47 protein-coding genes and 2 tRNA genes (2 of these 49 cut by a window edge) are annotated in these 57,671 nt (G+C 52.5%); 19 read left to right on the top strand and 30 right to left on the bottom strand.

Annotation, left to right across the window (positions count from 1 at the left end; translation table 11 throughout):
• The 14 genes from pnp to rlmE all read right to left on the bottom strand — a co-directional run.
• Nucleotides 1–904 carry the 5' end (the start) of a polyribonucleotide nucleotidyltransferase gene (gene pnp / locus NG42_RS05655; protein WP_052898307.1) on the bottom strand. It extends 1,217 nt beyond the left edge of the window, so the window shows 904 of its 2,121 coding nt (coding positions 1–904); the start codon lies at nt 902–904; the stop codon falls past the left edge of the window.
• A gap of 315 nt (nt 905–1,219) precedes the next feature.
• Nucleotides 1,220–1,489 carry a 30S ribosomal protein S15 gene (rpsO, locus tag NG42_RS05650; RefSeq protein ID WP_052898306.1) on the bottom strand — a complete coding sequence of 90 codons (270 nt, stop codon included), beginning with the start codon at nt 1,487–1,489 and terminating at the stop codon, nt 1,220–1,222.
• A gap of 135 nt (nt 1,490–1,624) precedes the next feature.
• Nucleotides 1,625–2,569, bottom strand: coding sequence for a tRNA pseudouridine(55) synthase TruB (gene truB / locus NG42_RS05645; protein WP_052898305.1), 945 nt, complete (start codon nt 2,567–2,569; stop codon nt 1,625–1,627).
• Nucleotides 2,569–2,970, bottom strand: a complete 402-nt coding sequence (rbfA, locus tag NG42_RS05640) for a 30S ribosome-binding factor RbfA (RefSeq protein WP_052898304.1) — start codon at nt 2,968–2,970, stop codon at nt 2,569–2,571. Before rbfA ends, truB begins: the two co-directional genes overlap by 1 nt.
• Nucleotides 2,971–3,046: 76 nt before the next feature.
• The gene (gene infB, locus NG42_RS05635; RefSeq protein ID WP_052898302.1) at nt 3,047–5,719 is read right to left on the bottom strand and encodes a translation initiation factor IF-2; all 2,673 of its coding nucleotides are present in this window, start codon (nt 5,717–5,719) and stop codon (nt 3,047–3,049) included.
• A gap of 17 nt (nt 5,720–5,736) precedes the next feature.
• Nucleotides 5,737–7,224 (bottom strand): transcription termination factor NusA, encoded by a 1,488-nt coding sequence (nusA, locus tag NG42_RS05630; protein WP_052898300.1) that lies wholly within the window; start codon nt 7,222–7,224, stop codon nt 5,737–5,739.
• A 24-nt stretch (nt 7,225–7,248) separates the two neighbouring features.
• A complete protein-coding gene (gene rimP, locus NG42_RS05625; RefSeq protein ID WP_052898376.1) occupies nt 7,249–7,701 on the bottom strand; it encodes a ribosome maturation factor RimP in 453 nt (150 codons plus the stop codon).
• 216 nt (nt 7,702–7,917) lie between these two features.
• Nucleotides 7,918–7,994, bottom strand: a tRNA-Met gene (locus tag NG42_RS05620).
• Between the two features lie 59 nt (nt 7,995–8,053).
• Nucleotides 8,054–8,140 (bottom strand) — tRNA-Leu (locus tag NG42_RS05615).
• 57 nt (nt 8,141–8,197) lie between these two features.
• Nucleotides 8,198–8,530: a preprotein translocase subunit SecG gene (gene secG / locus NG42_RS05610; RefSeq protein ID WP_052898298.1), complete on the bottom strand. Its 333-nt coding sequence runs from the start codon at nt 8,528–8,530 to the stop codon at nt 8,198–8,200.
• 331 nt (nt 8,531–8,861) lie between these two features.
• Complete coding sequence (gene glmM / locus NG42_RS05605) at nt 8,862–10,196, bottom strand: phosphoglucosamine mutase (RefSeq protein ID WP_052898296.1); 1,335 nt, start codon at nt 10,194–10,196, stop codon at nt 8,862–8,864.
• 7 nt (nt 10,197–10,203) lie between these two features.
• Nucleotides 10,204–11,037 (bottom strand): dihydropteroate synthase, encoded by an 834-nt coding sequence (gene folP, locus NG42_RS05600; protein WP_052898295.1) that lies wholly within the window; start codon nt 11,035–11,037, stop codon nt 10,204–10,206.
• 115 nt (nt 11,038–11,152) lie between these two features.
• Nucleotides 11,153–13,087, bottom strand: coding sequence for an ATP-dependent zinc metalloprotease FtsH (gene ftsH / locus NG42_RS05595; RefSeq protein ID WP_052898294.1), 1,935 nt, complete (start codon nt 13,085–13,087; stop codon nt 11,153–11,155).
• Nucleotides 13,088–13,198: 111 nt separating this feature from the next.
• Nucleotides 13,199–13,828 (bottom strand): 23S rRNA (uridine(2552)-2'-O)-methyltransferase RlmE, encoded by a 630-nt coding sequence (rlmE, locus tag NG42_RS05590; RefSeq protein ID WP_052898293.1) that lies wholly within the window; start codon nt 13,826–13,828, stop codon nt 13,199–13,201.
• A 127-nt stretch (nt 13,829–13,955) separates the two neighbouring features.
• On the opposite strand from rlmE, the gene yhbY reads away from it, so the two are divergent.
• Nucleotides 13,956–14,249 (top strand): ribosome assembly RNA-binding protein YhbY, encoded by a 294-nt coding sequence (gene yhbY / locus NG42_RS05585; RefSeq protein WP_052898290.1) that lies wholly within the window; start codon nt 13,956–13,958, stop codon nt 14,247–14,249.
• Between the two features lie 242 nt (nt 14,250–14,491).
• Here yhbY and greA read toward each other — a convergent pair whose 3' ends face one another.
• Nucleotides 14,492–14,968 (bottom strand): transcription elongation factor GreA, encoded by a 477-nt coding sequence (greA, locus tag NG42_RS05580; protein ID WP_052898288.1) that lies wholly within the window; start codon nt 14,966–14,968, stop codon nt 14,492–14,494.
• Between the two features lie 251 nt (nt 14,969–15,219).
• Here greA and dacB point away from each other — a divergent pair, with 251 nt between their 5' ends.
• Nucleotides 15,220–16,653 carry a serine-type D-Ala-D-Ala carboxypeptidase gene (gene dacB, locus NG42_RS05575; protein ID WP_052898286.1) on the top strand — a complete coding sequence of 478 codons (1,434 nt, stop codon included), beginning with the start codon at nt 15,220–15,222 and terminating at the stop codon, nt 16,651–16,653.
• 42 nt (nt 16,654–16,695) lie between these two features.
• On the opposite strand, the gene NG42_RS05570 is transcribed toward dacB, so the two are convergent.
• The gene (locus tag NG42_RS05570) at nt 16,696–18,921 is read right to left on the bottom strand and encodes a TonB-dependent siderophore receptor (protein WP_052898284.1); all 2,226 of its coding nucleotides are present in this window, start codon (nt 18,919–18,921) and stop codon (nt 16,696–16,698) included.
• 220 nt (nt 18,922–19,141) lie between these two features.
• On the opposite strand from NG42_RS05570, the gene fes reads away from it, so the two are divergent.
• On the top strand, nt 19,142–20,362 hold the full coding sequence (gene fes, locus NG42_RS05565; RefSeq protein ID WP_173581472.1) for an enterochelin esterase: 1,221 nt from the start codon (nt 19,142–19,144) through the stop codon (nt 20,360–20,362).
• Between the two features lie 40 nt (nt 20,363–20,402).
• Here fes and cgtA read toward each other — a convergent pair whose 3' ends face one another.
• From cgtA to rplU, 4 genes are all read right to left on the bottom strand, one after another.
• Complete coding sequence (gene cgtA / locus NG42_RS05560) at nt 20,403–21,581, bottom strand: Obg family GTPase CgtA (RefSeq protein ID WP_052898280.1); 1,179 nt, start codon at nt 21,579–21,581, stop codon at nt 20,403–20,405.
• Between the two features lie 16 nt (nt 21,582–21,597).
• Entirely contained in the window at nt 21,598–22,563 is a 966-nt protein-coding gene (locus NG42_RS05555) for a DMT family transporter (protein WP_052898278.1), read from the bottom strand.
• Nucleotides 22,564–22,679: 116 nt separating this feature from the next.
• Complete coding sequence (gene rpmA / locus NG42_RS05550) at nt 22,680–22,937, bottom strand: 50S ribosomal protein L27 (protein WP_009092448.1); 258 nt, start codon at nt 22,935–22,937, stop codon at nt 22,680–22,682.
• A 15-nt stretch (nt 22,938–22,952) separates the two neighbouring features.
• Nucleotides 22,953–23,264, bottom strand: coding sequence for a 50S ribosomal protein L21 (gene rplU / locus NG42_RS05545; protein ID WP_017801447.1), 312 nt, complete (start codon nt 23,262–23,264; stop codon nt 22,953–22,955).
• Between the two features lie 381 nt (nt 23,265–23,645).
• On the opposite strand from rplU, the gene ispB reads away from it, so the two are divergent.
• Both ispB and NG42_RS05535 read left to right on the top strand, forming a co-directional pair.
• Nucleotides 23,646–24,617, top strand: coding sequence for an octaprenyl diphosphate synthase (gene ispB / locus NG42_RS05540; RefSeq protein WP_052898277.1), 972 nt, complete (start codon nt 23,646–23,648; stop codon nt 24,615–24,617).
• 228 nt (nt 24,618–24,845) lie between these two features.
• A complete protein-coding gene (locus tag NG42_RS05535) occupies nt 24,846–25,106 on the top strand; it encodes a helix-turn-helix domain-containing protein (protein WP_052898276.1) in 261 nt (86 codons plus the stop codon).
• 58 nt (nt 25,107–25,164) lie between these two features.
• On the opposite strand, the gene murA is transcribed toward NG42_RS05535, so the two are convergent.
• The 7 genes from murA to mlaF all read right to left on the bottom strand — a co-directional run bounded on the left by murA (nt 25,165) and on the right by mlaF (nt 29,974).
• Entirely contained in the window at nt 25,165–26,424 is a 1,260-nt protein-coding gene (gene murA, locus NG42_RS05530) for a UDP-N-acetylglucosamine 1-carboxyvinyltransferase (protein WP_052898275.1), read from the bottom strand.
• A 74-nt stretch (nt 26,425–26,498) separates the two neighbouring features.
• Entirely contained in the window at nt 26,499–26,753 is a 255-nt protein-coding gene (gene ibaG, locus NG42_RS05525; protein WP_052898274.1) for a BolA family iron metabolism protein IbaG, read from the bottom strand.
• A gap of 117 nt (nt 26,754–26,870) precedes the next feature.
• Nucleotides 26,871–27,173: a lipid asymmetry maintenance protein MlaB gene (gene mlaB / locus NG42_RS05520; protein WP_052898273.1), complete on the bottom strand. Its 303-nt coding sequence runs from the start codon at nt 27,171–27,173 to the stop codon at nt 26,871–26,873.
• Complete coding sequence (gene mlaC, locus NG42_RS05515) at nt 27,173–27,805, bottom strand: phospholipid-binding protein MlaC (RefSeq protein WP_052898272.1); 633 nt, start codon at nt 27,803–27,805, stop codon at nt 27,173–27,175. The genes mlaB and mlaC overlap by 1 nt, the downstream gene beginning before the upstream one ends.
• A 13-nt stretch (nt 27,806–27,818) precedes the next feature.
• Entirely contained in the window at nt 27,819–28,367 is a 549-nt protein-coding gene (gene mlaD / locus NG42_RS05510) for an outer membrane lipid asymmetry maintenance protein MlaD (RefSeq protein WP_052898271.1), read from the bottom strand.
• Between the two features lie 4 nt (nt 28,368–28,371).
• Entirely contained in the window at nt 28,372–29,154 is a 783-nt protein-coding gene (mlaE, locus tag NG42_RS05505; protein WP_052898270.1) for a lipid asymmetry maintenance ABC transporter permease subunit MlaE, read from the bottom strand.
• A gap of 7 nt (nt 29,155–29,161) precedes the next feature.
• Nucleotides 29,162–29,974 (bottom strand): phospholipid ABC transporter ATP-binding protein MlaF, encoded by an 813-nt coding sequence (mlaF, locus tag NG42_RS05500; protein ID WP_052898269.1) that lies wholly within the window; start codon nt 29,972–29,974, stop codon nt 29,162–29,164.
• A 272-nt stretch (nt 29,975–30,246) separates the two neighbouring features.
• Between mlaF and NG42_RS05495 the strand changes: the two genes are divergently transcribed.
• From NG42_RS05495 to npr, 11 genes are all read left to right on the top strand, one after another.
• Nucleotides 30,247–31,224, top strand: coding sequence for a calcium/sodium antiporter (locus NG42_RS05495; RefSeq protein WP_052898268.1), 978 nt, complete (start codon nt 30,247–30,249; stop codon nt 31,222–31,224).
• 19 nt (nt 31,225–31,243) lie between these two features.
• Complete coding sequence (gene kdsD, locus NG42_RS05490; protein WP_052898267.1) at nt 31,244–32,230, top strand: arabinose-5-phosphate isomerase KdsD; 987 nt, start codon at nt 31,244–31,246, stop codon at nt 32,228–32,230.
• A gap of 17 nt (nt 32,231–32,247) precedes the next feature.
• Nucleotides 32,248–32,814, top strand: a complete 567-nt coding sequence (gene kdsC, locus NG42_RS05485) for a 3-deoxy-manno-octulosonate-8-phosphatase KdsC (RefSeq protein ID WP_052898266.1) — start codon at nt 32,248–32,250, stop codon at nt 32,812–32,814.
• On the top strand, nt 32,811–33,389 hold the full coding sequence (lptC, locus tag NG42_RS05480; RefSeq protein WP_052898265.1) for an LPS export ABC transporter periplasmic protein LptC: 579 nt from the start codon (nt 32,811–32,813) through the stop codon (nt 33,387–33,389). The genes kdsC and lptC overlap by 4 nt, the downstream gene beginning before the upstream one ends.
• Entirely contained in the window at nt 33,355–33,909 is a 555-nt protein-coding gene (gene lptA / locus NG42_RS05475) for a lipopolysaccharide ABC transporter substrate-binding protein LptA (RefSeq protein ID WP_052898264.1), read from the top strand. Before lptC ends, lptA begins: the two co-directional genes overlap by 35 nt.
• A gap of 6 nt (nt 33,910–33,915) precedes the next feature.
• Nucleotides 33,916–34,641, top strand: a complete 726-nt coding sequence (lptB, locus tag NG42_RS05470; protein WP_052898263.1) for an LPS export ABC transporter ATP-binding protein — start codon at nt 33,916–33,918, stop codon at nt 34,639–34,641.
• Between the two features lie 48 nt (nt 34,642–34,689).
• Nucleotides 34,690–36,129, top strand: coding sequence for an RNA polymerase factor sigma-54 (gene rpoN, locus NG42_RS05465; RefSeq protein ID WP_052898262.1), 1,440 nt, complete (start codon nt 34,690–34,692; stop codon nt 36,127–36,129).
• Nucleotides 36,130–36,152: 23 nt separating this feature from the next.
• Nucleotides 36,153–36,440 carry a ribosome hibernation promoting factor gene (gene hpf / locus NG42_RS05460; protein WP_052898261.1) on the top strand — a complete coding sequence of 96 codons (288 nt, stop codon included), beginning with the start codon at nt 36,153–36,155 and terminating at the stop codon, nt 36,438–36,440.
• Nucleotides 36,441–36,640: 200 nt separating this feature from the next.
• The gene (ptsN, locus tag NG42_RS05455) at nt 36,641–37,114 is read left to right on the top strand and encodes a PTS IIA-like nitrogen regulatory protein PtsN (protein ID WP_173581470.1); all 474 of its coding nucleotides are present in this window, start codon (nt 36,641–36,643) and stop codon (nt 37,112–37,114) included.
• Nucleotides 37,115–37,167: 53 nt separating this feature from the next.
• A complete protein-coding gene (gene rapZ, locus NG42_RS05450; protein WP_052898259.1) occupies nt 37,168–38,022 on the top strand; it encodes an RNase adapter RapZ in 855 nt (284 codons plus the stop codon).
• Complete coding sequence (gene npr / locus NG42_RS05445) at nt 38,019–38,291, top strand: PTS phosphocarrier protein NPr (RefSeq protein ID WP_052898258.1); 273 nt, start codon at nt 38,019–38,021, stop codon at nt 38,289–38,291. Before rapZ ends, npr begins: the two co-directional genes overlap by 4 nt.
• Nucleotides 38,292–38,372: 81 nt before the next feature.
• Here the strand turns inward: npr and mtgA are convergent, their stop codons facing one another.
• The 3 genes from mtgA to arcB form a co-directional block, all read right to left on the bottom strand.
• Entirely contained in the window at nt 38,373–39,098 is a 726-nt protein-coding gene (gene mtgA, locus NG42_RS05440; RefSeq protein WP_052898257.1) for a monofunctional biosynthetic peptidoglycan transglycosylase, read from the bottom strand.
• Nucleotides 39,095–39,748: an isoprenoid biosynthesis glyoxalase ElbB gene (gene elbB, locus NG42_RS05435; RefSeq protein ID WP_052898256.1), complete on the bottom strand. Its 654-nt coding sequence runs from the start codon at nt 39,746–39,748 to the stop codon at nt 39,095–39,097. Before elbB ends, mtgA begins: the two co-directional genes overlap by 4 nt.
• A 233-nt stretch (nt 39,749–39,981) precedes the next feature.
• Entirely contained in the window at nt 39,982–42,318 is a 2,337-nt protein-coding gene (gene arcB / locus NG42_RS05430; RefSeq protein ID WP_052898255.1) for an aerobic respiration two-component sensor histidine kinase ArcB, read from the bottom strand.
• A gap of 937 nt (nt 42,319–43,255) precedes the next feature.
• Here arcB and NG42_RS05425 point away from each other — a divergent pair.
• The 3 genes from NG42_RS05425 to NG42_RS05415 form a co-directional block, all read left to right on the top strand.
• Complete coding sequence (locus NG42_RS05425) at nt 43,256–48,787, top strand: glutamate synthase-related protein (RefSeq protein WP_052898254.1); 5,532 nt, start codon at nt 43,256–43,258, stop codon at nt 48,785–48,787.
• Between the two features lie 67 nt (nt 48,788–48,854).
• A complete protein-coding gene (locus tag NG42_RS05420) occupies nt 48,855–50,612 on the top strand; it encodes a sulfite reductase subunit alpha (RefSeq protein ID WP_052898253.1) in 1,758 nt (585 codons plus the stop codon).
• Between the two features lie 133 nt (nt 50,613–50,745).
• Nucleotides 50,746–57,671 carry the 5' portion of a hypothetical protein gene (locus tag NG42_RS05415; protein WP_052898252.1) on the top strand. Its footprint extends 2,275 nt past the window's final position, so 6,926 of the gene's 9,201 nt are visible here — the first part of the coding sequence; it begins with the start codon at nt 50,746–50,748; the stop codon falls past the right edge of the window.

The raw sequence follows: 57,671 nt of genomic DNA, 5'->3' as shown, positions 1-57,671 counted from the left end.
TCTCGATAGCGTGCAGGATGTCGCTGATTTCGCCTTCGTCCAGCGTCTCGTCTTCCGCCAGCAGTGCTGCGGTGGTTTCAGACTTGATCACGCCAACTTTTTCGTAGCGTTCTTGTTTCTCAGTGATGCGGTAAGCATCGCTCAGACGGGATTCAGACAGTGCAGCGATGCGCGAGGTCAGCGCTTCGTTAACTGCTTCTGGCTGCCAGTCCCAACGTGGTTTGCCCGCTTCAGCAACCAGTGAATTGATGTTGTCGATCACAATCTGCTGCTGCTCGTGGCCGAACACCACTGCGCCCAGCATCTGCTCTTCGCTCAGTACATCAGCTTCAGACTCAACCATCAGTACTGCGCCCTGAGTACCGGCAACAACCAGATCCAGTTTGCTTTCTTTGACTTCGTCGCTGGTTGGGTTCAGAACGTACTGATCATTGATGTAACCGACGCGTGCCGCACCGATTGGGCCATTGAACGGCAGGCCAGACAGGCTCAGTGCCGCAGAGGCACCAATCATTGCCACGATATCCGGGTTAACCTGTGGGTTAACGGAAACAACGGTGGCAATAACCTGAACTTCATTAACGAAACCTTCCGGGAACAGCGGACGAACCGGACGGTCAATCAGACGAGAGATCAGGGTTTCGCCTTCGCTTGGACGGCCTTCACGACGGAAGAAGCTACCCGGGATACGACCAGCAGCGTAAGTACGCTCCTGATAGTTAACCGTCAGCGGGAAGAAGTCCTGACCTGGTTTAGCTTGTTTACGGCCAACAACAGTAACGAACACTGCAGTGTCGTCCATGCTTACCATTACGGCAGCCGTTGCCTGGCGCGCCATCATACCGGTTTCAAGGGTAACGGTATGCTGACCATATTGGAATTTACGTACGATCGGGTTCAGCAAAATAATATCCTTTACGCAAAGCAGGCACTTTCATCGTGCTCTGCCGTGGATTTTTAATCCTCATCTGCATCCTCGCGACTAATGACAACCTTTAATCCACGCCTCGTTGGATAAAGCCTCTCATTAGCCGCGCGAACCTCTGCAACTGAAGATCACACTCAGCAACAATACATTAGTTTGAGCAATATTGCTGCCGATTGCTCGAAAAAAGGGGCCGTAAAGGCCCCCTTTTAGCGAAACTCGCACGAATCTGTTCATTAAGCCGTGCTTTCATCAGTTTAACGCTGATGACCGTCTCTGAACAGATTCTAAGAGTTAGCGACGCAGACCCAGACGCTCGATCAGGCTGGTGTAACGCGCAACATCTTTACGCTTCAGGTAATCCAGCAGCTTACGACGCTGGGAAACCATACGCAGCAGACCGCGACGGCTGTGGTGGTCTTTTTTGTGCTCAGAGAAGTGACCCTGCAGATGGTTAATCTGTGCAGTCAGCAGAGCAACCTGAACTTCAGTCGAACCACTGTCGTTTGCGCCACGACCGAAATCAGCAACGATTTGTGCTTTAGTTTCAACACTTAGAGACATAATACAACTCCAAATTATAAGATAAATGTACAGGCGCCGATCTCTAATTCAGCTACCCAGGATTATACCTGCATCAGAAATGCAGCGTATAAAGCCGCGCCATTCTACTCTGAGCCAGATGCGATGGCAAATGACTCACTCAGAATATTCAACGACCAGACGACGTGGCGCGACGCGGCCATCGTCATCAATTTCTGCCATACCGATAAACTTACGCTCGTCACCTTCGGTCACGCGCACTAAACCAGAGCTCGGTACGCCTGAAGCCTGCACCGGCTGCCCTTGTTTAAAGTAAGCGGCAACAAGGGTTAACAGGTTCACTTCAGGAAATGCGGATGCCGGGCTGTCCATTGGCATCAGTAACGGATCAAGTTTTTCACCCGGCGCGATACCTTCCGCATTCGCCTGCTCGAGCAAATCTTTCAATTGCTCCAGCGTCACCATATTGCCGATCGGGTAAGTGGCCACCTGCAGACGACGCAGCATAATCACATGCGCGCCACAGCCAAGCTTTTCACCCAAATCATCAATAATGGTACGAATATACGTGCCTTTCGAGCAGTGGATTTCCAGCTCAAGCTCGTCGCCTTCCCAGCGAATAAACTGCAGTTCGTAAACCACAATGCTGCGTGCTTCGCGCGGGACTTCAATACCCTCGCGGGCATACTCGTACAGCTTGCGTCCCTGATATTTCAGCGCCGAATACATCGACGGCACTTGCTGGGTTTCGCCACGGAAGCTGTCGAGCGCTTCATCCAGCTGTTGCTGGCTAAAGTTTAGCGGACGCTCACTGATTACCGTGCCATCGGCGTCGGAAGTATCAGTACGCTGCCCAAGGCGAGCGATCACCCGGTAACGCTTGTCTGAATCCAGCAGATACTGGGAAAACTTGGTGGCTTCGCCAAGGCAGATCGGCAACATACCGGTTGCCAGTGGATCCAGCGCACCAGTGTGCCCGGCACGGTTAGCATTAAAGATGCGCTTTACTTTCTGCAGCACATCATTCGATGACAAACCCTGTGGCTTATCCAGCAGCAGCACGCCGTGAATGTCACGGCCGCGACGACGAGGACGGCTCATTAATCCTCCTTGTCTTCTTCCGCAGAAGAACGACGCTGTTCGTCGTTTTTCACTACGTTAGTGACAAGGTTAGACATGCGCATCCCTTCTACCAGCGAGTTATCGTAGAAGAAGGTTAGCTCAGGCACGATACGCAGACGCATCGCTTTGCCCAGCAGGGTACGGATGTAGCCAGCGGCATCACCCAGCGCACGCAGGCCGCCTTTAATCGCCTCTTCATCTTTGTCATTCAGGAAGGTGACAAACACTTTGGCATAGGCCAGGTCGCGAGAAAGCTCGACGCCCGACACGGTAACCATCATGCCCAGACGCGGATCTTTGATCTCACGCTGTAAAATCATCGCGATCTCTTTTTGCAGCTCCTGGGAGACACGCTGAGGACGACCGAATTCTTTTGGCATAATCAATACTCCAAATAATCCAAATAATAAGGGAGGCACGCGGCCTCCCAAAAAATAGTCTCGTCGTGCGTGACCATTAATCGATGGTGCGTTTAATCTCGATAATTTCGAAGACTTCGATCATATCGCCAGTGCGCACATCGTTGTAGTTCTTCACGCCGATACCACATTCCATGCCGTTACGAACTTCGTTAACGTCATCTTTGAAGCGGCGCAGAGATTCCAGCTCGCCTTCGTAGATAACCACGTTGTCACGCAGAACACGGATCGGGTTGTGACGCTTGATGTTACCTTCGGTGACCATACAACCGGCGATAGCACCAAATTTCGGTGATTTGAATACGTCACGTACTTCAGCCAGACCGATGATCTGCTGTTTGTACTCAGGCGCCAGCATACCGCTCATCGCCTGTTTCACTTCGTCGATCAGATTATAGATCACGGAGTAGTAACGCAGATCCAGACTTTCAGAATCAATCACGCGGCGCGCAGAGGCATCAGCACGGACGTTGAAGCCAACCAGAATCGCGTTGGACGCTGCTGCCAGGGTCGCGTCGGTTTCGGTGATACCACCTACGCCGGAGCCAACAATCTTCACCTTCACTTCGTCGGTGGAGAGTTTCAGCAGTGAATCGGCAATCGCTTCGACAGAACCCTGTACGTCGGCTTTCAGCACGATGTTCAGCTCGGACACTTCGCCTTCGGTCATGTTGGCAAACATGTTTTCCAGCTTAGATTTCTGCTGGCGAGCCAGTTTCACTTCGCGGAATTTGCCCTGACGATACAGCGCAACTTCACGTGCTTTCTTCTCGTCACGTACTACGGTCGCTTCATCACCTGCTGCCGGAACACCTGACAGACCCAGGATCTCAACCGGAATTGACGGGCCGGCTTCGGTCACTTCGCGACCTAACTCGTCACGCATCGCACGGACACGGCCATATTCAAAGCCACACAGTACGATATCGCCTTTGTTCAGGGTACCTTCACGCACCAGCACGGTTGCAACCGGACCACGACCTTTATCCAGGAAGGATTCGATTACGACACCGCTTGCCATACCCTGACGCACCGCTTTCAGTTCAAGAACTTCAGCTTGCAGCAGGATAGCGTTCAGCAGGTCATCAATACCGGTACCGGCTTTAGCGGAGACGTTAACAAACATGTTTTCGCCGCCCCACTCTTCCGGAATGATACCGTATTGAGTCAGTTCGTTTTTAACACGATCCGGATCGGATTCTGGCTTATCAACTTTGTTGACCGCAACCACAACCGGCACTTTCGCTGCTTTCGCATGCTGAATAGCTTCGATGGTCTGAGGCATCACGCCGTCATCCGCTGCGACAACCAGGATAACGATATCCGTTGCCTGAGCACCACGGGCACGCATTGCGGTAAACGCGGCGTGACCTGGGGTATCAAGGAAAGTAACCATACCGTTGTCGGTTTCAACGTGGTAAGCACCGATATGCTGAGTAATGCCGCCCGCTTCGCCAGAGGCGATTTTGGTGGAACGGATATAGTCCAGCAGGGAAGTTTTACCATGGTCAACGTGCCCCATAATGGTGACCACTGGTGCGCGGGATTCCAGCGCAGCATCAGTATCACGGTCACCCATTACCGCCTCTTCCAGCTCATTTTCGCGGCGCAGCGTCACTTTGTGACCCATCTCTTCCGCGACCATCTGAGCGGTTTCCTGGTCGATAACCTGGTTGATAGTCGCCATAGCGCCCATTTTCATCATCGCTTTGATGACGAGGGAGCCTTTCACTGCCATTTTATTGGCCAGTTCGGCAACGGTCACGGTTTCGCCGATAACCACATCACGGTTTACCGCCTGCGCAGGCTTGTTAAAGCCCTGCTGCAGTGAGCTAGGCTTACGTTTGCCTTTACCACCACGAACCTGAGCGCGCGCTTCTTCGCGGTCTGCTTTTGATTCAGAATGCTTGTTGCCTTTCTTCTGACGCACGGCTTTAACCGGACGGCTACGACGCTCACCTTCAACCTTACGGTCGTTTTCATCTTCAGCCTGACGGGCATGAGTGGATGTGGTGACGTGGTAATCCGAGGTATCTTCCGGCTCTTCGGACGCGACGGTCCAGCTTTCACCTTTTTCTTCAGCCATTTTACGGGCCTCTTCGGCTACGCGCTTAGCGTCTTCTTCAATCTTGCGGCGCGCTTCTTCTTCAGCTTTACGCTTCAGCTCTGCGGCTTCGGCTTCGCGACGGGCTTTATCTGATTGATTGGCCCGGGTCTTTTCGTCGGTTGGTTGATTGCTCACTTTATCTTTTTCCGCTGCTTCGCGCCTTGCTTTGTCGGCGGCTTCACGTTTGGCTTGCTCTTCGGCTTCACGTTTGGCTTTGTCTGCTGCTTCACGTTTAGCTTTTTCTTCAGCCTCACGAGCCTGTTCTTCCGCTTCACGCTGTGCCTGCGCTTCTGCTTCCGCTTGTTCAGCGTCAGTTTCGCCCTTCACATAGGTGCGCTTTTTGCGGACTTCGATTTGCACCGATTTACTTTTACCCCCGGTGCCAGGAATATTCAGGGTGCTGCGCGTTTTGCGCTGCAAGGTCAGCTTACTTGACACGCTGCCGTGCTCACGATTCAGGTGCGTCAGTAAGGTTTCTTTTTCCTGCTGGGTCACAGAGTCAGTTTCAGACTTACGGATCCCTGCATCAGCAAATTGCTGTACCAGGCGTTCTACCGAGGTCTCTATCTCTGCGGCCAGCGATTTTACGGTTACATCTGTCATGCTGTTCCTTCCTGTTATTACGCGTCGTCACCGAACCAACAGATATTGCGCGCAGCCATAATCAGCTCACCGGCCCGCTCATCGCTGAGGCCTTCAATATCTGACAGATCGTCAACACCCTGCTCAGCAAGATCTTCCAGCGTGCATACACCTTTCGCCGCCAGTTTGAACGCCAGTGCACGATCCAGACCTTCCAGATTCAGTAAGTCATCTGCAGGTTTGCTATCGCCAAGGCTCTCTTCTTTTGCCAGTGCCAGGGTGGTCAACGCATTTTTCGCACGGTCGCGCAGCGCTTCTACCGTATCTTCATCAAGGCCGTCGATTTCCAGCAGTTCATTGATTGGTACATAAGCCAGCTCTTCCAGAGAGGAGAAGCCTTCTTCAACCAGAACGGTGGCGAAATCTTCGTCGATGTCGAGATATTTGGTAAAGACGTCGATAGCTGCATGTGCTTCAGCCTGGTGCTTGGCTTGCAGGTCGTCGACCGTCATCACGTTCAGCTCCCAGCCACTCAGCTGAGAAGCCAGACGCACGTTTTGGCCGTTACGGCCGATCGCCTGAGCCAGATTTCCGGCTTCAACAGCGATATCCATGGTGTGATTATCTTCATCCACCACGATAGACGCGACATCAGCAGGGGCCATAGCATTGATAACAAACTGTGCCGGGTTGTCGTCCCACAGCACGATATCAATACGTTCACCGCCTAATTCGCTGGATACCGCCTGAACACGCGCACCGCGCATACCGACGCAAGCACCAACCGGGTCGATACGCTTGTCGTTGGTCTTCACTGCAATCTTGGCACGAGAGCCTGGATCGCGGGCGGCCGCTTTGATTTCAATAACTTCTTCACCGATTTCCGGCACTTCAATGCGGAACAGCTCAATCAGCATCTCTGGTTTAGAGCGGCTGACAAACAGCTGAGCACCGCGAGCTTCCGGACGTACAGCGTACAGTACGCCGCGAATGCGGTCACCCGGACGGAAGTTTTCACGTGGCAACATATCTTCACGGATAATGACCGCTTCAGCATTGCTACCCAGATCGAGGGTAATGTTGTCGCGGTTCACTTTCTTCACCACACCAGTGATGATCTCACCTTCGTGCTGACGGAACGCATCCACCACCATCGCGCGCTCAGCTTCACGTACTTTCTGTACGATAACTTGTTTCGCCGTCTGAGTAGTAATGCGGTCAAAGGTGACAGATTCAATCTGATCTTCAACAAATTCGCCGAGATTAAACGCTTCATCTTCGTAGCGCGCGGCTTCCAGCGTAATTTCACGGGTCGGTTGTGTCACTTCGTCCACAATCACCCAGCGACGGAAAGTATCAAAATCGCCGCTTTTCCGATCGATGCTAACGCGAACATCGATCTCTTGTTCGTATTTTTTCTTGGTTGCAGTGGCCAGCGCGCTCTCCAGCGCTTCGAAAATTTTCTCACGCGGGAGGGCTTTTTCGTTAGAAACGGCCTCTACAACAGCTAAGATTTCTTTGTTCATCCTGGTTAGCCTCAATCCGGACGTTTAAAAGTGGGGGACCAGGTTCGCTTTCTGGATATTACTCAGCGCGAACACTTCATCGCTACCCTCAACGGTAACAGTGATCATTTCACCTTCAACAGATTTAATGATGCCCTGCCATTTGCGGCGGTTTTGTACGGCCATACGCAAAACCAGGCTAACTTGTTCGCCAATGAATTGCGTGTAGTGTGCTGCAGTAAACAGGGGGCGCTCAAGGCCCGGTGACGAGACTTCAAGGTTGTAGGCGACAGTGATGGGATCTTCAACATCCATTACCGCACTCACCTGATGGCTGACATCAGCACAATCGTCAACGTTGATACCGTCTTCGCTATCAATATAGATGCGCAGCGTGGATGTGCGACCACGAACGAACTCAATACCGACCAGTTCGTAGCCAAGCGCTTCTACTGGTGCCGAAATCAGCTCTGTTAATTTTTGCTCTAATGTGGACAAAGCCACCCCCAAGACATAAAAAAAGGGCTTAATAGCCCAGTGTTTTGATAGCCTGATAACAAAAAACCCCGAAAATTCGGGGCTTAATGCGACTGGACCCTGTATGCCGCAATGATTGCGGCTCGGCCCACAAGCCAAAAGAATTTTTTTCAAAATTCGCTGAAAATGCGCCGTAAGATGCATACAGTATATTTGAAAAAGAACTCTAAGGGAAAGTGGTTGCGGGGGCCGGATTTGAACCGACGACCTTCGGGTTATGAGCCCGACGAGCTACCAGGCTGCTCCACCCCGCGTCCGAAAACGTGGCGAATATTACGCCGATCTTGCACTAAATGCAAGCAATTCTGAGATTTGGTACCGAGGACGGGACTTGAACCCGTAAGCCCAATCGGGCACTACCACCTCAAGGTAGCGTGTCTACCAATTCCACCACCTCGGCACTTTAAGACGGCGACTTTTTTATTTCTGTCGCATCGAAATTGTAACTTTTTACTGCTTACTGCGGGATATCGCTGCTCGGCGTTGCCGGTTTCGCTGGCGCAGTCTGTTCAGACTGTGCTGGCTGCGTGAGATTATCCCACTCGCTACCTTTCGTGGTTTTATTGCTGTTCAGGTTACCCAGAACCAGGCTGATAATGAAGAACAGGGTCGCCAGCACTGCGGTCATACGGGTCATGAAATTACCTGAACCGCTTGAACCAAACAGAGTACCGGAAGCGCCTGCACCGAAGGAGGCTCCCATATCAGCGCCTTTACCTTGTTGCAGCATGATCAGACCCACCAGGCCCAGTGCCACAATAAGGAAAATTACCAGAAGAGCTTCGTACATAATCAACCTGTTCCTTGCGCGGTAACCGCACATAAATAGCTTCAAACCAGTCAAATGGATGTTGTCGTCACACCCACCAGAAGCGGGTGTGAATACTAACCAAAGGTCCCTGTCCGCGCAAGTGCAATTTCATTGCCTTCAGCTGATTGCGGAAAAAAACGCCAGATTTACAATTTCAGCAGAAAAAACGCGCAGTTATCCGGCGAGTCGAACACGTTTTCGGCTCATGCAATCCAGGAACTTATAGGGGAGCCGTTTTCGGCTCCCGTCCTGATGGCGGGCTGAGTGCAAATCCTCGGCACAGGCGGCGAGAACCCCGCCCCCTACAGGATCAGACCGCTTTCACTGCATCGGCAATACGATGTGCCAGCGTGGTGACCTGGGTTTCATCTTCGCCTTCGACCATGACGCGAATCAATGGCTCAGTACCGGATTTACGCAGCAGCACACGTCCACGACCCTGCAACTCTTTCTCGACTTCCGCCGTCACCGCTTTTACCGTCGCATCTTCCAGCGGATCGGTCGCGCCGCTAAAGCGCACATTCACCAGGATCTGCGGCAGTAACTTCATGCCGCTGCACAGGTCGTGCAATGTCATATGGTTGCGCACCATGGCGGTAAGTACTTGCAAACCTGCCACAATGCCGTCACCAGTGGTGGTTTTATCCAGCAGGATCACGTGGCCAGAGTTTTCAGCACCAATACGCCAGCCTTTCTCCTGCAATTTCTCCAGCACATAGCGGTCACCCACTTTCGCCCGGACAAACGGAATACCGAGCTGCTTCAGCGCCAGCTCCAGACCCATATTGCTCATCAGCGTACCGACTACGCCGCCCTTCAGCTGCCCCTGACGCAGACCTTCGCGCGCAATAATATACAGAATCTGGTCGCCATCAACTTTGGCACCAAGATGGTCAACCATCATGATACGGTCGCCGTCGCCATCGTACGCCAGGCCGATATCCGCCTTCTCTGCCAGTACGCGTTCCTGCAACATGCGCAAATCCGTCGCACCGCACTCTTTGTTGATATTCATACCGTCCGGCTGACAGCCGATGGCAATCACCGTTGCGCCCAGCTCACGCAGTACGTTCGGCGCAATGTGGTAGGTCGCACCATTAGCACAGTCCACCACAATTTTCAGTCCGCTCAGGCTCAGCTCGCTCGGGAAAGTGCCTTTGCAGAATTCGATATAGCGACCGGCAGCATCAACGATGCGGCTGGCACGGCCAAGTTCGGCTGAATCGACGCAGGTGATTGGCTTTTCCATCTCGGCTTCAATCGCCTCTTCCACTTCATCGGGCAGCTTGGTGCCATCAATCGAGAAGAATTTAATGCCGTTATCGTCGAAGGGATTGTGTGAAGCAGAGATCACAATGCCAGCTTCTGCGCGGAAGGTACGCGTCAGATAAGCCACTGCCGGGGTTGGCATCGGCCCGGTAAAGGCTGCTGACAGCCCCGCTGCCGCCAGTCCGGCTTCCAGCGCCGACTCCAGCATATAACCAGAGATACGAGTATCTTTACCGATGATGATTTTTTTAGAGCCATGGCTTGCCAGCACCTTGCCAGCCGCCCAGCCCAGTTTCAGCACGAAATCAGGGGTAATTGGAGTCTCACCCACTTTGCCGCGGATGCCATCGGTACCAAAATACTTACGATTACTCATAGCGTTACTATTCCTTCGCTGATCGTGTCGCTTCGACGACTCGCATCGCCTCGACGGTTTCTTTAACGTCATGTACTCGCACAATATGTGCGCCCTGCATGGCGGCAATCACCGCGCAGGCAATACTGCCGGTCAACCGTTGCGTTGGTCCGACATTAAGCAGCTGTCCTATCATCGATTTACGGGACATGCCGACTAATAGTGGCAAACCAAAATGGTGCAGATCGGCCAGATGCGCCAGCAGTTGATAATTGTGAGAGAGATTCTTACCGAAACCAAAGCCTGGGTCGAGAATCAATTGCTCTTTTTTGATGCCAGCCGCTTCGCAGCGCGCGATATGCTGCACAAAAAAGGCATCAACATCTGCCAGCACATTCTGATAGTGCGGCGATTGCTGCATCGACTGCGGGTCACCTTGCATATGCATCAGGCAGACCGGTAATCCGGTTTCCGCTGCGGCTTCCAGCGCGCCCGGTTCCTGCAAGGATCGAATATCGTTAATAATGTGAGCACCCACTCGCGCCGACTCACGGATCACTTCAGGCTTCGAGGTATCAACCGAGATCCATACTTCAAAACGCTGCGCCAGCGCCTCAACCACTGGAATCACGCGTTCCAGCTCTTCTTCAACGCTGACTTCTGCGGCACCGGGACGGGTCGATTCGCCGCCGACATCAATAATCGTGGCCCCGGCATTGATCATATCGTTGGCGTGGGTCAGCGCGTGAATCAGCGAATTATGCTTACCGCCATCGGAAAAGGAGTCTGGCGTGACGTTCAAAATGCCCATGACCTGGGGATATGCGAGATCCAAAACCGAGTTTCTGGCGTGTAACTTCATTTTGATTTTTCCTTAAGCAATGAGGGCCTGCATTTTACGTTAAAAAGGTTCAGCAATAAAAAACCCCGGTCAGAGCCGGGGTTTTAGAGGTGTCAGTCGATTCGTTGAAACCGAATTATTTGTCGCCTAACTGCTCAGACATGGTATTGCCTGGGTTTGGCGTACGGGGTTCATCGACCGGACGCGGTGCTTTTGGCGTGCCGTTGTTATCTGAATTATTGCTGCTGCTTGCTTCTTCCCAACCTGCTGGCGGACGCACTTCGCGGCGTGCCATCAAATCGTCGATCTGCGGCGCATCAATGGTTTCATACTTCATCAGCGCGTCTTTCATCGCGTGAAGGATGTCCATGTTTTCATTCAGAAGGCGACGGGCGCGCTGGTAGTTCTGCTCAACCAGAGATTTTACTTCCTGATCGATAATACGCGCGGTCTCATCGGACATATGCTTGGCTTTTGCCACCGAGCGACCGAGGAATACCTCACCGTCTTCTTCGGCATACAGCAACGGACCTAATTTCTCAGAGAAGCCCCACTGCGTGACCATGTTACGTGCGATGTTCGTTGCGACTTTAATGTCGTTCGATGCACCGGTAGAAACATGCTCCACACCGTAGATAATCTCTTCAGCCAGACGGCCACCGTACAGCGTAGAGAGCTGACTCTCCAGTTTCTGACGGCTGGCGCTGATCGCGTCGCCTTCAGGCAGGAAGAAAGTCACACCCAGCGCACGTCCGCGCGGAATAATGGTCACTTTGTGCACCGGATCGTGTTCCGGAACCAGGCGTCCAATAATCGCGTGGCCAGCTTCGTGATAAGCGGTCGACTCTTTCTGCGATTCGGTCATCACCATGGAGCGACGTTCTGCGCCCATCATGATTTTGTCTTTGGCTTTTTCAAACTCAACCATCGACACCACACGGCGATTACCGCGCGCAGCAAACAGGGCAGCTTCGTTGACCAGGTTTGCCAGATCCGCACCGGAGAAGCCCGGCGTACCACGTGCAATCACTGATGCATCAATATCGGTTGCCAGTGGCACACGACGCATATGCACTTTCAGAATCTGCTCACGACCACGAACATCCGGCAGACCGACCACAACCTGACGGTCGAAACGGCCCGGACGCAGCAATGCAGGGTCCAGTACGTCTGGACGGTTGGTCGCGGCAATTACGATGATACCTTCGTTGCCTTCAAAACCATCCATCTCAACCAGCATCTGGTTCAGGGTCTGCTCACGCTCGTCATGACCACCGCCTAAACCGGCGCCACGCTGACGACCAACGGCATCGATCTCATCGATAAAGATGATGCAAGGTGCGGCTTTTTTCGCCTGCTCAAACATGTCACGAACACGTGATGCACCCACACCAACAAACATTTCGACAAAGTCAGAACCGGAAATGGTAAAGAAAGGCACCTTAGCTTCACCGGCAATCGCTTTTGCCAGCAGGGTCTTACCGGTACCCGGTGGCCCCACCATCAGTACGCCTTTCGGAATTTTACCACCCAGTTTCTGGAAGCGGCTCGGCTCGCGCAGGTATTCAACCAGCTCGCCCACTTCCTCTTTTGCTTCGTCACAACCTGCAACATCAGCAAAGGTGGTTTTGATCTGATCTTCAGTCAGCATGCGGGCTTTACTCTTGCCGAAGGACATCGCGCCCTTACCGCCACCGCCTTGCATCTGACGCATAAAGAAGATCCAGACACCGATCAACAACAGCATCGGGAACCAGGAGATGAAGATTGAAGCCAGCAGGCTTGGTTCTTCTGGTGGTTCACCGACAACTTTTACATTTTTGGTCAACAGGTTATCGAGTAACTTGGGATCGTTGACAGGGATGTAGGTCGTGTATCGATTACTGTCTTTTTTAGTTACGTTGATTTCACGCCCGTTAATACGTGCCTCGCGGACCTGATCCTGGTTCACTTCCGACAGGAAGGTTGAGTAATCAACCCTACGGCCATTCGACTCGCTGGGCCCAAAGCTCTGGAATACAGACATCAGCACAACTGCGATGACTAACCAGAGAATCAGGTTTTTCGCCATGTCACTCAAGGGATTAACCTCATATTACAACTGTGTTAACAGACAGCGTAGGGTACTATATATCCTTCAAACCTGGAATCGCCGTTGTGAGTACGATTCCAATTATTTTGGTTATAGTTTTCGCCCTGTCGCTACAATGTACACTTCGCGCGAACGTGAGCGCGAAGCGTCCGGCTTACGAATTTTTACCTTCGTAAACAGGGAGCGAATTTCCCGGAGGTATTCATCAAAGCCATCTCCCTGAAACACTTTCACTAAAAAACTGCCGCCAGGTGCCAGAACATCACGACACATCTCCAGCGCCAGTTCAACTAAATACATCGACCGGGGAATATCAACGGCAGGTGTACCGCTCATGTTGGGTGCCATATCCGACATCACAACCTGAACTTTTTGCTCGCCAACGCGCTCCAGCAGCGCTTTAAGCACTAATTCTTCACGAAAATCGCCCTGAAGGAAATCGACGCCGACGATAGGATCCATCGGTAAAATGTCACAGGCGATGATACGGCCTTTGTTGCCAATCTGTGTTACCACATATTGCGACCAGCCGCCCGGAGCCGCGCCAAGATCGACCACAGTCATTCCCGGCTTAAACAGCTTGTCACCCTGCTGTATTTCATCAAGTTTAAACCAGGCGCGCGAGCGCAACCCTTTTTTCTGTGCCTGAAGCACATATTTATCGCTAAAGTGTTCCTGCAGCCAGCGGCTGGAACTGGCCGAACGCTTTTTACCTGTCATACAATTTCCAACTATTCTTCATCATAAGCGATAAATAAACCGCCCAAAACGGTTCTGCCGTTTGGTGATACACTCGAGATGGCGGTAGAATGTACCGTTTTCAATCCCAATGTAAGTAAAAAATACGATGAATCTGAGTCCCAAACAAAAACAGCACCTGAAAGGTCTGGCCCATCCACTGAAGCCTGTTGTGATGCTGGGCAACAATGGCCTGACCGAAGGTGTGCTGGCCGAGATCGAACAAGCACTTGAACACCATGAATTAATCAAGGTGAAAATCGCGACGGAAGACCGTGAAACCAAAACGCTGGTAGTCGAAGCGATCGTACGCGAGACGGGTGCAAGTAACGTGCAGGTAATCGGCAAAACGCTGGTGCTGTATCGCCCATCAAAGGAACGCAAGATTTCAATACCGCGTTAATGGCCTGCCTGAATGATGCACTTTAAGGGTAATTTCCCCGGTGCTCAAGGCTCATTGATGGCAAAAGTGCCATGCTCCTGCATCAGATAAAAGGCCGCAATGCGGCCTTTTTCCTTTCTTTACAATCGACCTTTTAAAATCTGACCCACCGACGCGAATATGCGGAAATTTTGTGCAGCGTCACACCTGCTGATTAAAATTGCCGTCAGCTCAGCCAGCGGTAAGATTTTTTCTGAGCGAACTCAGATGTATTCGATCTTCAGAATTTCGTAGTCAACATCGCCGCCGGGCGTTTTAATCACAACCACATCATCCACTTCTTTACCGATCAGGCCACGCGCCATCGGTGAATTCACTGAAATCAGATTGTGTTTAAAGTCCGCTTCATCGTCGCCAACAATGCGGTAAGTAAACTCTTCTTCGCTGTCCACATTCAGAATGCTGACTGTCGCACCAAAAATAACGCGACCATTAGCATTCATTTTGGTGACATCGATCACCTGAGCATTGGAGAGTTTAGCTTCAATCTCCTGAATACGGCCTTCACAGAAACCCTGCTCTTCACGCGCAGCATGATATTCGGCATTTTCTTTCAAATCACCATGCTCACGTGCTTCAGCAATTGAGGCAATAATTCTGGGGCGTTTAACGGTTTTCAGCTCTTCGAGCTCTTCGCGCAACCTCTCGGCGCCCCTTAACGTCATCGGAATCTGGTTCATCTCAATACCTCGTAATCTATCCTGTTCAAAGTGTCGTCATCCTGACAGGGTGACTGCAGAAACTGCGTTCTGCCGCGCTTACTGCCGAATTGCAAACAAAAGAAACCTGACCCGGAGATTCCCCCAGGGTCAGGATCGGTTTTGCATTTTGATACGTATTTTAACCCAGAGTTCCCTATGGGTCATCGTTTACTTTGCACCTCAATGCACCGTAGTATGACAGCTCGTTTACTGTCAGTTACCGCGAGATTATGCGATTTTCACGACTTGTTACCGGATTAACCTTCGCGTTTATGCTGCAAGCAAACGCTGCGCCCGTAGAAGAGTACGCGCAATATTTGCCAGATGGTGCAAACCTGGCGCTGATGGTGCAGAAAATCGGCGCTACTACGCCGATAATCGATTATCACAGCCAGCAGATGGCGCTACCCGCCAGTACCATGAAGGTGATTACTGCGCTGGCAGCGTTATTGCAGCTTGGCCCTGACTACCGTTTTCAGACCACGCTGGAGAGTAAAGGCGCTCTCTCAGGTGGCACCCTGCGTGGCGATTTAATTGCCCGCTTTGGCGGCGATCCCACGCTGACACGCCAGCATTTGCGCAATATGGTCGCCGTGTTGAAAAAACAGGGCGTACAGCATATTGAAGGCAACCTGGTGATTGATACCTCAGTGTTTTCCAGCCATGACAAAGCGCCGGGCTGGCCGTGGAATGATATGACCCAATGCTTCAGTGCTCCACCCGGAGCGGCGATTGTGGACCGCAACTGCTTCTCGGTTTCGCTGTACAGCGCACCAAACCCGGGTGATAACGCGTTTATTCGCGTGGCATCTTACTACCCGGTCAATATGTTCAGTGAAGTGCGCACGCTGGCAAAAGGCTCTTCTGATGCTCAGTACTGTGAACTGGATGTGGTGCCTGGTGAGTTAAACCGTTTCACGCTGACCGGTTGCCTGACCCAGCGTGCTGAACCGTTGCCGCTGGCCTTTGCGGTGCAGGATGGTGCCAGTTATGCCGGCGCGATTCTGAAAAGTGAATTGCTGGATGCTGGTATTGATTACACCGGCCATCTGGTGCGCGAAAAGCGCCAGAATGCTGCCGGAACCGTGCTGGCGCAGACCCAATCCGCACCGCTGCACGATCTGCTGAAGATTATGCTGAAAAAGTCCGACAATATGATTGCCGATACGGTTTTCCGCACCATTGGTCGCGAGCGCTTTAATGTGCCGGGAACCTGGCGTGCGGGGCAGGATGCAGTGCGTCAGATCCTGCGTCAGAAAGCCAACATCGATATGGGCAACAGCATTCAGGTGGATGGCTCTGGTCTGTCACGTCATGACCTGATCTCACCCGCGACCATGATGCAGGTGCTGCAATATATTGCCCAGAATGATCAGCAGCTGAACTTTATCTCGATGCTGCCGCTGTCGGGTTACGATGGCACGCTGCGTTATCGTGGTGGTCTGCATGAGGCGGGAGTGGATGGCAAGCTGTCGGCGAAAACCGGTTCACTGCAAGGGGTTTATAACCTTGCAGGCTTCCTGACCACTGCCAGCGGTCAGCGCGTGGCATTTGTGCAGTTCCTGTCGGGTTATGCCGTACCGCCGCAGGATCAGCGTCAGCGCCGTATTCCACTGGTGCGTTTTGAAAGCCGTCTGTACAAAGATATTTATCAGAATAACTGAGTACTCACTAACGGGGAAAGCCGCGGCTTTCCCCGTTTATTATCAGAACTGCGTGTTCAGACTCATATAGAAAGTGCGGCCTGATTCATTATAAGTATTGGCACCTGCGCCATACATATACGAATTGGTATTGGCGTTACCGGTAGTTTGCGCATTGCCCTGACGGAAATGGCGCTTATCAAACAGGTTATCGATACCCAACGTAACGCTGGCGTACTTAGTAACGTCATACGTTCCGCTCAGACCCAACACGGAATACGGGCTGACTTCATCCCGCTCGCTACCCGTTACCGCTTCTCCCTTGTAGTTGTACTTCTTCGGCGTCTGACGGCCATACCAGGTCAGGGTAGTTTGCAGCGACAGATCCTGCATCGCCTGCCAGGAGAGCGTCGAGTTCAGGGTATACTGCGGGATAATCGACAGGCGATCGCCGGTTTCCTTGTTTTTGCTCTGCAACATATAAGTAATGTTGTTATTCCAGCCGATGCTATCGCTCAGCGGAATATTCACTGTCCCTTCCAGCCCCTCAACCACCGCTTTCGGTACGTTTTGCCACTTGTAGACATCTGCTGCCCCGCTCAGGGAAGTCCCGGTCGGCAGGTAGCCCGCGTCGATTTTATTGCGGTAATCGTTACGGAACCAGGTGACGCCGGCCTGATAACCCTCGTGTTTATACTCAATACCTATCTCTTTATTGATACTGGTTTCCGCTTTCAGGTCTTCATTGCCCACCAGATAACAGGCACCGGCGCTATTTGCACAACCCTGACCACGGCTGTAAAGCACATAGTTTGGGTTGGTCTGATACAGGCTTGGTGCTTTATAGGCGCGCGCAATTCCCATCTTCAGCGTGAAGTCATCCGCCAGGCCTTGCGTCAGGTTCAGCGACGGACTCCAGTTATTGCCAACAATGGTGTGATGATCAAAACGCAGACCTGGCACCAACATGGTACTGTCAGTCAGCTCCATATTGTCTTCAGCAAACAGCGAGAAAATCTCGGCTGAGGAGTAAGGGCTGCGGTTAGTGCTGCTGATACCGGCAATATCGCCACTGGACAACGCCTGGGTATTCGACGAACTATCCTTCATTCGCTGCTGATTCCATTCGGTACCGATGGTCGCGGTCTGGTTCACCAGCAGATTAAACGGAATACTCACTTCACTGTGCAGTAGCACATCATCAAGCTGAATATCTGAGAAGTTATCGTTCGCGAAGATCCCTTCGGTACCGCCAGCCAGACCTTCATTCATGCGTGAATTACGGGTATTTTCATACTGGGCGAAGTTTTTAGTACTGACGCCATTATCCCAGGCACCGGTCCAGGTGACGGCAAAATTCTTTCGATACATACGGTTAGTTTCGTCACCGTAGTGATCCTGTACCAGCGCACTGGTATTGGTATTTTGCGTGTCGCCGGCATACAGATTACCCTGGCGGCTGTAACCCGCTTCGAACTCAAGCGCCTGCATTGGCGCAAAGGCCCAGCTCAGTAAACCATTAATATCTTTATTGATTGAACCTTCACGACCTGCCGGTACTGTGTCGGCGTAGGTGCCAGTGCGCAGTGACTGATGGCCTTCGTTGATAAACTGGGCATCAGCCTGAGTTTTGCTTAACCCACCGTACAGGCGGAAGCTGACGTCATCCCCCAGCGGCCCGGTCAGACTGAAATTGGTGCGTTTGGTCGCCCCCTCTTCTTTATGCTCCGGCACATTAAAGTAGCTATCCCAGGAACCATGCCACTCGCCGGTGTCCTTTTTGGTAATGATATTCACCACGCCACCGGCGGCACCGTTTCCGTAACGTGCCGCCGCCGGACCACGAATGACTTCAATATGGTCAATCATTTCAGGTGGCACCCAGTTGGTGTCGCCACGGGTATCACGCTCTCCACGCCAGCCAAGACGAACCGAGTTGCGGCTGGAAACCGGTCTGCCATCAATCAGGATCAGGGTATTTTCCGGCCCCATGCCACGAATATCGATTTGTCGATTGTTACCGCGCTGGCCACTGGTGGAGTTACCGGTCAGGTTAACGCCCGGCATGGTGCGGATAATTTCTGAAACGTCGCGTGAAGGGGGCCTTTTTTTGATTTCATCTGCGGTGATGGTGGAAACCCCGGGAGCCTGTAATGTCTGCTCGGCAGCCGTCACGACCAGAGTACCGTCATCAGCATCAACACTATCCGTTGTCCCTGCGGCAAAGGCGGTGGTCACCATGCCAAGTTCGATCAAAATTGCTAACGATAAACGTGAAAGCTTGTTCATTATTTTTTATCCTGGAAAATCCGCATCGTCCGCCGGCACCGAAGTGATGACGATGGGTCTCACCAATTATGCTGGAATGTCGTTAATCTTAAGGAGCCAACTGCTGCTGGTGCGAGCGGAAACACCCTATTGCAAATACAAATAATTATCAATAGCATTATTGATTGCGTAATTGAATCATCCATTTACGGTAAACTGAGCCTGGCGATAACTTATGATGCTGTTAAGAAACGATATTGGTAGCGAGACCTGGTGGCAGGAGGTGGTGCAGCTCGGCACACCGATTATCGAACCGGCGGTGAATAAACGCCATACGGTGACTTTTCTCTGGCGCGATCCGCAGGGAGATGAATCCCGCTCGGCCACTCGCCGCGTATGGATCAATATTACTGGTATAAGCGATCATCATCAGCAAGGATTGCCGCAATCCTTACAACGGATCGCCGGTACTGATGTCTGGCAATGGCAAACGCAGCTGGATGCCAGCTGGCGCGGCAGTTACAGCCTGATCCCACATAGCGCCGAGGATCCGTTCCTGCAGGCGCAGACCAGTGATGTCACAATGCAGCGCAACAGTTGGCGCAGCCTGTTTGCTGATGCCATCGGTGACCCGCTCAATCATCATGGCAGCTGGAAAAGCGGACGCGGACACCCCACGTCACCGCTGCATATGCCACTGGCTCCGCCGCAAACTTACTGGCAGGCAGCCGCACAGCAACCACCGCACCAGTGCCAGCGTTATCAGTGGAGCAGCTCGCGTCTCGGTAATAGCCGTTCGGTATGGCTGATCACCACCGGTAGCCGTGCGCCTGCCAGCCGACCGCTGGCGATCTTACTCGACGGCCAGTTCTGGGCGCAGACCATGCCGGTTGGCGGCCCGTTGCAGGCAATGACTGATGCCGGTGAACTGCCGGAAGCGGTTTATCTGTTAATCGACAGCATCAACCCGCAGCAGCGTAGTGTGGAGCTGCCCTGTCATGCTGATTTTTGGCTGGCGGTACAGGAAGAGCTTTTACCGCAGCTCGCAGGCTGGGCAGCGCATGATAGCGATCCGACACGCACAGTCGTGGCCGGGCAAAGCTTTGGTGGATTGTCAGCGGTATACGCCGTGCTCAACTGGCCACGACGCTTTGGTTGCGCGCTGAGTCTGTCCGGCTCTTTCTGGTGGCCACAGCGTGATCTGGCGGAAAAGTCGGGTTGGTTGTCAGAACAGATTGCGCAGGCGTCAGGAAGCGGTAGCAGCATGCGGTTTTTGCTTGAAGCCGGGAAACGTGAGCCGCTGATTATCACGGTCAACGACCGCCTGTCACAGCAGCTTGATGCGGCAGGTCATGATGTCGAATATCATCAGATTGATGGCGGCCATGATGCGCTGTGGTGGCGCAGTGGGCTGACCGATGGCTTGCAGCAGTTGTGGTCTGCGCCGCAGTTTTTACGCTAACCGCAAATAAAACGGGGCACATAAATGTGCCCCGTGAGGTTTAACGCTGATAAATGATTTCGACGCCTTCGTCGTCTTCTTCATCCCAGTCGTCATCCCAGTCATCGTCTTCTTCCGCTTCGGCCTGTGCTTCAGCCAGCTGCTCACGATGATAATCATCCCACATAAACTCGACTTTCTCGGGCTTCTTATCTTCTTCTGCCACTTCTTTCGGATTGGCATTGATAAAGGACATCACGTCCCAGCACAGTGCATTCACACCGACGCGATTCGCCGCAGAGATCAGATAGTATTTATCCGTCCAGCCCAGCGCTTCAGCAATCGCTTTGGCACGCGCTTCCGCTTCTTCGTCGTCCAGCAGGTCAACTTTGTTGAATACCAGCCAGCGAGGTTTCTGGAACAGCTTCTCGCTGTATTTTTCCAGCTCACCCAGAATGATGCGGGCATTATCAACCGGATCGGTTTCATCAATCGGCGCGAGGTCGATAAGATGTAACAATACGCGACAGCGCTCAAGGTGCTTCAGGAAGCGAATCCCCAGACCGGCACCATCAGCCGCACCTTCAATCAGGCCCGGAATATCGGCGACCACAAAGCTCTGCTCGCTGTCCATACGCACCACGCCGAGGCTTGGCACCAGAGTGGTAAACGGATAGTCCGCCACTTTTGGTTTGGCAGCAGAGACAGAACGGATAAAGGTCGATTTACCGGCATTAGGCAGCCCCAGCATACCGACGTCTGCCAGCAGCATCAGTTCTAACTGCAAATCGCGCTTCTCACCTGGCGTACCCATGGTTTTCTGACGCGGCGTACGGTTAACGGATGACTTAAAGCGGGTATTACCCAGGCCATGCCAGCCGCCCTTCGCCACCATCAGTTTCTGCTCATGGCGCGTCATATCACCGATGGTTTCGCCGGTGCCCTGATCGATCACACGGGTACCTACCGGCACCTTGATGATGATGTCTTTACCACGTTTACCGGTACAGTCACGGCTCTGGCCGTTCTGGCCACGTTCAGCGCGGAAAGATTTTTCAAAACGGTAATCGATCAGCGTGTTCAGGTTTTCGTCAGCGATCATATAAACATCGCCGCCATCCCCGCCGTCACCACCATCGGGACCGCCTCTCGGGATATATTTTTCACGACGGAAGCTTACGCAGCCATTACCGCCATCGCCTGCGACCGCCAGAATCGTCGCTTCATCTACAAACTTCATTTTACTTCTCCGTAAATCATTCGCCCGTTGACCGGAGCGAAGGCACCGGGACGGGTTTGTTCCGCCGAGGCCACAAGCGATGACCAATTGCGGAAAACATGGCGCCAGCCACCACGACCATCGCGCCAATATAAGCCAACAGGTTCAGTATCGGTGCCGCGAAAAAATCGGGCCAGGCCAGCGATAATAATTCAGAAAACAGCAGCGTAAACAGTGGTGTCAGCGTGACTAAGGCGCTGACCTGCGCTGCCTGCCAGCGCGCATAAGCTTCTGCTAACGCGCCATAGCCGACCAGGGTATTCAGGCCGCAATACAACAAGCAAAGCAGCTGCCAGCCGTCGAGCTGCAGCAATTTAGCAGGCTGTGCCAATGGCAACAATGCTATTGTACATAAAACATACAGCAAAAACAGAATTTGCTGTGAGGCGAGACGCCGCAGCAAAATTTTTTGTGTCACACCATAGGTGACCCAAACCACTGCGGCACTGACGCCCAGTATCACGCCCAGCGTATAATCTGACAGGCGGGTAAAAATCTCGATCAGGCTGGTATTGAAAAACATCACCAGTCCACAGAGCAGTGATACCGCACCGATAATCTGGGTCACGCGCATCTTTTCTTTCAGGATAAAGACGCTGGCGATCATCATGCCAGGTGGTGCCAGTTGCGCAATCACTTGCGAAGCCGTAGGGCTGAGATACTGCAACGACGAGCTGAACAGTACAAAGTTACCGAGCAGACCACAGGTGGCAATTAACAGCATCAGCAGCCAGCGTGGGCGACGACAGATGCGTAATGGCGGCAGCTGACGTCTTAGCGCCAGAATCATGCCCAGCCCCAGTCCGGCCAGTAAAAACCGATAAAACACAATGGTGAACGGATCCATCACCACCAGTAGTTGTTTCATCACAATAGGCAGTGAGCCCCAGCACATCGCTGTGACCAGCGCCAGTGCCATACCCACCCCTGCCTGCTGTTGCATTTTTTAGCATCCTGCGGTCAGAGAAGACCAGAATGTAAAAAGCCCCGCAACATTTGCGGGGCTTATCTTCGTCAGTTCAGGTCGGCCTTTTCAGGCAGCCCTGAGACTCGAAAACCTTACTCAGCAACAATGCTGATGTATTTACGGTTGTTCGGGCCTTTAACTTCGAATTTGACCTTGCCGTCTGCAGTTGCAAACAGGGTATGGTCACGACCGCAACCTACGTTGCTGCCGGCGTGGAATTTGGTGCCACGCTGACGAACGATGATGCTGCCAGCCAGAACTGATTCACCGCCGAAACGCTTAACGCCCAGGCGTTTTGCATTGGAATCGCGACCGTTACGAGTAGAGCCGCCAGCCTTTTTGTGTGCCATTTGTCAGATCTCCTCTTAGGCGCTGATGCCAGTGATTTTCACATCAGTGAACCACTGACGGTGGCCTTGCTGCTTACGGTGGTGTTTACGACGACGAAACTTAACAATCTTAATTTTCTCGCCACGACCGTGAGCAACGATTTCTGCTTTAATCAGGCCGCCAGAAACTAATGGTGCGCCGATCTGAACATCTTCGCCGTTTGCAATCATCAGAACCTGATCGAACTCGATGGTTTCGCCGGTTGCGATGTCCAGCTTTTCCAGGCGAACGGTCTGACCTTCGCTAACTCGGTGTTGTTTACCACCACTTTGGAAAACCGCGTACATATAAAACTCCGCTTTCCGCGCATGCCTTCTTTTAATTTTCAGGCGGCGCTATAAATATTCACAATAGGGCGCGAATTCTACGCAAATTCCCTCGCGTTGACAAGAGTCCAATGCAAAGGATTGCAGAAAAAAAACGCAGCGTGATTGTTGGCGTTCATCCGCCTCGTTTTTCAAGTACAATCTGTAATACATTACTTGCCGCGAGCACGAATAAGGCGCTTATCATAACCCAAAATGATTTGAGTTGCAGGAAGATGACCGTGCCGCAGCCCCTGTGAACAGAGATAACTTTGCGATCCGGGTCAGCGGGTGTAGCCAGCCCTGAGGCAACTTAAAGCAGGATGGGGATAGCAGTGAACAGAGCGATAGCTGAACAGACTGATGAACTTAGAACAGATAAATGAATTAACCGCGCAGGATATGGCGGCCGTCAACGAGACAATCCTCGAGCAACTGAATTCAGATGTTTCTCTCATCAATCAGTTGGGATATTACATTATCAGCGGAGGGGGCAAACGAATTCGTCCGATGATTGCGGTGCTCGCTGCACGTGCTGTCAACTACACTGGCAAGCAGCACGTCACCGTGGCAGCGCTAATCGAATTTATCCATACCGCCACGCTGCTGCATGATGATGTGGTAGACGAGTCGGATATGCGCCGGGGTAAAGCCACCGCCAATGCCGCGTTCGGCAATGCAGCCAGCGTGCTGGTCGGTGATTTTATTTATACCCGCGCCTTCCAGATGATGACCAGCCTCGGCTCACTGCGGGTGCTGGCGCTGATGTCAGAAGCGGTGAACGTGATTGCTGAAGGCGAAGTCCTTCAACTGATGAACTGTAACGATCCCGATATTACTGAAGAGAGTTATATGCGGGTGATCTACAGTAAGACGGCGCGATTATTCGAAGCGGCGGCGCAATCGTCGGCGATCCTCGCCGATGCGACCGAGGCGCAGGAAAAAGCGTTGCAGGACTATGGTCGCTACATCGGCACGGCGTTTCAGCTGATTGATGATCTGCTGGATTACAGCGCTGATGGTCAAACCCTCGGCAAAAATGTCGGTGACGATCTGAGCGAAGGTAAACCCACGCTACCGCTGCTGCACGCCATGCAACACGGCAATGCTGAACAAGCCGCGATGATCCGTAAAGCCATCGAAGAGGGCAATGGCCGTCATTTACTGGAGCCCGTTCTGGAAACCATGCGCCAGTACGGTTCACTGGAATGGACACGCGCCCGCGCCGAACAGGAAGCGGATAAAGCCATTTCCGCGTTGCAGGCACTGCCAGAATCACCGTGGCGCAGCGCGCTGGAAGCACTGGCTCATATGTCGGTACAGCGCGAATTCTGATGCTTCAGGGGAACGCCTTCGCGTTCCCCTTCCCTTCTGATTATCCCCTTATCCCGCGGTTACTTTGTTGCAACCTGTTGCATTCCTTCTGCGCGTCCCTACACAAAACCTGCCCCTTTACGAAAAATTACTGGAGCTTTATGGAAAATGATTGCTATAAATTATCCAGTAATAGCCATCAGGCAATCACCTGATTTTAACGGAAGGTTTTCTCAAGGAGGAAAGGTTATGCATGCAAGGAACAAGGACTGGCATCCCGCAGATATTATTGCCGCGTTACGCAAGCGTGGAACATCGCTGGCGGCGGTTTCCCGTGAGGCAGGGCTGAGTTCGTCAACGTTAGCCAATGCGCTCACGCGCCCATGGCCAAAAGGCGAATGGTTAATTGCCGAGGCGATTGCCATTCATCCGGCAGTGATTTGGCCCAGTCGCTATTATGATAAAGTCACGCAACAGCTTATCGACCGTAAAAAGCTGATGCGCACATAAAAAAATGGGCCGACATTATGTCGGCCCAGATGTTTATACCATACGGCTGGCAGTGGGATTATTCACCGCTGACGCGTTGAATATTCGCCCCCATCGCTATCAGCTTATCTTCGATATGCTCGTAGCCACGATCAATATGGTAAATACGATCAACAATGGTGGTACCTTCAGCAATACAGCCCGCCAGAACCAGGCTGGCAGACGCACGTAGATCGGTCGCCATCACCTGAGCACCGGACAGCGTCTCAGTGCCATGGCAAATCACCGTATTACTCTCGATTTCTGCATGTGCGCCCATGCGAATCAGCTCAGGCACGTGCATAAAGCGGTTTTCAAAGATAGTTTCGGTAATCACACCGGTACCTTCAGCCACCAGGTTCAGCAAGGTAAACTGGGCCTGCATATCGGTCGGAAACCCCGGATGCGGCGCGGTACGGAAGTTCACCGCCTTCGGACGTTTACCGTGCATATCCAGGCTAATCCAGTCGGCACCCGTTTCAATCTCAGCACCGGCTTCACGCAGTTTTGCCAACACCGCATCCAGCGTATCAGGCTGCGCATTGTGGCAAATCACTTTGCCGCGTGAAATCGCCGCAGCGATCAGGAAGGTGCCGGTTTCGATGCGATCCGGCAGCACACGGTAGACACCGCCGCCCAAACGCTCAACGCCTTCAATGGTAATGCGATCGCTGCCTGCGCCGGTGATTTTCGCTCCCAGCGTATTGAGGAAATTGGCGGTATCGACAATTTCTGGCTCGCGCGCGGCGTTTTCAATCACCGTGGTGCCGGTCGCCAGCGTGGCGGCGCTCATAATGGTGACGGTCGCGCCAACGCTGACCTTATCCATTACAATATTCGCCCCCTTCAGGCGGCCATCAACGGAAGCCTTAACGTAGCCCTCTTCCAGTTTGATTTCGGCACCCAGCTGCTCCAGACCAGAGATATGCAGGTCAACCGGACGCGCACCGATGGCGCAACCACCCGGCAACGATACCTGACCCTGACCGAAACGCGCCACCAGCGGGCCTAACGCCCAGATGGATGCGCGCATGGTTTTCACCAGGTCGTAAGGTGCGCAGTAAATATTGACGTCGCTGGCATCGAGGTGTACCGAGCCGTTACGTTCTGCTTTTACGCCAAGCTGACTGAGCAGCTTCATGGTGGTATCGATGTCCTTGAGTTTCGGGACATTCTGAATCTCTACCGGCTCTTCCGCCAGCAGAGCGGCGAACAGGATCGGCAGCGCGGCATTTTTGGCTCCGGAAATAGATACTTCACCACTTAGCCGGGTCGGACCCTGTACACGAAATTTATCCATTGCAACTGCTCTCTGTTGTCAGAAACTTAAACAGGCTGTCCGCCAGCTTCACCACGAAGCTACGCTGAATCAGCTTAAAAACCGTTTAGCTTACGGTCGCGCGCCCACTCTGCGGGCGTATAGGTCTTGATTGAAACCGCGTGAATGCGATTATCCGCGATGTATTCCATCAGCGGAGCATAAACCGCCTGCTGCTTTTTTACACGGCTCAGTTCAGCAAACATCTCACCAACAGCAACCACCTGAAAATGGCTGCCATCACCCGTGACATGAACTTCTTCTAACGATAACGCGCTCATCAGCACGGACTGAATTTCACTATTTTCCATGATGCTCTAACTAATTTGATGATAAACAGGGTGACATAGTAGTGGAAACGGAATTTATCTTAAACAAGCAAAAAGCCCCTGAATAGTCAGGGGCTTTGCGTGCTGGCCGGCTGAGCGTTAAGACTCAGTCGTGGAAACAATGATTTGCTGCAAATTATACAGGGTAATTAGCGAGCTTAATTTATCGGTAACGCCGGTAAAAAGCGGACTCTTACCCTGCTGTTGCAAAATCTGGCGCAGATGAACCAGTAACGCGAGGCCAGCTGAGTCCACTCTGTCCAGCGCCGAGACATCGATTGTATCGATCTGTTTCATCACGGTTTCACGCTGCTCCCAGAGTGACAGCAACGTTTCACGATCGAGTTCACCCTGCAGACGCAGCGTTGACGCTTCAACCTGCCAACTGAGTTGTTCTGTCATTACTTTTGCTGATCCAGTTTGATTGGCTGCGCAGCATAGGATTTCAGCTGCTCAGTCAGGCCATCAACGCCTTTCTGGCGCAGAGTATCACTCCACTCATTCTGCTTGGTGGTGATCATGCTGATGCCTTCGGCGATCATATCATACGCCTGCCAGTCGCCAGTGCGGCTGTTCTTACGCCACTGGAAATCGAGGCGTACCGGTGGACGGCCGTTAGGATCAATAATCGTCACACGGATCGCGATGATATTTGCATCACCCAGCGGCTGCGCAGGGGCAATCTGGTAGGTCTGACCGTTGTATAACGCCAGTGCCTGACCGTAAGCCTGCTCAAGATAAGCACCAAAGGCTTTGAAGTAGGCATCACGCTGGGCTGGAGTGGCGTCTTTGTAATAGCGACCCAGTACCAACGCGCCGGCGTATTTGATCTGCACATACGGCAGCAACTCTTCACGAACCACCTGGCGCAGATAGTCAGGGTTCTGCTTAATTTTAGGCTGCTCATTTTTCAGACGAGTAAAGGTTTTACCCGCCGCTTCGTTCATTAATTTGTAAGGATCGCTTTGATCGGCTGCACTTGCCGCCAGTGGCACAATCGCCAGCATCGCGACCATCAGTAAACGTTTAAACATGCGTAATTACCTCTTATGGTTGTTCAGGTGCAGCAGAAGCCGGTGCCGCACCCGTTGCCGGGGCATCCTGCTCTTGCTGTTTTTTATCGCCACTGTCGCCGCTCTTATACAGGAACTGACCAATCAGATCCTCAAGCACCATCGCGGATTTGGTATCCTGTAAAGTATCGCCATCTTTCAGCATTGCAGTACCCATTTCCGGGTCGTCAAAGCCGACATTGAGCGCCAAATATTGCTCACCCAACAGGCCCGAGGTACGAATCGCCAGCGAACTGGTATCAGGAATGTCTTTGTATTGATCTTCGATAGCCATTGTCACGCGCGGCGAATAGTTTTTCGGGTCGAGCGAGATATCGGTGACACGCCCGATGACCACACCGCCAATTTTTACCGGTGAGCTGTTTTTCAGGCCGCCAATATTGTCAAAGGTAGCATAGAGCTTCCAGGTCGGCTGAGTGCCGAGCGACTGAACATCCGCCACACGCAGGCACAGAAACACTATCGCGCCCAACGCCAGTAACATAAACACGCCTACCCAAATTTCACTTTTCTTGGTTTGCATTGAATCAGTTCCCAAACATCAGTGCCGTGAGCACAAAATCTAAACCGAGCACCGCCAGTGATGAATGCACCACAGTGCGCGTCGTCGCCCGACTGATACCTTCCGAAGTCGGAATAGCGTCGTAACCGTTAAACAGCGCGATCCACATCACCGTAATGGCAAATACCGCGCTCTTAATAACACAGTTGATGATATCCATACGGAAATCGACTGCGCTCTGCATCGCAGACCAGAAGAAACCGCTATCGATACCTTTCCAGTTGACGCCGACCAGTGATCCGCCCCAGATGCCAACGGCGGTAAAAATCAGCGCCAGCAGGGGCATACTGATAAAACCCGCCCAGAAGCGTGGAGAGATTACCCGGCGTAACGGATCGACCGCCATCATCTCCATACTGGAGAGCTGCTCTGTCGCTTTCATCAGGCCAATTTCAGCGGTCAGTGCGGAACCGGCCCGCCCGGCAAACAACAGCGCGGTCACCACCGGCCCCAGTTCGCGCAGCAATGACAGCGCCACCAGCATGCCAAGACTGCTCTCAGCACTGTAGGTAGTGAGCACCAGGTAACCCTGCAAACCCAATACCATGCCGATAAACAGGCCAGAAACCACAATAATTAATAGCGACAACACACCCACGCTGTACAACTGTTTGATCAGTAGCGGCGCATGTTTGCGAAATTCAGGTTTACCCGCAAGGGCATGGAACAACATCAGCCCGGCACGACCAAAGGAAGCGAATGTGTTAATTCCCTGTCGCCCGAGAGATGCCAGCGCACGTATTAGCATCGGTTGATTAGCTCCCTGAACCGGTTAAATCGGTAAGGTAATCCCCTGCGGGAAAACGGAATGGCACCGGTCCGTCAGCAATGCCATCGATAAACTGGCGCACCCGCGCATCTTTATTTTCATTCAGTTGGTGGGTGGTGCCCTGAGCAATAATTTTTTGCCCCGCAACAATATAGGCGTAGTCGGCAATGCTCAATACCTCTGGCACATCATGTGAAACCACAATGCAGGTTACGCCCAGCGAATGGTTAAGTTCATCGATCAGTTTTACCAGCACCCCCATGGTAATCGGGTCCTGGCCGACAAACGGCTCGTCAAACATAATCAGCTCAGGTTCGAGCGCAATGGCACGCGCCAGCGCAGCACGTCGCGCCATGCCGCCGGAAAGCTCCGAGGGCTTCAGATAAGCCGCGCCGCGCAGTCCGACCGCTTCCAGTTTCATCATTACCGTGCTGTGCAGCAGCGGCTTCGGCAAGCGGGTATGCTCACGCAGCGGCCAGGCGACATTTTCATAGACCGTCAGGTCAGTAAACAGCGCCCCGGACTGAAACAGCATGCTCATCTTTTTACGCGCTTCATAAAGGCCCGAGCGTGAGAGTGCCGGAATATTCTCGCCATTAAACCAGATTTCACCGGCATCAGGTTGCAGCTGCCCGCCAATTAACCGCAGCAGTGTGGTCTTACCAATGCCTGAAGGACCCATAATCGCGGTCACTTTCCCTTTTGGCACCGTCAGCGAGATGTTGTCGAAAATAGGCCGATTGCCGCGGGCAAAACTGACTCCACGCACATCGACCAGATTCGTTGCCGTCTGGCTCATCGTTAACCCTTCCCAAATTTTCAGGCATATAATTTACCGCCTATGGTAGCCTGGTGCAGGCGACAGCGGACACTTTTACAGAAACTTACTGCGAAGTTGTGGCAATAACTGGCATTGGTTGCCCTCAATTATCTTTCGCCACATCACTCTACAGGGCAGCCTTAGTTTTACTTTTGCCTCACACCCCGTCAAAATCACTGCCATTCTCCGTTTTTACCGCCTTAACGTCGAATCAGGCAAACCGACGATTATATCCGATCAAAGGACTTTTCATGCTTTTAGCTACAGCACTCTTAGTTATCGGTTTAATTTTACTGGTCTATGGTGCAGATCGTCTGGTTTTTAGTGCTGCAATATTATGCCGTTCGTTAGGGATTCCGCCGTTAATCATCGGCATGACGGTGGTAGGTATCGGCACCTCCCTGCCCGAGCTGATTGTCTCTTTCTCTGCCGCAACCCATGGCCAGATGGATATCGCCGTCGGCACCGCGATGGGTTCTAATATTACCAATATTTTGCTGATCTTAGGCGGCGCGGCATTACTACATCCCTTAACGGTACACTCTAATCTGGTACGGCGCGAACTGCCGCTGATGCTACTGGTCACGCTGCTGTGTGGTTTTATGTTATTTGATAACCAGCTGAGTCGGCTGGACGGCGTCGGACTGATCGCCATCGCCGCCATTTATCTGGCATTTATTATTAAGATTGCCCGCCGTGCAGAACGCGACAATAACGACACGCTGACCCGCGAGCAGCTGGCGGAACTGCCGCGCGATGACGCTGGTAACACCGTGGCATTTCTCTGGCTGGCGGTGGCATTGATTATGCTGCCGATGTCGACCCGTATGGTGATTGACAATGCGACGGTGATTGCCGACTACTTTGGCGTCAGCGAACTGGTGATTGGCCTGACGATTATTTCGGTCGGCACCAGCTTACCCGAGCTGGCCACGGTGATCGCCGGGGCGCTGAAAGGTGAAGATGATATCGCCATCGGTAACCTGATTGGCTCCAACATTTATAATATTGCCATTGTGCTCGGTATTCCGGCGATAATTTATCCCGGCACCATTGATGTCAGTGCATTTGCCCGCGACTACTGGGTGATGCTGGGCGTCAGCGCCCTGTTTACCTTGATCTGCCTGCAGCGCAGTCGGCGTATCGGGCGTGTGGCCGGTACGCTGTTACTGTGCGGTTTTATTGGCTGGGTCGCCACGCTTTATCTGCTTCCGAACAGCTCAATCTGATTGAAAGGACTGAAAAACCATGTCTCATATCAACCTTGAACCCGGTTTCGATTTTCAGCAGGCGGGAAAAGATGTATTACGCATCGAACGTCTGGGGCTCGAAGAGCTCGATCAGTATATTAACGACGACTTTAGCCGCGCCTGTGAAAAGATGTTTTATTGCCAGGGCAAAGTGATTGTGATGGGGATGGGCAAGTCCGGCCATATCGGCAAAAAAATGGCCGCCACCTTTGCCAGCACCGGTACACCGGCGTTTTTTGTCCATCCGGGCGAAGCCAGCCATGGCGATCTTGGTATGGTCACCGCCAGTGATATCGTGATTGCGGTTTCCAATTCCGGCGAATCGGGTGAAATTCTGGCGTTGATCCCGGTACTAAAGCGGTTGCAGGTTTCACTGATTTGCCTGACCAGCCGTCCGGACAGCACCATGGGGCGTGCCGCCGATATTCATCTGTGCGTCAAAGTGCCACAAGAGGCGTGCCCGCTCGGTCTGGCACCGACGTCCAGCACCACGGCGGCGCTGGTGATGGGCGACGCGCTGGCGGTGGCACTGCTGAAAGCGCGTGGCTTCACCGCAGAAGATTTTGCCCTTTCTCATCCGGGTGGCGCGTTGGGGCGCAAATTATTGCTGCGCGTCAGTGATATCATGCACAGCGGCGATGAAATACCTCATGTCAGCAAAGATGCCTCACTGCGCGATGCACTGCTGGAGATCACCCGTAAAAATCTGGGTATGACAGTGATCGTCAATGACTTAATGAAGATTGAAGGGGTATTCACCGACGGTGACCTGCGCCGGGTGTTTGATATGGGGATCGACTTCCAGAACGCCTCAATCGCCAGCGTGATGACGCCGGGCGGCATTCGCGTGCGTCCTGCCATGCTGGCGGTTGATGCACTGAACCTGATGCAAACCAAACATATTACCGCCGTGATGGTTGCCGATGGCGACCAGTTGCTGGGTGTGGTACATATGCATGACATGCTGCGCGCGGGCGTAGTCTGAAAAGGAAACCAGTAATAATGAGTCAGACAGAGGCAGTGGTCGACACCTGCTACGGTGCCGTCAGCCAGGAAGTCATGGCACGAGCCAAACAGATCCGCCTGCTAATTTGCGATGTTGACGGCGTCATGTCCGACGGCGTGATTTATATGGGCAATTCCGGCGAAGAGCTGAAAGCGTTTAACGTACGCGATGGCTATGGGATTCGCTGTCTGCTGACCTCATCGGTGGAAGTGGCTATTATAACCGGCCGCAACGCCAGACTGTTGGAAGATCGCTGCAAGACGCTGGGAATTCAACATCTTTATCAGGGACAGTCGGATAAGCTTTTGGCCTTCGGCGAACTTCTGGATAAACTGTCACTCAGCCCGGAGCAGGTCGCCTATATCGGTGATGATTTAATTGACTGGCCAGTGATGGCGAAAGTGGGATTAAGCGTCGCCGTCGCTGACGCGCATCCGGTACTGCTGCCGCGGGCGAATTATGTCACCCGTATTGCAGGGGGGCGCGGCGCCGTTCGCGAAATCTGCGATCTGATACTGATCGCGCAGGATAAGTTTGATGATGCCAAAGGGCAATCTGTATGAGTAAAACCAGGCGTTGGATTACGCTACTGCTGGCACTGATTGCCATTATCCTGGTGGGCTGGAGCCTGACCAATGATGATGGCCAGGAGCCGGTCGCCACTAATAATCAGCAACCGACCTATACCAGTGCCAACTCCAGCACCGTGGTTTATAACCCATTGGGCGCACTGAGCTATAAACTGGTCTCCGACAAAGTGACTTACTTCCAGGAGCAAGAGGTGAGCTGGTTTGATAATCCGATCATGACCACCTATGACGAAAACAAAGTCCCCACCTGGTCAGTACGCTCGGATAAGGCCAAACTAACAAAAGACCGTAAACTCTTTCTGTATGGTCATGTCGAAGTTAATAGCCTTACACAGGATTCTCAACTGGAGCGTATCAAAACCGATAATGCTCAGGTTAACCTGGTCACGCAGGACGTGACGTCCGACGATCAGGTCACGATTTATGGCCGCAGCTTTAACTCTACCGGTATGAAGATGCGTGGAAATTTACGGACGAAAACTGCCGAGTTGCTTGAAAAGGTCAAAACCTCTTATGAAATTCAAAATGCACAACAACCACAGCCTTAAACTCCTGCTGATCGGCGCACTGTTCGCCACCAGCCTGCCGGCTTTCGCGCTGACCGGTGACTCGGAAAAGCCGGTCAATATCGACTCGGAAAACCAGTCGCTGGATATGCAGGGCAACGTGGCGACCTTTACCGGGAATGTCATCGTGACTCAAGGCTCGATCAAAATTACCGCTGATAAGGTGGTGGTTACCCGGCCAGGCGGCGACAGCAGTAAAACGGTGGTTGACGCCTGGGGCAACCCGGCGACCTTCTACCAGATGCAGGATAATGGCAAGCCGGTCAGAGGCCATGCGCAAAAAATGCATTATGAACTGGCGAAAGATTTCATTGAGTTGACTGGTAACGCTTATCTTGAGCAGCTCGACAGCAACGTGAAAGGCGATCGCATTACTTATCTGGTAAAAGAACAGAAGATGCAGGCCTTTGGCAACAGCGGCAAACGCGTGACCACTGTGCTGGTACCTTCGCAGTTGCAGGACAAAGGCACACCGTCCAACAATCAGAAAAAGAGTAACTAATTCGCTATGGCAACCTTAATCGCTGAAAACCTGGCGAAGGCTTACAAAGGCCGTCGTGTGGTGGAAGATGTCAGTCTGGAAGTGAAATCTGGCGAGATCGTTGGTCTGCTGGGGCCAAACGGTGCCGGTAAGACCACCACCTTCTACATGGTGGTCGGCATTGTACCGCGTGATGCCGGTCGCATTGTGATTGACGAAGAAGATATCAGTATCCTGCCGTTGCACGCGCGTGCGCGTCGCGGTATCGGTTATCTGCCGCAGGAAGCCTCGATCTTCCGCCGTCTTAGCGTTTATGACAACCTGATGGCGGTGTTGCAGATCCGTGACGATCTGACTTCCGAGCAGCGTGAGGATCGCGCCAAAGAGCTGATGGAAGAGTTTCATATCGAGCACCTGCGTGACAACCTTGGTCAGTCTCTTTCCGGCGGTGAACGCCGTCGCGTCGAGATCGCACGTGCGCTGGCCGCCAATCCGAAATTTATCCTGCTGGATGAACCCTTCGCCGGTGTTGATCCGATCTCAGTGATTGATATCAAGAAAATCATTGAACATCTGCGTGACAGCGGCCTTGGCGTGCTGATTACCGACCACAACGTGCGCGAGACTCTCGCGGTTTGTGAGCGGGCATATATCGTCAGCCAGGGTCACCTGATCGCTCACGGTACGCCGGAAGAAGTGCTGGCCGATGAACAAGTTAAGCGCGTCTATTTGGGTGAAGAGTTCAGACTCTGATATGGTGTTTGTTTCACGCATGATTTCTTAGGAATTTGTATCCTGAATATGAAGCAAGGTTTGCAACTCAGGCTTAGCCAACAGCTCGCGATGACGCCGCAATTGCAGCAGGCCATTCGTTTGCTGCAACTTTCCACGCTTGAACTGCAGCAGGAAATACAGCTGGCGCTGGAAAGCAACCCACTGCTTGAGCAAACCGATATCCATGAAGAGATCGACGCCCGCGAATATCAGGAGAATGAGAACGAAGCTCTTGATACCCGTGAGGCGCTTGAACAGAAGGATATGCCGGAAGAGCTGCCGCTGGATGCAACCTGGGATGAAATTTACACTGCCGGTACCCCTTCCGGGACCGGTACTGATTATCATGATGATGAACTGCCGGTTTATCAGGGCGAAACCACCCAGTCACTGCAAGACTACCTGATGTGGCAAGTCGAGCTGACCCCCTTCACCGATACCGACCGCGCCATTGCCACCTCGATCGTTGATGCGATCGACGATATGGGCTATCTGACCGTCACCCTCGAAGAGATCCATGACAGCATGGGTAACGAGGATCTGGCGATGGACGAAGTGGAAGCGGTGCTGAAACGTATTCAGCGCTTTGATCCGATCGGCGTCGGCGCACGCGACCTGCGGGATTGCTTACTGGTACAGCTGTCGCAGTATCCGACGGAAACCCTGTGGCTGAAAGAGGCCAGGTTGATCGTCAGTGAGCATCTTGATCTGCTGGCCAACCATGATTTTCGCAGCCTGATGCGCGTTACCCGCCTGAAGGAAGATGTGCTAAAGGGCGCGATGTTACTGATCCAGTCGCTTGATCCTCGCCCTGGTCAGTCGATCAATACCAGTGAACCTGAGTATGTGATCCCCGACGTGCTGGTGCGCAAAATTGGCGGCCGTTGGGCAGTCGAGCTGAATGCAGACAGCGTACCGCGACTTAAAATCAATCAGCACTACGCCTCACTGGGCGGCAGCAGCCGTAACGACAGCGACAGCCAGTTTATTCGCAGTAATCTGCAGGAAGCGAAGTGGCTGATTAAAAGCCTGGAAAGTCGCAATGACACGCTGCTGAAGGTGTCACGCTGTATCGTGGAACAGCAGCAGGCTTTTTTCGAGCAGGGCGAAGAATTTATGCGACCGATGGTGCTGGCAGATATCGCCTCTGCCGTCGACATGCACGAATCAACCATTTCGCGTGTGACCACGCAAAAGTATCTGCACAGTCCACGTGGAATTTTTGAGCTTAAGTATTTCTTTTCCAGCCACGTCAATACCGAAGGTGGCGGCGAAGCCTCCTCTACCGCTATTCGCGCGCTGGTGAAGAAACTTATCTCGGCGGAAAATCCCGCCAAACCGCTGAGCGACAGTAAGTTAACGACTATGCTATCAGATCAAGGCATCATGGTAGCGCGTCGAACTGTGGCAAAGTACCGAGAGTCTTTATCCATCCCGCCATCGAACCAGCGCAAGCAATTGGTTTGATCTGAACTGAGAAGGAAGACACTATGCAGCTAAATATCACAGGGCAACATGTTGAGATCACTGAACCATTACGTGATTTCGTTAATAGCAAATTTGCCAAACTGGAACAGTATTTTAGCCAGATAAATCAGGTTTATATTGTTCTGAAAGTGGAGAAGGTCACTCAGGTGGCCGACGCAACGCTGCATGTGAATGGAGGCGAGTTGCACGCAACCTCGGAAGCGGTGGATATGTACGCGGCGATTGACGGGTTAATTGATAAACTCGCGCGCCAGTTAACTAAACATAAAGACAAGTTAAAACAACACTAAATTCACCCTGTATCATCGGCAGCGGGATCAGGCCGGGGCGAATTTATTCGCCCCGTTTGATATGGCACAGCAAACGTTTTGTGCCAGCGATTCGCAGCCGATGACGCAGATTGCTGTCAATAATTAGCTGCTTTTCTCACCGAATGGCGAGTAAAGTAAACCGATGAGCCAGCATAAGTGAACACGTAAGTGAAACTATGATGAACAATGATCTAACACTGGAATTAAGCTCTGTCCTTAGCGTTGACTGTACCCGCAGCGGCGTACACTGCCAGAGCAAAAAGCGGGCGCTGGAAATTATCAGCGAATTGGCAGCGAAGCAGCTTAATCTTCCGCACCAGACTATCTTCGAAGCGATTCTGACCCGTGAGCGTATGGGCAGTACGGGTATCGGTAACGGTATCGCCATCCCACACGGTAAGCTGGAAGAGGATACGCTGCGCGCCGTTGGCGTGTTTATCCGTCTTGATCAGCCAATCGCTTTTGATGCCATTGATAATCAGCCAGTGGATCTGCTGTTCGCCCTGCTTGTTCCGGCCGATCAGTGTAAAACACATTTACACACGCTCTCTCTGGTGGCGAAACGACTGGCGGATAAAACCGTCTGTCGCCGTTTACGTTCAGCGCAGAGTGACGAAGAGCTGTACGAGATCATTATTGAGAGTCAGGAATAAAACCACCAGACTTTGGCACGGCTGTTCGGTCGTATTAATCGGGAGAATATTTAATGGTGCTGATGATCGTCAGCGGTCGTTCTGGTTCAGGGAAATCTGTTGCACTACGCGCGCTGGAGGACATGGGTTTTTACTGTGTCGATAACCTACCAGTAGTGTTATTGCCTGAATTAGCGAACTCACTGGCCGATCGCAACATGTCTGCGGCGGTCAGCATTGACGTGCGCAACATGCCAGAGTCGCCTGAGATCTTTGAGAAGGCGCTGACCAGCCTGCCGGAAAGCTTCTCGCCGCAGCTGCTGTTTCTTGACGCCGATCGGAATACGCTGATCCGGCGCTACAGCGACACGCGACGCCTTCATCCGCTTTCCAGCAAGAATCTGTCGCTGGAGAGTGCCATTGATGAAGAGAGTGACCTGCTGGAGCCGTTGCGCTCCCGTGCCGATCTGATTATCGACACCTCGGAAATGTCAGTGCACGAGCTGGCGGAAATGCTGCGTACCCGTCTGCTGGGCAAACGCGAGCGTGAGCTGACCATGGTGTTTGAATCTTTTGGCTTCAAACACGGTATTCCGATCGATGCCGATTATGTGTTTGACGTCCGTTTTCTGCCGAACCCGCACTGGGATCCGAAACTGCGTCCGATGACCGGTCTGGATCGCCCGGTTGCGGCGTTCCTCGATCGTCATACTGAAGTGCATAACTTTATCTATCAGACCCGTAGCTACCTTGAGTTATGGTTGCCAATGCTGGAAACCAATAACCGCAGCTATCTGACGGTGGCGATTGGCTGTACCGGGGGTAAACATCGCTCGGTGTATATTGCTGAGCAGCTGGCAGATTACTTCCGCTCACGCGGTAAAAACGTGCAGTCCCGCCATCGTACGCTGGAAAAACGTAAATCATGACCGTAAAGCAAACCGTGGAAATTCAGAACAAACTGGGCATGCATGCACGACCGGCGATGAAGCTGTTTGAGCTGGTACAGAGTTTTGATGCAGAAGTACTGCTGCGTAATGAAGCCGGAACCGAAGCTGAGGCCAGCAGCGTGATTGCGCTGCTGATGCTCGATTCGGCTAAAGGCGGTCATATCGAAATTGAAGCCAGCGGCCCCGAGGAAGAACAAGCGTTATCAGCGGTAATCGATCTGTTTAACGCCGGTTTCGACGAAGATTAACCTTCGAAACCCGTAGGGGCGGCGTTCTCGCCGCCCCTACGGGGGTTAGCACCCTCATAAAGGCTTCCCCTACTCGCATCCTTAATTCAGGTTATGCTCTTGCAGGAACCCTTCCCCGCCCAGCTGTCGCATCTGGCGCAAAATCCACTGCTGCCGCTGCTGCACGTAGCCAGAGGGTGCATCCGCCTTATAACGCCGCGGGCTGGGCAGTACCGCCGCCAACAGCGCTGCCTCGGATTGCGTCAGGCGACTGGCCGGTTTATGGAAGTAGCGCTGTGAAGCAGCTTCCACGCCAAAAATACCCTCGCCAAACTCCGCCACGTTAAGATAGACCGTCAAAATGCGGCGCTTGGTCCAGACCACCTCAATTCCCAGCGTCAGCCCGGCCTCAAGCCCTTTACGCAGCCAGCTGCGCCCGTCCCAGAGAAACATATTCTTGGCAGTTTGCTGACTCAGGGTTGAAGCACCACGGATGCGGGTCGAGCGCTCATTATGATCGAGCGCCGAGGCAATCGCGTTCATATCAAATCCCCAGTGGGTCGGAAATTTTTGATCCTCAGCAGCCATCACCGCCAGCGGCATCCACGGCGAGATCTCATCCATGCCCACCCAGTCGGCGTGCGCAACATAAGCAAAATCGCCCTGTAGCCAGGCACCGAGCTGCCGTTCCACCATTACCGCCGAAAAAGGCACCGGCAGAAAAGCAAACAGCAGGATGCCCGCAATCCATATTGCGGCCACTGCCAGCACCGCGCGTAACAGCCAACTTTTCAGTCGTTGTAACCAGCTTCCCCGACGCTTTTTCATGCAATCATTTCCACCACGCGTTTGACCAGCTTATCGATTCCGCTGGCAGCGTCATCAATTGAGCCGGCCAGCATGGTTGCCGGAGTGGTGACAATTTTATGTTCTTCGTCGACAACAATGTCATCCACCGGACAAGGGACGTGAATTCCTCCCATTGCTTCAATCACTTCCGCGTACATGGAATCGGTTCCAATGGTGATGCGTATCGGTGCATCGATCAGTAAAGGCAGGATAGCCGGTGCAATACAGATGAAACCAATTGGTTTGCTTTGCTTATAAATTTCCTGGGTAAGCTTTTGCAGATCTGTATCAATGACACAGTCCGCACCGGCGTCAGCGAAGCGACTCAAGTTTTTTGCCACACCAAAACCACCTGGTAAGATCAGTGCATCAAGCTGAACGGAATCAGCCTGATTAATAGGTAAAACTTTACCTCTGACAATTCGGGCAGATTCCACTAACACGTTACGTGACTCCGGCATTTCTTCGCCAGTAATGTGATTAATAACATGAAGTTGCGGTTTATCCGGCGCAAAGCAAATCGCCTTCGCTCCCGCCCGCTCAATGGCCAGTAAGGTTAAAACGGTTTCGTAAATCTCACTGCCATCAAAAACACCACAACCGCTTAAAATTACGCCAATACACTTCATAAATTAATTCCTTACTTGACTGTGTCAGCAAATTAATGTTTTCTGTGTGGAAACGCTGTTCCATATCACACATCTTAATGAATCTTCCTACAAGTCTTGTGAGATTTGCTAAGGTGACTTGAGCGTTTTATCCAATACCGCGCCTGGGCATGAAATTATTCCTATCAGAATAGCCGAGGCAAGAGTTTCCCTGGTGTTGGCGCAGTATTCGCGCACCCCGGCCTCGGTCGGGGTCATTTTTTTTCAGCGTTCTGAACCCATTCGCGCAACACATTGACGTCGTGCTGCCACTCCTGTTTCAGCTCATCAATCCATTCCTGCACGTTATCCCACCAGGCGGGCAACTCCGGGCTTTGAATCTGTTTCGCCACCTGCTGCAAATGCTGTAAACCTACCGAACCGGCAGCACCTTTGATTTTGTGCCCCTCTTCGGCGATGCCCTTCTGGTCACGCGCCATCATATTGGAGTCAAGCACTGCCAGATAACCCGGCATCATCTGTTCAAACATCGCCAGGCTTTGATGAATCAGTGATGGCCCCACCAGCTCGATATACTGCTCCAGCATCGGTACATCCAGTAATGCCAGTTTCTCATCATCGACGATGATGCTTTCCACTACCTCGTCTGCTTGCTGACAATCCCAGAATTTCTTGATCATTGCGGTCAGTGCCGGTACCGCTAATGGCTTACTCAGCACCTCGTCCATGCCGGCATCAAGGTATTCGCGCTTGTCTTTCAGTACGTTGGCAGTCAGCGCCACCAGCGGCGGCAGATGTTGGCCGGCAAAACGCTGATGAATTTTACGCGCCACGTCCAGACCGGTCATATCAGGCAGCTGAATATCCAGCAGCACCAGATCAAACTCTTCCGGCTGGAACATCTCCAGTGCTTCGCTGCCGGTCATCGCCACTTCGACGCTGTTACCCAGTTTCTCCAGCACGGAACGCGCCACCACCACATTCAGCTCAATATCCTCAACCAGCAGCACATGCAGCGCCGGCAGCGGCATTTCATCTTCAGGCTGCTCGTCTTCGACCTCTTCGGCGACCCGCGGCGCATTAATCTCCATACTGAAACAGGAACCCTGCCCCGGCGCACTGTGCACCGTAATATCGCCGCCCATGCTCTGCGCCAGCCGACGCGATACCGCCAGCCCGATACCGGTGCCGGTCGCAGGCTTGCCGCCGTGCTGATCCTTCACCTGATAATACATGGCAAAAATTTTATCCTGCTCGTCCTGCGGGATGCCCATCCCGGAATCCTGCACCTCAAAACGCAGGCGCTCATCGTCGTGATACTGCACCCGCACCACAATCTCGCCCTGTTGGGTAAACTTCACCGCGTTGCCAATCAGATTCCACAGGATCTGCCGCAAACGTGTACCGTCGGCAATAATTTTATGCGGCAGCGGCAGTTGCGGAGCCATAACAAACTTCAGCCCTTTTGGCTGCGCTAACAACCCGGACAAATTTTCCAGGTCGGCAAGGAAACCCGTGAAATCAAGCGGTTGATTATCCAGCTGTACTTTGCGTCGCTCGATTTTGTCCATCTCAATCACATCGTTAAAAATATTGCCGAGGGTGATAGCGGAAACATGGATGGTTTTCAGGTATTTCAGCTGCTCCTGATTCAGATCGGTATCCAGCAGGATACGGCTCAGACCGACGATGCCATTAAGCGGCGTACGCAGCTCGTGGCTGATGGTCGAGATAAAAGTGGTCTTCTCCCGGCTGGCATTCTCTAACGCGTCCTGATAGCGCTTCCGTTCGGTTATATCGCGTCCAAAGCCCATCAGCCCGCTGCGTTTACCGACCCGGTCGTAATACGGCACTTTACGAATTTCAAAACAGGCTTTACGCCCATCAGGATATTGCAGCCACTGTTCGTAGGTCAGCGAGACGTTATGACGGAAGACTTTCTCATCAGTTTCCAGCACTTTCGTGGAAGCTTCGTCGTCATACACATCTTTTGGCGTCAGGCCAATCAGCTGCTTCTCGCTTTTACCGGTAAGCAGCTCCATCGCACGGTTACAGCCGGAGAATTGCTGATCGATATTGCGGTAGAACACCAGGTCAGGAGAGGCATCAAGAAACGAGCGCAGAAAAGAGGATTGCTGCTCCAGCTCGATTTGCGCCTGTTCGCGCCGCGCCATCTCCTCTTTCAGCTTAACCATCACTTGCAGACGCGCTTCTTCCGCTTTAATACGGTCGGCAATTTCCTGATTCAGCTGACTGATGTTCTCTTTCATCTGCTGATTAAGCTGAAGATCGCGATGACGCATTTCCTCCAGTTTATCCACCAGACGCGCCAGGCGCTGGCGTGACTCCTCAAGCTGTTCAACCACCACCGAAAGGAAATAGACCGCCCACGGAGTGATCAACAGACCGAAGAACACCGATCGCACCACATCAATACTTTCAACATGGCCGCGCAGCAGCATGGTCACCGCCATCTGCACCACCATCGCCAGTACCACCAGCGCCGAGGCCAGTAACAGCGAAAAGCGCACCAGACCCAGTTTCACCATCAAATCAACATAGTACTGCGCCAATAAACGAATTTGCTTCATAACAGCTTCCTTCCTGGTCAACAGGCACAATCATATCTTACTTTCAGTAATCGCGTGGCGCTGCCGGATCGGCGGCGCAGACGCTATTTTCGCACCGGGCTGGTGCATTGTTCGCGCCAAATTGGTGCAAAGGCCACGCCTGGCGCGGGCTTTATGCAATTACCCCAGGAAAGCTATTGACTAATTTTTGCAAGCGCCTAATCTGATGAGCCGCCTGTGTAAATGGGCTTTTCTGCGCAATTTTTGCTTCTTATTACGATGACCTTGCTCTGTCGTCCGGCCTCCCCATATCAAAACGAATAATCATTCATCTTTAGCGAAATTTTAATCAGTTCTGGCGTGATTAATTTTACTAATGATGGGTCGCTATTTACTTCAAATATGCACACCAGGCAAAAACAGTTTCATCCTGCGGCAAAGGGGATTTTATCAGCAGATCGTGCTGTAATTACCGTCAGCACCAGCATGGTGCAGGTATTTGCTGTCTGCACTATAGTGAGTCAGCTCACACTTCTCAGGTCAATTTAGCTTACCCGATACCGATAAAAATAAGCATTAAATTCATAAATTTCAACAACATAAACACACAAAGACTTAAAAAGGCATAAGTAAGAACGCTATTTGACCTCTGTACGCTTTCCCGATAAGTTGGAAATCCGCTGGATGCATTTCTGACGGGCCAGTGTCTCGGCATATCTATGCAGCAAGAAGACTCCCTCATGATGCAAGTTATCTCCATCTAAGAGACCCGGAAAGTAGAGAGCAAGCCCCCACTCATGGACGTTTTAGACTTTCGCTAAGTGAAATGTTCGGAGTGACGGCGCCCGCGTGTTAGCGCTCAAAAAAATGATACAGAATCCGCTCAGGCTGACGCGATGGCGCTCTGTGTTTGAAACAATAAAAGTAATGTCAAAGCAGTAATTTAAGGAGGCCCTCGATGTCCAATCAAACCCCGTATCCCTATGGCTTGTATGATCCATCAAAAGAAAGTGATAGCTGTGGCGTGGGTTTTATTACACGTAAGGACGGCGAGCAAACCCATGAGATACTGCAAATGGCGCACAGTGCGCTTTGCACCGTACCTCACCGCGGCGGCATGTCTGCTGAAGGCGTAGGTGACGGCGCAGGTGTTAACGTCGATATCTCGTTGCACTTTTTTAGAAAAATTACCGGCCAGCCGCTGGAGTTCGGCCGTTTCGGCGTGGGTAACTTCTTTGTGCCGAAAGATCCGGCGTTACGTGCCAATGCCGAGCGCCTGGTGGAAGAAACCTTCGCCGTGTATGGCTTCCCGATAATCGTCAAACGTGATCTGCCACTGGATGCCAGCGTGCTGCGTCCTGCTGCAATCCAGTTTCAGTTACCGATCGTTCAGTGGGTGTTTGCTGCCCCGCAGGATGTCGATGATCAGAATGGTTTCGAACAGCGCATCTACCGCGCACTGCTGGATATCGAGTCGCGCGCCTTTACCGAAAGCGAATTTGGCGGTCTGTATCCGCTGTCGCTCTCTTCGCGCACGCAGGTTCTGAAAGCGCGTCTGAACTCTAATGAAGTCATCCCTTACTTTAAGGATCTGACCGATAGCGATCACCAGGTGCGCGGTCTGTTCTTCCATACGCGTTTTTCGACCAACACCGATCCGCACACCACCATGGCGCAGCCGTTCCGTCTGATGGCGCACAACGGTGAGCTGAATACCGACCGTAAAAACCGTATTGCCGAAGCCGCACTGGCACTGGCGCGTGGTAAGAAAATCGTCCGTCCAAAGGGGCAGTCTGACAGTTCGCGCCTCGATCAGAGTATTCACAGCCGTCTGATGGAAGATAATCTCGACCTGATCAATGCCGTGGTATCCATGATGCCACCAGCGTGGGAGAACGACGACTCGCTGTCTGACAATGTGCGCGCCATGCTGGAATACTTCTCTTTATATGAAGAGAAAAACGATGGCCCGGCGGCGCTGATTTTCGGTAATGGTGACATCATCGGCGCACGTCTTGACCGCCTCGGTCTGCGTCCGCTGCGCTCAGTGGAAACGGCTGAGTATATCGGCGCGATGTCCGAAGCAGGTCAGATCGCCTTCCCGCCGGAGAGCGTATTACGCCGTGGTCGTATCGAAGCTGGCGGCATGCTGTATTACGATCACAGTGAAAAACGCAGCTACACCACGCTGGAAGCACTGGAAAAACTGGCGGCGGAAAAAGATTACCCGGCACTGCTGGAGCAAGCGCGCGTAACCTTAGGCGATTTGCCCGTAGTACCTGCCGAGCAACAGGGCTCGCCACTGCGCTACAGCGGCGATCTGAAAGCTTACCAACGTTTTGTGGCTTACTACTACAACCAGGAAAGCTTCAAATTTATGATGGACCCGATGTTGTCTACCGGCGCTGAAAAGATTTCAGCTATGGGCTATGGCAACGCGATCAACGGGTTATCCGATCATGAAGGCGGCATGGCGCACTACTTCTCCCAACGCTTTGCCCAGGTAACCAACCCACCGCTGGACTCCATCCGTGAAGCTGACGGTATGACCTTGCGCGTGGCGCTGGGTGCCAAGCCGCATCTGGGACGCAGCAAGGGACAGCAGATTATCGTACCGACGCCGATCCTGACCCATCTGGATATGCTGCAATTACGCGAGCAGAAAGTCGCGCCTTATGCGCGTTTTGAAATGTTGTACCAGCCAATCATCGGCACTGACGCGCAAAGCCGTCAGGACAATGCCCGCGCGCTGGAAAACGCCATCGACGATCTGGCGCAGCAAGTGGTCGAGTTTGCGCGTGCCCAGGGCGGTATCGCGGTGATTACTGACCGTCATATCTCCTCTACCCGCGCCGCGATGCCAATGCTGCTGGTGGTCTCCGCCATCAACCAGCGCTTAGTGCAGGAAGGTCTGCGTCTTGATGTCTCGCTGGTGGTTGAAAGCGGCCAGAGCATTTCATCACACCATATTGCCGCGACGCTTGGCTTTGGCGCATCAGCGATTTATCCGCTGGGCGTTCAGATGCGCGCTGAAGAGAAATACGGCGAAGGCGAAGAAGGCAATAAGGCATTTAAGCGCTATGCCAAAGCAGCGGAAAAAGCGCTGATGAAAACCATGGGTAAAGTTGGTCTGTGTACCGTGGAAAGCTATAGCTGTGGTGAGTTCTTCGAGCCAAACTTCCTCGATACCGACGATGCGGTGCTGAAGAAATACTTCCCGAATATTAAAACGCCGGTCGGCGGCGCCAGCTTTGCGACTATCGCCCAGATGGCGGTGGACTGGCATCAGAGCGCGCTGAAGATCAAAGGTGAGTCTGAAGTGCCATTGCTGGGTCTGTTTAAAGAGCGCGCAGAAGGTGCCGGGCACTCCTACGGCACCATTGCGGTGCGAACCTTTATTGATATGACTGAGCAGCCGATCCGCTTCGCCGATAAGCCACGCGAGGACGATCAGTTTATCCGCCTGCTGACGCTGGCCAGGCTGGATAACGCCTTCAATATCAAAGCCAAATCTTTTGCCGACAGCAGCTTTGAGCGTATTCCTGACGAGGTGATCGATAACTTTACCATCACGCCGGATTATCGTCAGTTCTCCAGCCTGATGCATGAAGAACGTAAACGTCGCCCGGCCGCACTGCGCGATATTCTCGCCTTCCCGGCCGATCTGACCCATGTCGATAGCCTGGCGGAATTCTCCCGCAAGCTGAGTCGCTACTCGTTAATCAACAATGGTTTCGCCATTCGCGGACTGGTTTGCGAAACCCACGCGGACAATGCAGGCCTGTTCACTCTGCGCCTGACTGACGCCATTGAAGGGCTGAAGCCAGAAGCTGAGCGTCTGGCGGCGCTGTCGACCGCGCTGAAAAACCGTTTTGCCGCAGATATCGCGCATACGGAAATGGTTGCCGGTGGCCTGCAAGTCAGTGCGCACGGCAAAGCGGCCGACTATCTGGCGCGTATTTTCACCACTTCACCTTCACTGCCGTTAAGTGAAGTGCAGCCTGCCAGCGAAATCACCCGCACCTTCGCCTCGGGCGCGATGAGCCACGGTGCGCTGGTTGCTCCGGCACACGAAGCGGTGGCGCACGGCACCAATATGGTTGGCGGCATGAGTAACTGTGGTGAAGGCGGCGAGCACTATTCGCGTCACGGCACCATTCGTGCCTCGCGCATCAAACAGCTGGCTTCCGGCCGCTTCGGTGTCTGGGCTGCCTATCTGGCCGACCCGATGCTGGAAGAGCTGGAGATTAAGATCGGCCAGGGCGCAAAACCCGGCGAAGGTGGTCAGTTACCGTCAGCAAAAGTGACGGTAGAAATCGCGGCAGCGCGTGGCGGTACACCTGGCGTGGAGCTGGTTTCCCCCCCTCCGCACCACGATACCTATTCAATTGAAGATTTGGCTCAGCTGATTCATGACTGTAAAGCTGCGCGTGTACGCGTGATTGTCAAACTGGTTTCCTCAGAAGGGATCGGCACCATCGCGGTCGGCGTGGCGAAAGCTGGCGCGGATGTGATTAACGTCGCGGGTAATACCGGGGGAACTGGCGCGGCTTCGGTCACCAGTCTGAAATACACCGGACGCGTGGCAGAAATCGGCATCGCCGAAGTTCATCAGGCGCTGTGTGCCAACGGCCTGCGCGAGAAAGTCATTTTACGCTGCTCCGGCGCACAACAAACCGGTAGCGACGTAGTGAAATCCGCCCTGCTCGGCGGCGACAGCTTTGAGTTCGGAACTACCGCGCTGATGATGCTGAAATGTGTGATGGCGAAGAACTGTAACGTCAAATGCCCGGCGGGTCTGACCACCAATGCCGAAGCCTTTGATGGCGATCCGCGTCAGCTGGCGCAGTACTTTATCAACGTCGCCCATGAAGTACGCGAAATGCTGGCGCGACTGGGTCTGCGCTCGCTGCGTGAAGCGCGGGGTCGTTCCGAATTACTGCATCTGATGGATCATCCGCGTGAAGTCGGCAAACTCGACCTGCGTGCAATGCTGACCGTGGTGCCGGAGCAGAAAATTGCGCATCCGGTCTATCTGGAGAAAGATTTCGCGCTGGATGAAGGCTGGTTAGCGCGGCTAAATGGCTCACTGGTGGCGCAGGGCGCAGCCCACATCCAGTTGGGTGATGGCATTACGCTGAATAACCGCCACAAGAGCGTGGGCGGGCAGCTGGCGATTGATATCGAGCGCATGCTTAATCATCAGCTGGATGACGCGCAGTTGCAGACCATGCCAGCGGCACTGTCTGACGATCGCGGACGCCGTTATCTGGCTCCGGCTACCGTCACTATCTCCACTTCCGGCTCTGCGGGTCAGTCGTATGGCGTGTTCTGTAATGACGGCATGCAGCTGACCCATAGCGGCACCTGTAACGATGGCGTCGGTAAAGGCCAGTGCGGCGGAGAAATAATTGTGCGTTCACCAGGCGGCGGCTCGCAGGATACTGACGGCAACGTGCTGATTGGTAACTTTGCGCTGTTTGGTGCGACCGGCGGTCGCCTGTTCGTCCAGGGCCAGGCCGGTGACCGCTTTGCGGTGCGTAACTCCGGTGCGACGGCGGTGGTCGAAGGCGTCGGTGATTTCTGCTGCGAATATATGACCAACGGTGCCATCCTCAACCTCGGTACTTTCGGTAAAGGATTTGGTAACGGTATGAGCGGCGGTTTCGCATATCAGTACGACCCGTATGGCACATTAGCTGCGCATGCCGCAGGCGACTCGGTGCTGTTTGGCTCGATTGCTGATGACGATGAAATGGCAAAAGTGCACAAACAAGCGGTGCTGACAATGCTGAACTGGCATCTGGAAGCCACCGGCTCTGAGCGTGCGGCGTGGTTACTGGAACACTGGGAGACCGAGTGTCAGCACTTTGTCTTCGTGATGCCGCGTTCCCTGCTGCTGTATCAGGACAGCGTTGAAATTCTGAAGGCTAAAACCCGTAAGGATCTGCTGGAAGAGCTGTCTACCGCGCTGGCCAGCCATCAGGTAACCAAATTCAAGAACGCCTGGCGTAACCGCACTACCATCGCCAACGGCGCAGTACCGAGCTACGGTGCGACCGACACGCCAGAAATGTTTGTGTTGCTCAATAACTACACCGTACTAAGTACCGTGCAACAGCTGGCCCTGTCACGCTTGCCGAAGGGCACCTCTGTTGAGGATCCGGCGGTCGAGAAAGCGGTGCGCAACCTGCTGATGACGGAAGATTTTGCCCTGATCAGTAAGCTGCAACGCCATGCCCGCTCGGCGATTGAAAACTACAGTGATGAAGAACTTTCGTGCCTGATTGCCGCCAAGCGTATGGCGGATTACAAAGCGGCACTGACGCAACGCAATATTCGTTCAATGGACAGTCTGGCCACTTACGGCTGGATCATTTATCAGGATGCGCGTAACAGAGAAGTTCTGGGACGACTGCCTGACTTTGAAGAACTGTTTGCCCGTGCAGCATTGCCGGAATTAGCTGCGGCGGTCGGGAAATTGTCCTGATTGCCAGCAACACTGAATGTGAATATTGACTGAACATGTTGAAAACGGGATTGAGTACAGAAAACCGATGAAGATTCCTTATATTCCTGAAGATGCGCCATTTAATGGTGAGCAGAAATATTGGCTGGCGGGCTTCCTCGCTGGCTTACATTCACGCCTGCTGGTACTGGAAGACAAGCAGCAGACCACCGCTGGTGCGGCGGCTGCGGCGACCACTCAGTTGCATATTCTGTTTGGTTCGCAGACCGGCAATGCTGAAGCGCTGGCGCAAAGCGCAGCGAAAGCGGCACGCGCCAAAGGGCTGGTGCCTGTGGTGCAGGGGCTGGGTGAAGTTGATATTGACGTGTTCGCGACCATGCGTCATGTGCTGATCATCACCTCTACCTACGGCGAAGGCGAAATGCCGGATAACGCGCAGTTATTCTGGGATGCGATTTCCGCCAGCACCGCGCCGCGCCTTGAGCAGATGCACTTTGCCGTGCTGGCGATTGGTGATACCGGCTACGATGGCTTCTGCCAGGCTGGTAAGTTCTTCGATATGCGCCTGGAGCAGCTGGGTGCCAAACGCGTGACCGATCGTATTGACTGTGACGTGGATTATGAAGAACCTTCGGAAGCCTGGATCGGCGGCGCGATGCCACAGTTTGCTGCCAGCGCTGGCAGCAGCGGTACCGCACTGGAGAACTTACCGGAAGCACCGGTGATTCCGGGCAGCAATAAACAGAATCCGTATGCTGCGGCATTAATTACCAATAAACGCCTTTCTGGCGCGGACTCCGGCAAAGATATCCGCCACTTTGAATTTGATCTGACCGACAGTGGACTGAAATACGAAGCCGGTGACGCGCTGGGCGTGTTCCCGGTCAATGACGCCGTGTTAGTTAAGTTACTGCTGACGCAGCTGAAAGCCGACTACGATATGCCGGTTCCTGGCTTCGACCGCAGTTTAGGCGACCTGCTGACTTACCAGTTCGAGATTTCTGAACCTTCACGTAAGTTGATCGACTGGGTCGGCCAGAACACCACCAACCAGGAACTGCGCCATGTTCTGCAACATGACGACAAAGATGCGATGGGCGTCTGGTTGTGGGGCAAAGACACGTTAGATCTGCTGCAACTGGAGCTGACCCGTTCACTGAGCGTGCCGGAGTTTGTGGCATTGCTGCGTCCGTTGCAGCATCGTGCTTATTCGATCTCCTCCAGCCAGAAAGCGCATCCTAATCAGGTGCATCTGACCATTGCTTCCGTGCGCTACCACAGTTCAGGACGCGCACGTAATGGCGTCTGCTCCACTTACCTCGCCGAACGTGTTGGCCGCGGTGAAAAGCCGGCGATCTTTATTTCACAAAATAAAGCCTTCCGCGTACCGGCGAAAGATGATGCACCTATGATCATGGTCGGTCCCGGCACCGGTATCGCCCCGTTCCGCGCCTTCTTACAGGAGCGTCAGGCCACCGGCGCGTCAGGTAAGAACTGGCTGCTGTTTGGCGATCAGCATCAGGAGCATGATTACATCTATCAGGATGAACTGGTGGCATGGCATCAGAGCGGACTGCTGACACGGCTGGACCTGGCATTTTCCCGCGATCAGTCAGAAAAAATTTACGTGCAAAACCGCATGCTGGAGCAAGGTGCTGAGCTGTTTGCCTGGCTGGAGCAAGGGGCTTACTTCTATGTCTGTGGCGACGCTTCGCGTATGGCTAAAGACGTCGACCATGCGCTGTATGAAGTGATTACCCGCTTTGGTGGCCTGTCAGAAGAGGGCGCTGCGGAGTATGTCGACAAACTGAAGAAAGAGAAGCGCTATCTGCGCGACGTCTACTAATCTGACATCCCTTCCAGAGGCGGCTTTATGCCGCCTTTTTTATTGCCTGCTGTTATCGGCTGGCGCTAATCAATAACCTCGCTACACTCATAATCCCATTGGATGTTTTTTACTCACGGATATGAGTACTATTATGATAAACCACCTTCCTGTTATCGTAGGTAGCCCTGTCACACCTGAGCCGGTCAAAGTCACTCGCGCCGACCTATGCTCTCTGCCGCTCGCCAGTATTTGCAATGTTCCGCTGCTATTAACGGCGACCGAGGGCGGCGCTGAAGAAGAACTGTTCTTCGACGCGCTGGATACCCAGCCCTGGCTCACGCCGACATCGCCACAGTGGCCACGACTCAGCGCCCTCGCCTCGCAGGTCAAGGACGCTATCCATCATCAGCTTCATTTACTTAGCCAGACCGCCATGGCGACCACCTTGCTGAATGTTATCCATCCCGATCTGAGTAAACTGCTGGCCGCCGTGCTGATTTGCAGCCAGCCGGGCAAAGAACTGCTCACGCTGGCAGGCTATCTCGGCGGTATGGAACTGCTTAACCAGCTGATCCACACCGTGGCGGGCGCAACCTCAACGGCAGCGATTCTCTCCAGCCTGCCAGCACTGCTGGTGGTCTGGCTGCAACGACAGCATATTTCTCTCAGCGCAAGCCTGACTGACAGCTGTTTAATTCTGCTTAGCACCGGGCTCGCGATTTGCGCAGCGGCAGATATCACGCAACCCAGCTGGCTATTAAGCCTGCACGAGCAGGTACTCACGCCAGTGACACAGCTCTGTGCAGAGAGTGGCTTTGCGACGCTGGTTGCCACCGGCATCACGCTAATCGTTGGCCTGTATGCCATGTTGCGCCTGAGCGGCGGGTTAGCGGATAAGGTTCCGCAGGGGAATGTCCTCACCCATGGTGCGAAGATAATCCAGGGCCTGGGGGCACTCTCCGCCAGAAGCGAGGATTATCAGCGGCGGTATAACCTCAGACGCCATCAGCAGCAGACACAAAACTGGTACCAGCAGACTCACGGCAAAGCTTATCGGCAGGATCTGGCGGAGAAGGCGTTAAATCGCGCAGTGTTGCGCTGTTTGCCGAAAGCGGTTCTGCGACAGAAAGATCATGACAGCGCGCATTTTTACCAGGCTTATCAGCAGACAGAGCAGCAAATTTTACAGCAGCAACTGGCAGTGTGCCCACTGGGCGGAAGAGATATCCGGCCACTGTCGCACCCATACCGCACAGCGGACACGGTAGACAACGCCATGATACCCGCAGCGGCGGAAGCGACTGCGCTATCCGTGCCGTTGCTGGTTTCCGGCGTCGCGATCGCTGGCGCTGCGGCATCTCCAGCATGGTGGAAAGGACGCACGGCATTATCCCTCGCTGCAACAGGTGTCACGCTGGCAGCCGTCGCGGGCGTGCGCTATCTTCGTCACTCTCCGACAGCAGTAAAACTACCGCCGGAAGCGGATGGGGCAAATAAAGCGGGGAATATTTGTTTCAACATGATCGGCACCATCAAAGGTTTTCTCGCTTCAGATAATACAGGAGCGACCCTGGCGGCAGAATTGCTTAACTGGCTCTTTGATGAGAAAAACAATCTTGATCTCGTTCGTGGCGACCGATTGCTGGATAGCTTAAACATTACGACCTTCAGAAGCGTTGATTATCATAACATGAATAATCAGCTGATAATTATATTGTCTTACCTGTTGAGTGATGAAAATAACAACTCCCCAGAAGAGATTGACAACATTATTATCAAACTGCACGCCGGTTATATTTCCAGCTGGTATAAGTTTGTCGTGGAGAAGAAGAATGACGCAATAAAAAATATCCTTAACGACTTACGTAAGGAGTGCGCCAAAGAATATTTATCCAGAGGAATTCACAGTCGATTTGGCATGAGCAAGGTCACCGAATTCATTTTATCCCAGATAGTACCAAATTTACTTTTTATGGAAAAAAATGGCAGAGGTCATGAGCCGTTAATATCTAAAAATGGCTATTACTTGTGGAACTACATTGGCAAAAAATTATCAACAAACCGCGATTTCCGTAGAGATAACATCGACACTGCACTCAGGGAAGGATTTATTGATGGATTCGTTTTCTCACGTTTTCGTAATTATGCCGATGTTAATACCTCAGAAGCTGAGTTGGTCGGTGGCCTGAAAGAGGAATATGACACGATCAATAAGAATCCAAATGACTATCACAGAAAAGATATTCAACTTGAAATGCTACCGATAATCACTATGGATGATATCATTGAGAAAACCTATCCCGACATTGATATCTACGCCCCCCAGGATTTTAATACTTTATCACTATTGGTTAAAACCCAAGGGAGAATGGACTATCAAACCCGCAGAATGCTCGACTGCAAAAGTTTTCGCGATATTATCCGCAACCTTGACGATGGTTTTACCCTGTTACACCAATATCTACCGCAAAAAACACCCCATAGCTTGCGAGAATATAATATAAAGCACAATCCAAAATCATTCTCACTAAAAAAGCATCCTACCCGAGCTGAATTATATCAGCAATTTGAACAACATTATCAAGATATGCGCGAGCAGCACAATGTATTATACCACGAAGTTGTCGATAAGGCATTTTTGAACTTACCCGTCAATGACTTTATCTTTATTCATCGTGATGACACCTGTTTCATCGCAATAGATGTAGAAGTGAAAAGATTGAGTTATTTTCATTATTTTTTCTATCCAAAACATTTTCGCCTGAACCCGGCAGTCAGAGAACAGGTACTTTATAATCTTCGTCCTCACTACGAACTGGGTAAAATTTTCATTGCCTGGAACCCAACAACACGAGAAAAACGCTATTATGCTTTGCATATTGAATATAGTCGGTCTCATCTTCGCCAGTTGCCAATATGGCGCTTACCGATCAACAAAACCGAAGACATTCTTAACCTTAAACACAGCTTTTTAGATGAGAACTATATTTTTACCGATCAGCAGTCTTTCTTTGATTCTTGCGACGAAATCAGAGAACCGAATACTACGTTATATAGTGATATATCCAGGACAGGCGAGTTTTTTACTGAGCGTTACCATTATTATAAAAATAAACTTTGTGTATCATTCAAACCTGAGAGGAAAATCATCGTCAACTTCAAGGAAAGGCCGCTGGGGGACAGACACGAATTTTCGCTGGATATGTTAAAAACAGAAATAAGCGAAAACCGAAAAAAATTCCTGATTTTTATGAAGTCAGCGGCACAAAACCATACCGAGTTTGAAAAGGACAATGCACAAGGGACATTCAAAAAATTAATCAAATCGCTGCCACTCTATAACTGTTATGAGCTGGCACGGGACTACATATATTCTCGCGAAGACAATGAACCGCCTTCCACTTTAATCCCCGCGTTGCAAACATTGATTTGCTTCGGCGATATTTATGGGCTGCGGGGATTTTCAAATACATTTAAGACACTATTAAATACAATCCGAAAAAAATATGTATCACGCCTATTTAAAGAACACCAGATAAATCATCTGTTCAAAAAAATTGACAGGGCGTTAACAAGAACAGCAGAGAGCAGTTATTCAGAAAAACTCAGGGCGCAGATAAACACCATCAGAGATGAGGTGAAAAAAATTGATAACGAAATTAAGATATTACGAAGTGATATTAGTTTAAACCTTAAAGAAGTGGCGGCCATTCCTGCATTAATTGCCTTTCCTTATCTTGCCGTAGGGGGAAAAAAAGGTTATCTGGCCAGCGTCATTCCCTGGGGAATTAGCACAACAAAAATAGGGGCAAAAAAAATATTGTCGCATAAAAAAAAGACCCGATTCGGCTTCCCATGGCAAAACCCATTGGGCGATAAGCTGCTTGAACATGAACTTTACAGCCTGCCGGATCCGGTAGTGATTAACCAGACGTGTACACCGGGGAAATTATCAGCGGACAAAACGGTGCTCAATATTTTTACTCTGCTTAATAACGATAAACCGGTTTATCAACAGCTGCTGTTCAGCGCATTCCGTAGTCCCGATCCGCAGTCTGTCATTACTACCGCCAGCGAAAACGGCTGGGTTTTCCCGGAAAATCATAACCAGATGTCCATGTTTTGCTTTATCGCACTGACCATTCCGGTACGCAGTTACACCAGTATGGTGCTAGCGATGGAGGATTATTATAAGACAGGGAAAAATGACGTTAAAGTCACCGAAGATACCCTGTGGAATTATTATAATGATGCCATGGAAAGACCTTATATTAAACTCTCCGTTGAACTGCAGGATGCACAACATCAGTTAATTAAACAAGCCAGCACGATTATCAGCGATACCCTGCAAAGTACGATCAAGGCTATCGAACTGAATTATCTGTTTATGCTGCAATTCTTCCTGATGCGGGAAGATGTCGCCACGCTGGCGCAGGCGATGAACTCGCCGCCCGCCTCCAGAGAGGCGGCGCTGGCACGCTGGCAACGGGAACTCACCTTTAACCTTGAAAGGTTCACCCTCTACGGCACCAGTCATTCCTCAGTACAGATGAAATTTCATGCCGCCGCCGTCGGCCAATTCGCCCAATACTGCCAACAAGCCACTGACAGTCATCCGCCCGCGATCGTCCTGTTTAGCCACAATATGGAGACTTTTCTCGAACGCCGGGAAAAATATCGACTCGACCATCGTGACGCCGCGCTGCCATCACCCGAGGATTTCACCCGTAACTGGCTGCAAATAGCCAGCGATCTGGCGACGCTGTATCAATCCTTCGCGCGCATTGAATATAGCGCAAAAGCGCTGGCGAATTATCCCCCCGAGCAGTGGCAGGGAACCACGGCGCAAAGTGCCTGGTTGAACGCCATGCAACCCTTTCTGCTGGAGGAAATGCAATATGAAAATTTCCAGCCAGCGCTGGCTGATGCAGGGAAAAATCTGGCGCAATACTGGCAGCAACGACAGACAACAGCCGGCAGTAAGCTGGAAATTATGCAGGATGGCGTAATTAACCCACTGTTTATCGACGATGTTAGCACCGCGCTGACCGCCAGTTGCCGCCTTTATCCACGGCTCTACTTTTGCCAGGTCTGGCTGACAGATAATGGACGCTGGTTTACCTTTCTCACCAACGAATATATGCCCGACCGCCATACTATCCGCGGCAAACGCCAGGCTGACAGTGTGCATTCCTCTTATCCGCTTGCTCAGCAGGATCATCTGGCGTTAAATGAAAGCGTGGCTTTGCCACTGAAAAAACCTCAGCTATGGGCACTGGAAAGCTTTCTGCATTTTTCCTCACAGCCCTTCCATCTGCGTTTAAATATCTGGCGGCAGGATGCGTTACCGGTGGAGACACTCACCCAGCGTGACGCAGTGGCATTAATCAATCATCTGATTGACGAACAGGGCAACCTGCGTGATGACCAGTTATTGATATTGTCGTGTTATTTTCCCGCACTGAATGTGGCGGATGATTATCCGCTGTTGCAGTTGCTGAGTGATATTTTTCAGCTCACCACGCCACACGCGCCGGGGTTATATCAATTTATCTTTCATCAATTACAGCGCAAACTTGCAGCGGGAAATAACCGCTTATCGCTGTTGCTGGCGCAGGATTTCGTGTCCCGTGAGAGTCAGGCGATTTATCGCCAGTTTGCCGCTCAGCGACAGGATATTGATAAGCAAAGCGAACAGGCGCTACGCCAGTACATCACCGCCACCGTGCAACACCTGACCGCCTTTGCCCGCGGGCTGCTTCCGGTCGACTCCCGGCTGGCAGCGGCTCCCTTACAGCATTTTTCGTCCCGCTTGCTGTGCATCGGCGCCATCATTGCCCGCCAGCTGCGGTTAAACGCCCCTGGCGAAGCAGACTTATTGCATCTGGCCTGGGAAGCTCTGCATGACGCAGGCCTGCTTTCGCTACGCGAAACCGCCATCCAGCAAATGGCGTTAATCAGCGGCCAGCAACCCGTTACTGGCCAACAGCAGCAGGCAACCGACGCCCTGCGGGTGATCGCCACCAGTGTGCAAACCGCCGCATGGTTGCAGCAACGCCTGCAAGTGTGCCTGCAAAATAATCAATGGCTGGCTGGTTTTTTGCGCCTGTTGACGTTTTCCGACTTTTCCACTGCGCAGCAGCAACAGTTAAGCGCCATGATAAAAACCAGCCTGGAAAAGCAGCATCATTTATTACAGTTGGCGCTGCTGCAACTTCCCGCAGATGACAGCAGAATGCTGGCTGACGCTCTGCGCAAAGCGCAGTTGCAGGTTAGCTGGTATGCAGAGTGGCGCGATAGCCTGCAACACTCCAGGGTGGCCGGACTGGGCTTCCACAGTTCTCAGCAGCAAGGCATCGTGCTGCCGCTGGGCGCTCCTCACTCTATTCCGTTAATATTTCGCCAGCTTTCACGCTCCCCCACCGACAATGAACTCATCCATCTCTGTTTCACCGATGCAAAGACGCCGCACAATATGACGGATCCCGTGCAGATCACTCTGGCTGGCAACCTGTCCGTCACCAATCCGGCTACGGCGTTGTTGGCATGGATGCAGCAAGAGACAGGGGAGCTGTGCTACACGCTAACGCAGACAGAGAGCGAATCTGCTTTCGTCCAGCACAAGACACAGCTGGAACGCTGGCTAAGCCAGCATCTGTTTTTCTATGGGCATGATGATAATGATGATTACCGCTTTATTCAGGAACAAACCCACCAGTTGGTGACGATTGCCGACCATGCGGCGATGGCAACGTGGCAGCAACCCCATCATGTCAACGCGGCTGATTTATCCCCTGTTGATGAATTTAATCAGGCGGTCACCGATGTGATGGGTGCCCATACCCACTGGCCTTTCCTGACGAAAGCATTAAAAGAGCGCGGGCAACGCTATAGTCCCACGCCATTATCTGCTCTACCCACCGACGACTTCGCCGGATTTTGGTGGGATCCGGTAAGCCGCGTCTGTTATCTGGGCTGGAAACAAGGAGTCGATCGCAAGCTCTATGTCAGCCTTGCGCAAAACCGCCATGCTCTCTACCCCTTGCCGGATGATAACGCCAACGCTGCAATCTGGCC

The organism is Winslowiella iniecta (assembly GCF_001267535.1).
Classification (GTDB): Bacteria; Pseudomonadota; Gammaproteobacteria; order Enterobacterales; family Enterobacteriaceae; genus Erwinia; species Erwinia iniecta.
The sequence above is the reverse complement of the archived record's forward strand: the minus strand, read 5'-3'. Positions and strand labels throughout refer to the sequence as shown.

Coding starts and splice junctions, on each gene's coding strand:
- glmM (WP_052898296.1), bottom strand. CDS start 10,196: ATGAGTAATCGTAAGTATTTTGGTACCGATGGCATCCGCGGCAAAGTG.
- rplU (WP_017801447.1), bottom strand. CDS start 23,264: ATGTACGCGGTTTTCCAAAGTGGTGGTAAACAACACCGAGTTAGCGAA.
- npr (WP_052898258.1), top strand. CDS start 38,019: ATGACCGTAAAGCAAACCGTGGAAATTCAGAACAAACTGGGCATGCAT.
- cgtA (WP_052898280.1), bottom strand. CDS start 21,581: ATGAAGTTTGTAGATGAAGCGACGATTCTGGCGGTCGCAGGCGATGGC.
- rbfA (WP_052898304.1), bottom strand. CDS start 2,970: ATGCCAAAAGAATTCGGTCGTCCTCAGCGTGTCTCCCAGGAGCTGCAA.
- mlaB (WP_052898273.1), bottom strand. CDS start 27,173: ATGACAGAACAACTCAGTTGGCAGGTTGAAGCGTCAACGCTGCGTCTG.
- rapZ (WP_052898259.1), top strand. CDS start 37,168: ATGGTGCTGATGATCGTCAGCGGTCGTTCTGGTTCAGGGAAATCTGTT.
- rlmE (WP_052898293.1), bottom strand. CDS start 13,828: ATGACAGGTAAAAAGCGTTCGGCCAGTTCCAGCCGCTGGCTGCAGGAA.
- mlaE (WP_052898270.1), bottom strand. CDS start 29,154: ATGCTAATACGTGCGCTGGCATCTCTCGGGCGACAGGGAATTAACACA.
- dacB (WP_052898286.1), top strand. CDS start 15,220: ATGCGATTTTCACGACTTGTTACCGGATTAACCTTCGCGTTTATGCTG.
- ispB (WP_052898277.1), top strand. CDS start 23,646: ATGAACTTAGAACAGATAAATGAATTAACCGCGCAGGATATGGCGGCC.
- NG42_RS05495 (WP_052898268.1), top strand. CDS start 30,247: ATGCTTTTAGCTACAGCACTCTTAGTTATCGGTTTAATTTTACTGGTC.
- rpsO (WP_052898306.1), bottom strand. CDS start 1,489: ATGTCTCTAAGTGTTGAAACTAAAGCACAAATCGTTGCTGATTTCGGT.
- murA (WP_052898275.1), bottom strand. CDS start 26,424: ATGGATAAATTTCGTGTACAGGGTCCGACCCGGCTAAGTGGTGAAGTA.
- nusA (WP_052898300.1), bottom strand. CDS start 7,224: ATGAACAAAGAAATCTTAGCTGTTGTAGAGGCCGTTTCTAACGAAAAA.
- greA (WP_052898288.1), bottom strand. CDS start 14,968: ATGAACCAGATTCCGATGACGTTAAGGGGCGCCGAGAGGTTGCGCGAA.
- rpmA (WP_009092448.1), bottom strand. CDS start 22,937: ATGGCACACAAAAAGGCTGGCGGCTCTACTCGTAACGGTCGCGATTCC.
- NG42_RS05570 (WP_052898284.1), bottom strand. CDS start 18,921: ATGAACAAGCTTTCACGTTTATCGTTAGCAATTTTGATCGAACTTGGC.
- rpoN (WP_052898262.1), top strand. CDS start 34,690: ATGAAGCAAGGTTTGCAACTCAGGCTTAGCCAACAGCTCGCGATGACG.
- mlaF (WP_052898269.1), bottom strand. CDS start 29,974: ATGAGCCAGACGGCAACGAATCTGGTCGATGTGCGTGGAGTCAGTTTT.
- NG42_RS05420 (WP_052898253.1), top strand. CDS start 48,855: ATGAAGATTCCTTATATTCCTGAAGATGCGCCATTTAATGGTGAGCAG.
- lptB (WP_052898263.1), top strand. CDS start 33,916: ATGGCAACCTTAATCGCTGAAAACCTGGCGAAGGCTTACAAAGGCCGT.
- mlaD (WP_052898271.1), bottom strand. CDS start 28,367: ATGCAAACCAAGAAAAGTGAAATTTGGGTAGGCGTGTTTATGTTACTG.
- NG42_RS05425 (WP_052898254.1), top strand. CDS start 43,256: ATGTCCAATCAAACCCCGTATCCCTATGGCTTGTATGATCCATCAAAA.
- ibaG (WP_052898274.1), bottom strand. CDS start 26,753: ATGGAAAATAGTGAAATTCAGTCCGTGCTGATGAGCGCGTTATCGTTA.
- ptsN (WP_173581470.1), top strand. CDS start 36,641: ATGAACAATGATCTAACACTGGAATTAAGCTCTGTCCTTAGCGTTGAC.
- secG (WP_052898298.1), bottom strand. CDS start 8,530: ATGTACGAAGCTCTTCTGGTAATTTTCCTTATTGTGGCACTGGGCCTG.
- truB (WP_052898305.1), bottom strand. CDS start 2,569: ATGAGCCGTCCTCGTCGTCGCGGCCGTGACATTCACGGCGTGCTGCTG.
- NG42_RS05535 (WP_052898276.1), top strand. CDS start 24,846: ATGCATGCAAGGAACAAGGACTGGCATCCCGCAGATATTATTGCCGCG.
- elbB (WP_052898256.1), bottom strand. CDS start 39,748: ATGAAGTGTATTGGCGTAATTTTAAGCGGTTGTGGTGTTTTTGATGGC.
- yhbY (WP_052898290.1), top strand. CDS start 13,956: ATGAATCTGAGTCCCAAACAAAAACAGCACCTGAAAGGTCTGGCCCAT.
- lptA (WP_052898264.1), top strand. CDS start 33,355: ATGAAATTCAAAATGCACAACAACCACAGCCTTAAACTCCTGCTGATC.
- ftsH (WP_052898294.1), bottom strand. CDS start 13,087: ATGGCGAAAAACCTGATTCTCTGGTTAGTCATCGCAGTTGTGCTGATG.
- mtgA (WP_052898257.1), bottom strand. CDS start 39,098: ATGAAAAAGCGTCGGGGAAGCTGGTTACAACGACTGAAAAGTTGGCTG.
- hpf (WP_052898261.1), top strand. CDS start 36,153: ATGCAGCTAAATATCACAGGGCAACATGTTGAGATCACTGAACCATTA.
- lptC (WP_052898265.1), top strand. CDS start 32,811: ATGAGTAAAACCAGGCGTTGGATTACGCTACTGCTGGCACTGATTGCC.
- kdsD (WP_052898267.1), top strand. CDS start 31,244: ATGTCTCATATCAACCTTGAACCCGGTTTCGATTTTCAGCAGGCGGGA.
- arcB (WP_052898255.1), bottom strand. CDS start 42,318: ATGAAGCAAATTCGTTTATTGGCGCAGTACTATGTTGATTTGATGGTG.
- NG42_RS05555 (WP_052898278.1), bottom strand. CDS start 22,563: ATGCAACAGCAGGCAGGGGTGGGTATGGCACTGGCGCTGGTCACAGCG.
- mlaC (WP_052898272.1), bottom strand. CDS start 27,805: ATGTTTAAACGTTTACTGATGGTCGCGATGCTGGCGATTGTGCCACTG.
- infB (WP_052898302.1), bottom strand. CDS start 5,719: ATGACAGATGTAACCGTAAAATCGCTGGCCGCAGAGATAGAGACCTCG.
- kdsC (WP_052898266.1), top strand. CDS start 32,248: ATGAGTCAGACAGAGGCAGTGGTCGACACCTGCTACGGTGCCGTCAGC.
- folP (WP_052898295.1), bottom strand. CDS start 11,037: ATGAAGTTACACGCCAGAAACTCGGTTTTGGATCTCGCATATCCCCAG.